At 66.5% G+C, this 54,387-nt stretch carries 55 protein-coding genes and 1 riboswitch (2 of these 56 running past the window's edge); of the genes, 35 read left to right on the top strand and 20 right to left on the bottom strand.

What is annotated here, in order from left to right; genetic code table 11:
• The 3 genes in view from murJ to RSW2DRAFT_RS00530 are tightly spaced (at most 34 nt apart) and all read right to left on the bottom strand, a layout consistent with a single transcriptional unit that may run on beyond the window.
• Nucleotides 1–1,073 carry the 5' portion of a murein biosynthesis integral membrane protein MurJ gene (gene murJ, locus RSW2DRAFT_RS00540; protein ID WP_008026969.1) on the bottom strand. Its footprint begins 472 nt before the window's first position, so the window shows 1,073 of its 1,545 coding nt (coding positions 1–1,073); it begins with the start codon at nucleotides 1,071–1,073; its stop codon lies off the left edge, out of view.
• Nucleotides 1,070–3,814 (bottom strand): [protein-PII] uridylyltransferase, encoded by a 2,745-nt coding sequence (locus RSW2DRAFT_RS00535; protein ID WP_008026967.1) that lies wholly within the window; start codon nucleotides 3,812–3,814, stop codon nucleotides 1,070–1,072. Before RSW2DRAFT_RS00535 ends, murJ begins: the two co-directional genes overlap by 4 nt.
• 34 nt (nucleotides 3,815–3,848) lie before the next feature.
• Entirely contained in the window at nucleotides 3,849–5,018 is a 1,170-nt protein-coding gene (locus RSW2DRAFT_RS00530) for a penicillin-binding protein activator (RefSeq protein WP_008026964.1), read from the bottom strand.
• An 89-nt stretch (nucleotides 5,019–5,107) separates the two neighbouring features.
• Here RSW2DRAFT_RS00530 and rsmI point away from each other — a divergent pair, with 89 nt between their 5' ends.
• From rsmI to gshB, 3 genes are all read left to right on the top strand, one after another.
• Nucleotides 5,108–5,983, top strand: coding sequence for a 16S rRNA (cytidine(1402)-2'-O)-methyltransferase (gene rsmI / locus RSW2DRAFT_RS00525; RefSeq protein ID WP_008026962.1), 876 nt, complete (start codon nucleotides 5,108–5,110; stop codon nucleotides 5,981–5,983).
• Nucleotides 5,980–6,333 (top strand): YraN family protein, encoded by a 354-nt coding sequence (locus tag RSW2DRAFT_RS00520; RefSeq protein ID WP_008026960.1) that lies wholly within the window; start codon nucleotides 5,980–5,982, stop codon nucleotides 6,331–6,333. The genes rsmI and RSW2DRAFT_RS00520 overlap by 4 nt, the downstream gene beginning before the upstream one ends.
• Nucleotides 6,334–6,396: 63 nt before the next feature.
• Complete coding sequence (gene gshB / locus RSW2DRAFT_RS00515) at nucleotides 6,397–7,338, top strand: glutathione synthase (protein WP_008026957.1); 942 nt, start codon at nucleotides 6,397–6,399, stop codon at nucleotides 7,336–7,338.
• Between the two features lie 69 nt (nucleotides 7,339–7,407).
• Here gshB and RSW2DRAFT_RS00510 read toward each other — a convergent pair whose 3' ends face one another.
• The 4 genes from RSW2DRAFT_RS00510 to cobU form a co-directional block, all read right to left on the bottom strand.
• Nucleotides 7,408–8,922 carry a YifB family Mg chelatase-like AAA ATPase gene (locus RSW2DRAFT_RS00510; protein WP_008026955.1) on the bottom strand — a complete coding sequence of 505 codons (1,515 nt, stop codon included), beginning with the start codon at nucleotides 8,920–8,922 and terminating at the stop codon, nucleotides 7,408–7,410.
• A gap of 45 nt (nucleotides 8,923–8,967) precedes the next feature.
• A complete protein-coding gene (locus RSW2DRAFT_RS00505; RefSeq protein ID WP_008026953.1) occupies nucleotides 8,968–9,840 on the bottom strand; it encodes a glutathione S-transferase in 873 nt (290 codons plus the stop codon).
• Between the two features lie 72 nt (nucleotides 9,841–9,912).
• Complete coding sequence (locus tag RSW2DRAFT_RS00500; protein ID WP_008026951.1) at nucleotides 9,913–10,491, bottom strand: histidine phosphatase family protein; 579 nt, start codon at nucleotides 10,489–10,491, stop codon at nucleotides 9,913–9,915.
• Nucleotides 10,488–11,048: a bifunctional adenosylcobinamide kinase/adenosylcobinamide-phosphate guanylyltransferase gene (gene cobU, locus RSW2DRAFT_RS00495; RefSeq protein WP_040671365.1), complete on the bottom strand. Its 561-nt coding sequence runs from the start codon at nucleotides 11,046–11,048 to the stop codon at nucleotides 10,488–10,490. The genes RSW2DRAFT_RS00500 and cobU overlap by 4 nt, the downstream gene beginning before the upstream one ends.
• A 55-nt stretch (nucleotides 11,049–11,103) precedes the next feature.
• Here cobU and RSW2DRAFT_RS00490 point away from each other — a divergent pair, with 55 nt between their 5' ends.
• The 4 genes from RSW2DRAFT_RS00490 (at nucleotide 11,104) to RSW2DRAFT_RS00475 (ending at nucleotide 14,875) form a co-directional block, all read left to right on the top strand.
• Nucleotides 11,104–11,982: an RNA polymerase factor sigma-32 gene (locus RSW2DRAFT_RS00490; RefSeq protein ID WP_008026946.1), complete on the top strand. Its 879-nt coding sequence runs from the start codon at nucleotides 11,104–11,106 to the stop codon at nucleotides 11,980–11,982.
• 156 nt (nucleotides 11,983–12,138) lie between these two features.
• Nucleotides 12,139–13,335, top strand: a complete 1,197-nt coding sequence (gene coaBC, locus RSW2DRAFT_RS00485) for a bifunctional phosphopantothenoylcysteine decarboxylase/phosphopantothenate--cysteine ligase CoaBC (protein WP_008026943.1) — start codon at nucleotides 12,139–12,141, stop codon at nucleotides 13,333–13,335.
• A 47-nt stretch (nucleotides 13,336–13,382) separates the two neighbouring features.
• Nucleotides 13,383–13,850, top strand: a complete 468-nt coding sequence (gene dut, locus RSW2DRAFT_RS00480; protein WP_040671364.1) for a dUTP diphosphatase — start codon at nucleotides 13,383–13,385, stop codon at nucleotides 13,848–13,850.
• Nucleotides 13,850–14,875, top strand: coding sequence for a HesA/MoeB/ThiF family protein (locus tag RSW2DRAFT_RS00475; protein ID WP_008026937.1), 1,026 nt, complete (start codon nucleotides 13,850–13,852; stop codon nucleotides 14,873–14,875). The genes dut and RSW2DRAFT_RS00475 overlap by 1 nt, the downstream gene beginning before the upstream one ends.
• On the opposite strand, the gene RSW2DRAFT_RS00470 is transcribed toward RSW2DRAFT_RS00475, so the two are convergent.
• Complete coding sequence (locus tag RSW2DRAFT_RS00470) at nucleotides 14,842–15,642, bottom strand: alpha/beta fold hydrolase (RefSeq protein WP_008026935.1); 801 nt, start codon at nucleotides 15,640–15,642, stop codon at nucleotides 14,842–14,844. The genes RSW2DRAFT_RS00475 and RSW2DRAFT_RS00470 overlap by 34 nt on opposite strands.
• A 347-nt stretch (nucleotides 15,643–15,989) precedes the next feature.
• On the opposite strand from RSW2DRAFT_RS00470, the gene RSW2DRAFT_RS00465 reads away from it, so the two are divergent.
• The 4 genes from RSW2DRAFT_RS00465 (at nucleotide 15,990) to RSW2DRAFT_RS00450 (ending at nucleotide 18,943) form a co-directional block, all read left to right on the top strand.
• Nucleotides 15,990–16,439, top strand: a complete 450-nt coding sequence (locus RSW2DRAFT_RS00465; RefSeq protein WP_008026934.1) for a hypothetical protein — start codon at nucleotides 15,990–15,992, stop codon at nucleotides 16,437–16,439.
• Nucleotides 16,440–16,451: 12 nt separating this feature from the next.
• Entirely contained in the window at nucleotides 16,452–17,243 is a 792-nt protein-coding gene (locus tag RSW2DRAFT_RS00460; RefSeq protein WP_008026932.1) for a hypothetical protein, read from the top strand.
• A 72-nt stretch (nucleotides 17,244–17,315) separates the two neighbouring features.
• A complete protein-coding gene (locus RSW2DRAFT_RS00455; RefSeq protein ID WP_008026931.1) occupies nucleotides 17,316–18,104 on the top strand; it encodes a transporter substrate-binding domain-containing protein in 789 nt (262 codons plus the stop codon).
• Nucleotides 18,105–18,142: 38 nt separating this feature from the next.
• A complete protein-coding gene (locus RSW2DRAFT_RS00450) occupies nucleotides 18,143–18,943 on the top strand; it encodes an amino acid ABC transporter permease (RefSeq protein ID WP_008026929.1) in 801 nt (266 codons plus the stop codon).
• 93 nt (nucleotides 18,944–19,036) lie between these two features.
• Here the strand turns inward: RSW2DRAFT_RS00450 and RSW2DRAFT_RS00445 are convergent, their stop codons facing one another.
• Nucleotides 19,037–20,095, bottom strand: a complete 1,059-nt coding sequence (locus RSW2DRAFT_RS00445) for a Gfo/Idh/MocA family protein (RefSeq protein WP_008026927.1) — start codon at nucleotides 20,093–20,095, stop codon at nucleotides 19,037–19,039.
• A gap of 3 nt (nucleotides 20,096–20,098) precedes the next feature.
• On the bottom strand, nucleotides 20,099–20,881 hold the full coding sequence (locus RSW2DRAFT_RS00440; protein ID WP_008026925.1) for a ThuA domain-containing protein: 783 nt from the start codon (nucleotides 20,879–20,881) through the stop codon (nucleotides 20,099–20,101).
• A gap of 142 nt (nucleotides 20,882–21,023) precedes the next feature.
• On the opposite strand from RSW2DRAFT_RS00440, the gene RSW2DRAFT_RS00435 reads away from it, so the two are divergent.
• The 15 genes from RSW2DRAFT_RS00435 (at nucleotide 21,024) to trpB (ending at nucleotide 36,052) form a co-directional block, all read left to right on the top strand.
• Nucleotides 21,024–22,274: a lytic murein transglycosylase gene (locus tag RSW2DRAFT_RS00435; RefSeq protein WP_008026923.1), complete on the top strand. Its 1,251-nt coding sequence runs from the start codon at nucleotides 21,024–21,026 to the stop codon at nucleotides 22,272–22,274.
• A gap of 172 nt (nucleotides 22,275–22,446) precedes the next feature.
• Nucleotides 22,447–23,469, top strand: a complete 1,023-nt coding sequence (locus RSW2DRAFT_RS00430) for a PhoH family protein (protein WP_050786751.1) — start codon at nucleotides 22,447–22,449, stop codon at nucleotides 23,467–23,469.
• Nucleotides 23,453–23,959, top strand: a complete 507-nt coding sequence (gene ybeY / locus RSW2DRAFT_RS00425) for an rRNA maturation RNase YbeY (RefSeq protein ID WP_008026917.1) — start codon at nucleotides 23,453–23,455, stop codon at nucleotides 23,957–23,959. The genes RSW2DRAFT_RS00430 and ybeY overlap by 17 nt, the downstream gene beginning before the upstream one ends.
• A gap of 38 nt (nucleotides 23,960–23,997) precedes the next feature.
• The gene (locus tag RSW2DRAFT_RS00420) at nucleotides 23,998–24,927 is read left to right on the top strand and encodes a transporter associated domain-containing protein (protein WP_008026916.1); all 930 of its coding nucleotides are present in this window, start codon (nucleotides 23,998–24,000) and stop codon (nucleotides 24,925–24,927) included.
• Between the two features lie 62 nt (nucleotides 24,928–24,989).
• On the top strand, nucleotides 24,990–26,414 hold the full coding sequence (gene lnt / locus RSW2DRAFT_RS00415; protein WP_083800626.1) for an apolipoprotein N-acyltransferase: 1,425 nt from the start codon (nucleotides 24,990–24,992) through the stop codon (nucleotides 26,412–26,414).
• A 34-nt stretch (nucleotides 26,415–26,448) separates the two neighbouring features.
• A riboswitch (SAM-SAH riboswitch) is annotated at nucleotides 26,449–26,496 on the top strand.
• 7 nt (nucleotides 26,497–26,503) lie between these two features.
• Nucleotides 26,504–27,670, top strand: a complete 1,167-nt coding sequence (gene metK / locus RSW2DRAFT_RS00410) for a methionine adenosyltransferase (protein ID WP_008026912.1) — start codon at nucleotides 26,504–26,506, stop codon at nucleotides 27,668–27,670.
• Between the two features lie 183 nt (nucleotides 27,671–27,853).
• Nucleotides 27,854–28,561, top strand: coding sequence for a tRNA (guanine(46)-N(7))-methyltransferase TrmB (gene trmB, locus RSW2DRAFT_RS00405; protein ID WP_008026910.1), 708 nt, complete (start codon nucleotides 27,854–27,856; stop codon nucleotides 28,559–28,561).
• A 63-nt stretch (nucleotides 28,562–28,624) separates the two neighbouring features.
• A complete protein-coding gene (aroA, locus tag RSW2DRAFT_RS00400) occupies nucleotides 28,625–29,974 on the top strand; it encodes a 3-phosphoshikimate 1-carboxyvinyltransferase (protein WP_008026908.1) in 1,350 nt (449 codons plus the stop codon).
• Between the two features lie 58 nt (nucleotides 29,975–30,032).
• Nucleotides 30,033–30,641: a (d)CMP kinase gene (locus RSW2DRAFT_RS00395; protein ID WP_008026907.1), complete on the top strand. Its 609-nt coding sequence runs from the start codon at nucleotides 30,033–30,035 to the stop codon at nucleotides 30,639–30,641.
• On the top strand, nucleotides 30,638–31,219 hold the full coding sequence (locus RSW2DRAFT_RS00390; protein ID WP_008026905.1) for a hypothetical protein: 582 nt from the start codon (nucleotides 30,638–30,640) through the stop codon (nucleotides 31,217–31,219). The genes RSW2DRAFT_RS00395 and RSW2DRAFT_RS00390 overlap by 4 nt, the downstream gene beginning before the upstream one ends.
• Nucleotides 31,220–31,341: 122 nt before the next feature.
• Nucleotides 31,342–33,105: a 30S ribosomal protein S1 gene (gene rpsA / locus RSW2DRAFT_RS00385; RefSeq protein ID WP_269629010.1), complete on the top strand. Its 1,764-nt coding sequence runs from the start codon at nucleotides 31,342–31,344 to the stop codon at nucleotides 33,103–33,105.
• A 201-nt stretch (nucleotides 33,106–33,306) separates the two neighbouring features.
• Nucleotides 33,307–33,588: an integration host factor subunit beta gene (gene ihfB, locus RSW2DRAFT_RS00380; protein ID WP_008026902.1), complete on the top strand. Its 282-nt coding sequence runs from the start codon at nucleotides 33,307–33,309 to the stop codon at nucleotides 33,586–33,588.
• 40 nt (nucleotides 33,589–33,628) lie between these two features.
• Complete coding sequence (locus RSW2DRAFT_RS00375; RefSeq protein WP_008026900.1) at nucleotides 33,629–33,994, top strand: LapA family protein; 366 nt, start codon at nucleotides 33,629–33,631, stop codon at nucleotides 33,992–33,994.
• A 1-nt stretch (nucleotide 33,995) separates the two neighbouring features.
• Nucleotides 33,996–34,637 (top strand): phosphoribosylanthranilate isomerase, encoded by a 642-nt coding sequence (locus RSW2DRAFT_RS00370; protein ID WP_008026899.1) that lies wholly within the window; start codon nucleotides 33,996–33,998, stop codon nucleotides 34,635–34,637.
• 182 nt (nucleotides 34,638–34,819) lie between these two features.
• Nucleotides 34,820–36,052 carry a tryptophan synthase subunit beta gene (trpB, locus tag RSW2DRAFT_RS00365; protein WP_008026897.1) on the top strand — a complete coding sequence of 411 codons (1,233 nt, stop codon included), beginning with the start codon at nucleotides 34,820–34,822 and terminating at the stop codon, nucleotides 36,050–36,052.
• Between the two features lie 79 nt (nucleotides 36,053–36,131).
• Here trpB and RSW2DRAFT_RS00360 read toward each other — a convergent pair whose 3' ends face one another.
• From RSW2DRAFT_RS00360 to pth, 5 genes are read right to left on the bottom strand one after another with little or no spacing between them, the layout of a single operon-like run.
• Complete coding sequence (locus RSW2DRAFT_RS00360) at nucleotides 36,132–36,500, bottom strand: DUF2237 family protein (protein ID WP_008026895.1); 369 nt, start codon at nucleotides 36,498–36,500, stop codon at nucleotides 36,132–36,134.
• Nucleotides 36,501–36,509: 9 nt separating this feature from the next.
• The gene (locus RSW2DRAFT_RS00355) at nucleotides 36,510–37,673 is read right to left on the bottom strand and encodes a serine hydrolase domain-containing protein (protein WP_008026893.1); all 1,164 of its coding nucleotides are present in this window, start codon (nucleotides 37,671–37,673) and stop codon (nucleotides 36,510–36,512) included.
• A 32-nt stretch (nucleotides 37,674–37,705) separates the two neighbouring features.
• Nucleotides 37,706–38,467 carry a DUF2332 domain-containing protein gene (locus tag RSW2DRAFT_RS00350; protein ID WP_008026891.1) on the bottom strand — a complete coding sequence of 254 codons (762 nt, stop codon included), beginning with the start codon at nucleotides 38,465–38,467 and terminating at the stop codon, nucleotides 37,706–37,708.
• A complete protein-coding gene (locus RSW2DRAFT_RS18655) occupies nucleotides 38,434–38,763 on the bottom strand; it encodes a DUF2332 family protein (RefSeq protein ID WP_008026889.1) in 330 nt (109 codons plus the stop codon). Before RSW2DRAFT_RS18655 ends, RSW2DRAFT_RS00350 begins: the two co-directional genes overlap by 34 nt.
• A complete protein-coding gene (pth, locus tag RSW2DRAFT_RS00345; RefSeq protein ID WP_008026887.1) occupies nucleotides 38,760–39,467 on the bottom strand; it encodes an aminoacyl-tRNA hydrolase in 708 nt (235 codons plus the stop codon). Before pth ends, RSW2DRAFT_RS18655 begins: the two co-directional genes overlap by 4 nt.
• A 132-nt stretch (nucleotides 39,468–39,599) precedes the next feature.
• Here pth and RSW2DRAFT_RS00340 point away from each other — a divergent pair, with 132 nt between their 5' ends.
• Nucleotides 39,600–40,598 carry a glycosyltransferase family 2 protein gene (locus tag RSW2DRAFT_RS00340; protein ID WP_040671360.1) on the top strand — a complete coding sequence of 333 codons (999 nt, stop codon included), beginning with the start codon at nucleotides 39,600–39,602 and terminating at the stop codon, nucleotides 40,596–40,598.
• Between the two features lie 58 nt (nucleotides 40,599–40,656).
• Here RSW2DRAFT_RS00340 and RSW2DRAFT_RS00335 read toward each other — a convergent pair whose 3' ends face one another.
• Complete coding sequence (locus tag RSW2DRAFT_RS00335) at nucleotides 40,657–41,268, bottom strand: 50S ribosomal protein L25/general stress protein Ctc (RefSeq protein ID WP_008026883.1); 612 nt, start codon at nucleotides 41,266–41,268, stop codon at nucleotides 40,657–40,659.
• 188 nt (nucleotides 41,269–41,456) lie between these two features.
• Between RSW2DRAFT_RS00335 and RSW2DRAFT_RS00330 the strand changes: the two genes are divergently transcribed.
• Nucleotides 41,457–42,599, top strand: coding sequence for an MFS transporter (locus tag RSW2DRAFT_RS00330; protein ID WP_008026881.1), 1,143 nt, complete (start codon nucleotides 41,457–41,459; stop codon nucleotides 42,597–42,599).
• Here RSW2DRAFT_RS00330 and RSW2DRAFT_RS00325 read toward each other — a convergent pair.
• Entirely contained in the window at nucleotides 42,596–44,047 is a 1,452-nt protein-coding gene (locus RSW2DRAFT_RS00325) for a xylulokinase (protein WP_008026880.1), read from the bottom strand. The genes RSW2DRAFT_RS00330 and RSW2DRAFT_RS00325 overlap by 4 nt on opposite strands.
• Before the next feature lie 91 nt (nucleotides 44,048–44,138).
• On the opposite strand from RSW2DRAFT_RS00325, the gene RSW2DRAFT_RS00320 reads away from it, so the two are divergent.
• The 5 genes from RSW2DRAFT_RS00320 (at nucleotide 44,139) to RSW2DRAFT_RS00300 (ending at nucleotide 48,864) form a co-directional block, all read left to right on the top strand.
• On the top strand, nucleotides 44,139–45,077 hold the full coding sequence (locus tag RSW2DRAFT_RS00320; RefSeq protein WP_008026878.1) for a substrate-binding domain-containing protein: 939 nt from the start codon (nucleotides 44,139–44,141) through the stop codon (nucleotides 45,075–45,077).
• A 119-nt stretch (nucleotides 45,078–45,196) separates the two neighbouring features.
• Nucleotides 45,197–46,696, top strand: a complete 1,500-nt coding sequence (locus tag RSW2DRAFT_RS00315; RefSeq protein ID WP_008026875.1) for a sugar ABC transporter ATP-binding protein — start codon at nucleotides 45,197–45,199, stop codon at nucleotides 46,694–46,696.
• A gap of 10 nt (nucleotides 46,697–46,706) precedes the next feature.
• Nucleotides 46,707–47,672: an ABC transporter permease gene (locus RSW2DRAFT_RS00310; protein ID WP_008026873.1), complete on the top strand. Its 966-nt coding sequence runs from the start codon at nucleotides 46,707–46,709 to the stop codon at nucleotides 47,670–47,672.
• 88 nt (nucleotides 47,673–47,760) lie between these two features.
• A complete protein-coding gene (locus RSW2DRAFT_RS00305; RefSeq protein ID WP_008026872.1) occupies nucleotides 47,761–48,399 on the top strand; it encodes an SGNH/GDSL hydrolase family protein in 639 nt (212 codons plus the stop codon).
• Nucleotides 48,400–48,411: 12 nt separating this feature from the next.
• Entirely contained in the window at nucleotides 48,412–48,864 is a 453-nt protein-coding gene (locus tag RSW2DRAFT_RS00300; protein ID WP_008026870.1) for an RbsD/FucU family protein, read from the top strand.
• An 84-nt stretch (nucleotides 48,865–48,948) separates the two neighbouring features.
• On the opposite strand, the gene RSW2DRAFT_RS00295 is transcribed toward RSW2DRAFT_RS00300, so the two are convergent.
• The 3 genes from RSW2DRAFT_RS00295 to RSW2DRAFT_RS00285 all read right to left on the bottom strand — a co-directional run bounded on the left by RSW2DRAFT_RS00295 (nucleotide 48,949) and on the right by RSW2DRAFT_RS00285 (nucleotide 52,456).
• Nucleotides 48,949–49,428, bottom strand: a complete 480-nt coding sequence (locus RSW2DRAFT_RS00295; protein ID WP_008026868.1) for a hypothetical protein — start codon at nucleotides 49,426–49,428, stop codon at nucleotides 48,949–48,951.
• 439 nt (nucleotides 49,429–49,867) lie between these two features.
• Nucleotides 49,868–51,475 (bottom strand): GMC family oxidoreductase, encoded by a 1,608-nt coding sequence (locus RSW2DRAFT_RS00290; protein ID WP_008026866.1) that lies wholly within the window; start codon nucleotides 51,473–51,475, stop codon nucleotides 49,868–49,870.
• A 63-nt stretch (nucleotides 51,476–51,538) separates the two neighbouring features.
• On the bottom strand, nucleotides 51,539–52,456 hold the full coding sequence (locus tag RSW2DRAFT_RS00285; RefSeq protein WP_008026865.1) for a LysR family transcriptional regulator: 918 nt from the start codon (nucleotides 52,454–52,456) through the stop codon (nucleotides 51,539–51,541).
• Between the two features lie 97 nt (nucleotides 52,457–52,553).
• Between RSW2DRAFT_RS00285 and RSW2DRAFT_RS00280 the strand changes: the two genes are divergently transcribed.
• Complete coding sequence (locus RSW2DRAFT_RS00280; RefSeq protein ID WP_008026862.1) at nucleotides 52,554–53,762, top strand: acyl-CoA dehydrogenase; 1,209 nt, start codon at nucleotides 52,554–52,556, stop codon at nucleotides 53,760–53,762.
• Nucleotides 53,763–53,863: 101 nt separating this feature from the next.
• On the top strand, nucleotides 53,864–54,387 hold the 5' portion of the coding sequence (locus tag RSW2DRAFT_RS00275; protein ID WP_008026860.1) for a dehydrogenase E1 component subunit alpha/beta. Its footprint extends 1,666 nt past the window's final position; 524 of the gene's 2,190 nt are visible here — the first part of the coding sequence; it begins with the start codon at nucleotides 53,864–53,866; the stop codon falls past the right edge of the window.

The following is a 54,387-nucleotide window of genomic DNA, read 5'->3' as shown; positions in this document are numbered from 1 at the left end:
GCGCCATAGGCGGCCAGCGCCAACGCGGTGTTGGCGGTATCGTCGGGGCCAAAAGCCCCCCGCTGGAACAGCACCTCGATCAGCGGCAGGGCAATCACCACCAGCGCCACCGCGGCAGGCAGCGTCAGCATCAGCGCAAACTCCGCACCACGGTTGAAGGAGGAGCGCCCGCCCTCCAGATCGCCCGCCCGCAGACGGCGCGAGAGGTCCGGCAGCAGCACGGTGCCGATGGCGATGCCAACCACCCCCAGCGGCAACTGATACAGCCGGTCGGCGTAGGACAGCCAGGCCACCGCGCCCTCGGTGAACGACGCCACCTGCCGCCCCACCACCAGATTGATCTGCACCACCCCGCCCGCCAACACCGCGGGGGCGGCGATCCGCGCCAGCCGCTTCAGATCGGGCGTCATGTGCGGCAGCGCCAGCCCCATGTGAAACCCGGCCCGATGCGCCGAAATCCAGGTGAAGGCCAGTTGCGCCACCCCGGTCACCGGCACTGTCCAGGCCAGGGTCAGCCCCATGTCCCAGCCCCAGTGATCGGCCATCAGCATCGCGGCGATGAACATCAGGTTCATCAGAACCGGCACAAAAGAGGCCTCGGTAAAGCGGCCGAAGGCGTTCAGCACCCCCGACAGCAGCGCCACCAGACTGATGAACAGGATGTAGGAGAAGGAAATCCGCCCGAAGGTCACGGCCATGTCAAAGCGGGCATCGTTGGCAAAGCCCGAAGCCATGATCCACACCAACCAGGGCATCGCCAGCGTGCCCAGCAGCGTGAACAGCACCAGCACCCCGGCCAACCCGCTGAACGCGTCGCGGGCGAACTTGGCGGCATCCTCGCCACCCTCCAGCTTCTTGGCGAACATCGGCACGAAGGCCATGTTGAAGGCGCCCTCGGCAAAGAAGCGGCGGAACATGTTGGGCAGGGAAAACGCGATCAGGAACGCCTCGGCCACCGGCCCGGCCCCCAGATAGGCCGCCATCATCACGTCGCGGGCAAAGCCCACGCCACGGGAAAGCAGGGTCCAGCCGCCGACGGTGACGATGCTGCGGATCAGCCGGATCGGTTTCATGTCGCCGCCCGCTCGGCACCCTCGGCAATCGCCTGCCGCAGCTTTGTTTCAAGCGCCTCCTGCTTGGCCTTGGTGTGCAGCTTCAGGCCGAACATGTCCTTGACATAGAAGGTATCGACCACCTGCGCCCCGAAGGTGGCGATCACCGCCGAGGCGATATAGATGTTGGAGGCCGCCAGCGTCCGGGTCAGGTCATACAGCAGGCCGGGCCGGTCGCGGGTATCGACCTCGATGATGGTGTAGATCTCGGACCCCTCGTTGTCGAAGGTGATATGGGTGGGAAAGCGGAACTCGCGTTCGCGTTTTTTCACCTTGTCGCGGTCGGCAAGCGCCTCGCGCGGCAGCACTTCGCCTTTCAGGGTCTTGTCGATCATGCCGCGCAGCCGGGGCAGGCGGGCGACCTCGTACGGGCGACCTTCGCTGTCCTGCACCCAGAACACCGCCGTGGCATAGCCGTCCTTCGAGGTATAGGTGCGGGCATCGACGATATTGGCCCCCACCAGCGCCAGCGCACCCGCCAGCCGCGAGAAGATGCCGGGATGGTCGTGCAGCGCGAAACAGGCGCGCGTCGCGTCGCGGTCGGCGTCGGGGTGCAGGTCGATGCGGATTTCGGCGTCGCCGAGGCCCTGCAACAGCCGGGCAAACACCGCATGGGTGTCGGTGGACAGGGCTTGCCAGTAGGGCGTGTAGTGCCGCGCGGTTTCCTCGCGCAGGTCTCGGGCTTCCCAGCCCGACAGCCGGTCGCGCAACGCCTTCTTGGCCGCGTTTTCGCGGTTTTCGCGGTTCAGCATCTCCAGCCCGCCTTCCAGCGCCGCCGCGGTGTCGCGGTGCAACTGCCGCAGCAGCATGGCCTTCCAGTTGTTCCAGGTGTTCGGGCCGACACCGCGGATATCGCAGACCGTCAGCACCGTCAGCAGATCCAGCCGCTTGCGGGTCTTCACCAGCTTGGCAAAGTCGCGCACCGTGCGCGGGTCACTGATGTCGCGCTTTTGCGCCATGTCCGACATCAGCAGGTGATAGCGCACCAGCCATTCGACGGTTTCGGTTTCCTCAGGGTTAAGCCCCAGCCGCGGGGCCACCTTGCGGGCGATCTGCGCCCCCAGGATCGAGTGATCCTCGGGCCGGCCCTTGCCGATGTCGTGCATCAGGATGGCGAGATAGATCACCTTGCGGTTCACCCCCTGCGCCATGATGCCACTGACCAGCGGCAGTTCCTCGACCAACTCGCCGCGCTCGATCTGGTCCAGCGCGGTGATGCACTGGATGATGTGCTCGTCCACCGTGAAGTGGTGATAGACGTTGAACTGCATCATCGCCACGATCGGCTCGAATTCCGGCATGTAGGCGGCCAGCGCGCCAAGCTCGTTCATCCGGCGCAGCGCCCGGTCGGGGTTGCCATATTTCAGCAGCATGTCCAGGAAGATTTGCGCCGCTTCCGGGCTGGCGCGCATTTCGTCGTCGATCAGATGCAGGTTCGAGGCGATCAGCCGCATGATGTTGGGATGCAGCAGATAGCCGGTGCGCAACCCCTCTTCAAAGGCGCGCAGCAGGTTCAGCTTGTCCTTGGCAAAGATGTCCGGGCTTGCGGCGTCGATCCGGCCCTGCATCAGCTTGAACCCCGCCCGCAGCTTCTTGCGGCGCTGGAACATGCCCAGCAAGGATACCGCCTCGGCCTTGGCGTGGCGCGCTTCCAGCTGGGTCAGGAACACCCGGGTCAGTTCGCCCACCTTGGTGGCATGGCGGAAGTAATCCTGCATGAAATGTTCGACCGCCCGGCGCCCGGCGCTGTCGCGGTATCCCATGCGGGCGGCCACCTCGACCTGCATATCAAAAGTCAACTGATCGACCGGACGCCCGCCGATATAATGCAGATGGCAGCGCACCGCCCACAGGAAATCCTCGGCGCGGGTGAAGGTGTCGTATTCCTCGCGCGTCAAAAGGCCCGCCGCCACCAAGCCTTCGGACGAGGGCACCCGGTGCAGGTATTTGCCGATCCAGTACAACGTCTGCAGGTCGCGCAGACCGCCCTTGCCTTCTTTGACATTGGGTTCCAGCACATAGCGCTGGCCACCCTGCCGCTTGTGCCGCTCGGCCCGCTCGACCAGCTTGGCCTCGATGAATTCGGGGCCGGTGTTGCGGAACAGCTCGGCCCACAGCTTGTCGTCCAGATCCTTGGCCAAGCCTGGATCGCCCGCCAGAAAGCGATGCTCCAGCAGGGCAGTGCGGATGGTGATGTCGTCGCGGCCCAGCCGCAGGCAATCCTTCACCGTGCGGCTGGCGTGGCCGACCTTCAGCTTCAGGTCCCACAGCATGTAAAGCATGCTTTCGATCACCGATTCCGCCCAAGGCGTGATCTTCCACGGCGTCAGGAACAAAAGGTCCACATCGGAATGTGGCGCCATTTCGGCCCGGCCGTAACCGCCCACCGCCAGAACGGCAATGCGCTCGGCCTCGGTCGGGTTGGCCAGCGGGTGCAGAAGCTTTGCCACCTCCAGCGCGGTGATCACCAGCGCGTCGGTCAGATGTGCCTGCGCCCGGGTCAGTGGGCGCGACTCGTGCGGGCGGGCGGCAAAGGCTGCGGCCAGTTGAGCGTTGCCGCTGGCCTTGGCCTGCGCCAGATGCCGCACGGCAATGGCGCGGGCGGCACGGCCTTCGGGGACACCGGGGATATCGGCGCGGATCGCGGCAAACAGCGCGCGCGGGTCGATGAACTCGGCCCCCGGCAGGATCATCGTGGTCATGGCATCAGATCCGGGTGCTGCAATTCATCCCGGCCTAGAAGCCGGCACCGGCAAAGCTGCGCGGCGCGGCGTCGATCACCACCAACTGGTTATTGGAAATCTGCGCCACCGCGAGACCCCGCTCGTTGGTGCCATCGGCGCGCAGCCGGAAGATGCCGCTGACGCCGACAAAGCCCGACCCTTGGGTCAGCGCGGCGCCGGTCAGGGCGTTGGAATTGCCCTGCTTGATCAGCGCGCCAATGGCGGCGATGCCGTCATAGGCAAGCCCCGAAATCGGATGCGGCGCCTCGCCGAACGCTGTTTGGTAGCGCGACTGGTATTGGGTATAAAGTGACGGGTCGGGCAGTGCGAACCACCCGCCCTGCACCCCCGGCAGCGCCAGCGTGGCGGCCGGAATATCCCAGCGGGTCAGGCCGATGAAGGCGGCGGTCACCCCGTTGTCACGCAAAAGCTGCGTCACCAGCGGCAAGGCCCCCGCGGTATCGGCGGTCAGAAACACCGCCTGCGCCCCGGTGGTCTTGGCCGCCGTGGCAATGCCCGGCATCGCCGCAACGATGCCGTTCTGCGAGAATTCATAGCCCGACACCGACACCACGCTGCCCCCGGCGCGGGTGACCCCCGCCTGAATGGCCGCCCGCCCGGCCTCGCCTGCCGTGTTGCGGTCGTGCACCACCATGATCTTCGACTTGCCCTGCCGCACGGCATAGGTGGCCAGCCGGTTGGCGGTGTTCTGGAAGGTCGGCCCCAGCACATAGACGTTGCCCCCGGCAATGTCGGTGTTGTTGGAGAAGCTGAGCACATTGATGCCGCGCGCCGCCACCGCCGCCCCTGCGGCATTGGCCTCTTGCGCGAACACCGGGCCAAGAATGATGAGGGCACCCTCATCGACCGCCTTCGCCGCCATCGCCTGCGCTTGCCCCGGCTGCCCGGCGGTGTTGTAAACCCGCAGGTCGATCTTGACGTTGCCCAGATCGGAGATGGCCAACCGGGCGGCGTTCTGCAGGCTGCGCGCCAGCAACTCGTCACTCGCCTGCCCCGAGCCGCCCGGCACCAGCAAGGCCACCGGCACCGCAGCCGACGTATCGACCCGCGGCCCGCCACTGGGCGTTGCCCCCGGCGTGCAGGCGGTCAGCGCGGCCGCAGCGGCAATCACGGCGGCAAGGCGACCCAACGACTTGCGGGCAAGACTCAAAACAGACAACATGCGGAATTCCTCATCCCCCGGGAGCGCAACAGACCGATGCAGGTTAAGCGTTCCGGGATGCGATGTAAACTTGTCAGGGGGACCACCGCGTGACCATCGGCGAGACCAGGCCGCAGCAGCGCCCGCTGGCAGCGGGGCTATACTTCGTGTCCACCCCGATCGGGGCCGCGCGCGACATCACCCTGCGGGCGCTGGATATCCTGGGTGCCGCCGACGTGCTGGCGGCCGAAGACACCCGCACCCTGCGGCACCTGATGGAGATCCACGGCGTGGCGCTGGGCGGGCGGCAGGTGCTGGCCTATCACGACCACAACGGCGAGGCTGTGCGGCCAAAGCTGTTACGCGCACTGGAGGAAGGCAAATCGGTGGCCTATGCCTCGGAAGCCGGCACGCCCTTGGTGGCCGACCCGGGCTTTCAGCTTGGTCGAGCCGCGATTGCCGCAGGGTTCGCGGTGCTGGCAGCACCGGGACCGTCGGCGGTGTTGGCGGCGCTGACAGTTTCAGGCCTGCCCAGCGACCGGTTCCTGTTCGCAGGCTTTCCGCCGCCCACCGCAGGGGCACGGCTGAAATTCCTGCAGGAACTAGGGCAGGTGCAGGCGACGCTTATATTTTACGAATCGCCCAAACGCGTTGGCAAAATATTAGGGGAAATGGTGCGATGCTTCGGAGAAGAAAGACAGGCGGCGGTCTGCCGTGAACTGACCAAACGATTCGAGGAAGTGTCACGCGGCACTTTGGGCGAACTGGCCCACAGCTTTGCGGATCGGGCGGTGAAGGGCGAGATTGTCGTGCTGGTCGATCGCGCGCAGGGCGCGAAGGCTGACGCGGAAACATTGGAGGCGGCATTGGTGCAGGCGTTGCAGGGGCAATCGGTGAAGGATGCTGCGGCCGCGGTCGCCGTGGCGCTTGGGTTGCCGCGGCGCGAGGTCTATCAGGTGGCGCTGAAACTGGCGGAGGACGAATGAGCGGGTTGGTATCCTATCACGCAGGCCTGGCTGCCGAGACGGCAGTGGCGCAGCTTTATGCCCGCTCCGGGCGGTCGATTGCCGCTACCCGCTGGCGTGGTTCGGCGGGCGAGATCGACCTGATTGCACGCGACGGTGCCGAAGTGATCTTTATCGAGGTCAAGAAAAGTTCCACCCATGCGCTGGCCGCCGAACATCTGACCCGGCGGCAGATGGATCGGATTTATGCCTCGGCGTCGGAGTTTCTGGCCGGGGAACCGGCGGGGCAAGGCACCGAAGCGCGGTTCGACGTGGCGCTGGTGGATTCGGTGGGCCGGATCGAGATTCTGGAAAACGCCTTTGCCGCATGACGGCGGGCGATTGCATCCTGCACGGGCATGCGGCATCTAGGGCGGGAAGCCGGGGAGATGCCGATGAGCCTGAAGGTTGCACTGCAAATGGACCCGATCGGGGCTGTCAACATTGATGGTGACAGCACGTTCCGCATTGGTCTGGAGGCGTTGGCGCGCGGGCACAGTCTGTTTTTCTACACGCCGGACCGGTTGGCTTTTGTCGAGGGCCGGGTGTTGGCGCGCGGCTGGCCGATCGAGTTGCGGCGTGAGATGGGCAATCATGTCAGCTACGGCGCCGAGACTGAGGTCGATCTGGGCGAGTTCGACGTGGTCTGGCTGCGACAGGACCCGCCGTTCGACATGGGCTATATCACCACCACCCATCTCTTGGAGATGATCCATCCGCGCACGCTGGTGGTGAATGACCCATTCTGGGTGCGCAACAGTCCGGAAAAGCTGCTGGTGCTGCGGTTTCCGGGACTTATCCCGCCGACGGCGATTGCTCGCGATCTGGCGACGATTCGCGAGTTCAAGGCGCGGCACGGCGACATCATTCTGAAGCCGCTTTACGGCAATGGCGGCGCGGGCGTCTTCCGGCTGGACCCGAACGACCGCAATCTGGCCTCGCTGCACGAGTTGTTCATCAGCATGAGCCGCGAGCCGCTGATCGTGCAGAAGTTCCTGCCGGATGTGGCCAAGGGCGACAAGCGGGTGATTCTGGTCGACGGCGAGCCGGTAGGCGCGATCAACCGGGTGCCGCAGGCCGGCGAGACCCGCTCCAACATGCATGCGGGCGGGCGGCCGGAAAAGATCGGGCTGACGCCGCGCGATCTGGAGATTTGTGCCACCATCGGCCCGGTGCTGCGCGAAAAGGGCCAGGTTTTCGTCGGCATCGACGTGATCGGCGACTATCTGACCGAGATCAACGTGACATCGCCCACCGGCTTGCAGGAGTTGGAGCGGTTCGACGGCACCAATGCCGCGGCGCGGATATGGGAAGTGATCGAGGCCAAGCGTCGGTGACGCTCATCCGGCCTGACAGCCGTCTTCGCAGCAGCGATGACCGACCGCAAGGAAGGGAAGAGCGGCGGGTCAGTGTTTGGTGCCGATCGCCAGCCGGTAGCTGACCGCTTCGGCCACATGATTCTTGCGCACACCCGCTACACCTTCCAGATCAGCGATGGTGCGCGCCACCCGCAGCACCCGGTGATAACCGCGCGCCGACAGCCCGAAGCGTTCAGCGACCCGCGCCAGCAGGTCACGGCCTTCGGCATCGGGGGCGGCGATTTCCTCCAACACCGCGCCCTCGGCATCGGCGTTCACCCGCATCCCCGCATGCCCAGCGAATCGCGCGGTCTGGATCGCCCGGGCAGTAGCGACCCTTGCTGCGACCATCGCCGAGGTGTCGCCGGAGGGCGGCAGATCGAGGTCGGTATAGGCCACCGGCGGCACCTCGATTCGCAGATCGAAGCGGTCCATCAGCGGGCCGGAGATGCGGCCAAGGTAATCCTCGCCGCAAACAGGCACTCGCGCGCAAGCCCGCGCGGGGTCGGTCAGATAGCCGCATTTGCAGGGGTTGGCCGCCGCCACCAGCAAAAATCGGCAGGGATAGCGCACATGCGCATTGGCCCGCGCCACCACGATCTCGCCGGTCTCGATCGGTTGGCGCAGGGTTTCCAGCACCGGGCGGGGAAATTCGGGGAATTCGTCCATGAACAGCACGCCGTTATGCGCCAGGCTGATCTCGCCCGGCTTGGCACCGCGCCCGCCGCCGACGATGGCGGCCATCGACGCCGTGTGATGCGGCTCGCGGAACGGCCTTGCGCGCGAGATGCCGCCTTCCGACAGCAGCCCCGCCAGCGAATGGATCATCGAGGTTTCCAACGCCTCGACCGCTGAAAGTGGCGGCAGGATGCCGGGCAACCGCGCCGCCAGCATGGATTTGCCGGAACCGGGGCTGCCGACCATCAGCGCGTGGTGTCGCCCGGCGGCGGCAATCTCCAGCGCCCGTTTGGCGCGTTCCTGGCCCTTCACGTCACGGAAATCGCGGCCCAGCGGTCCGGGCTGCACTTCGCCGGCCTCGGCGGGGGTCAGCGGCGCCTGGCCGGTGAAATGCCGCACCACCTCGCCCAGCGTGGCGGCGGCCAGCACCTGCGTGGCACCCACCCAGGCGGCTTCGGCGCCGCAGGCCTTGGGGCACAGCAGGCTGCGGTCGCCCTCTGCCGCCGCCATCGCCGCGGGCAGCGCGCCGATCACCGCGATCAGCCGCCCGTCCAGCGACAATTCGCCCAGCGCCACCGTCTGTTCCACCTCGTCCTTCGGAATGATCTCCAGCGCCGCCAGCAGCGCCAGCGCCACCGGCAGGTCGAAATGCGAGCCTTCCTTGGGCAGATCGGCGGGGGAAAGGTTGACGGTGATCCGCTTTGACGGCAGCGCGATCGACATCGACGCCAGCGCCGCCCGCACCCGTTCGCGCGCCTCGGAAACCGCCTTGTCGGGCAGGCCGACGATGGAGAAAGATGGCAGCCCGGCGGCGATGGCGCATTGCACCTCGACGATGCGGGCCTCGACGCCTTCGAAGGCCACTGTATAGGCCCGTGCCACCATGCCGCTGCTCCCGTTCACCTTGGTTAACGGCTAGGCGGGAATGGTTTAAGATTGGTAAATTTCAACGAATTTCGGCCAGGCTTCTGGGTCGGCGGCGGTCTTGTCGCGGCAGAACGGGTTGCAAAAACCCCAGGTCTTGCCGCCGAGTTCCATGAAATCGGTGACGGGCTTGCCGGAATAGGGGCAGGTGGGGTTGACCGAGGGGCCGGAGGCCACCGCCTTGGCCGCCAATGGCTGTGGGCCGGGCCAGGGCCGCTGCGGATAGTCGCGCCGATAAAAGTCCTGATCGGCACCATCAACCATGCCCATCGCCCGCCAGCGCCGGAACGACGGGTGCGCCAGATGCGCGGCTACATAAGCCGCAGCTTCGGTGCTGACCGGCAGGTTGTAGGTGGCGATGCGGCTGGCCACCGGGCTGTAGAACGCATCCGCCGCCGAATAGGCACCGCAGAGCCAGGGGCCGGTGCTGCCAGACTGCGCGCGCGCCCAGGCCCAGACGGTTTCCAGCCGGGCGAGGTCTGCCAGCACCGCCTCGGGCGGTTCGCAGGTCTGATAGCTGACCCGCAGGTTCATCGGGCAATGGTTGCGCAGGGCGACAAAACCGGCGTGCATCTCGCAGGCCAGCACCCGGGCGGTGGCGCGGGCCTTCGGATCGGCGGGCCACAGACCGGCCTCGGGGTGACGGCTTGCCAGTTCCTCGGCAATCGCCAGGCTTTCCGGCACGACGCAGCCGTCGGGGGTGCGCATCACCGGCACGGTGCGGGCAGGCGGGAAATCGGCCAGCAGGCGGGGAAGCTCGTCGGTGTAAAGCCGGGCGGTGCGGGTCTGCACCGGGATGCCGAAAGCATCGAACAACAGCCAGCCGCGCAAGGACCAACTGGAATAGCCGCGGTCGCCGATCGCAAGGGTGTAGGTCATGTTACCTCCGGTTTCCGGCAGGTTAGGCGGCACGGCCTGCCTAAGCCAAGCGCGGATTTGTGCGCAGGCCGATCACGGAAGGTGATTGATCACCTCGGCCCGCCGCGCGTTCGGCAGATGCGCGATGCGGGTGACCGAAAGGTTGTCGATCTTGTGCCCAAGCGCCTGATAGGGGCTGACCCCCAGCGCCGCCTGCACCTGGGTCAGGATCACGCCGACATGCGCCACCACGATGATGTCGCGGCCCTGATGGTCGGCCAGCAGCTGCGCCACCGCCGCCGCCACCCGCGCCGAAGCCGCGTTCCAGCTTTCGCCATTCGGTGGGGTGGTATCGCCCGGCGTCTCCCAATAGGCGCGGCTGAGGTCGGGGTGGGTTTCGGCAACTTCGGTGAACAGGCGGCCATCCCAGTCGCCCAGGTTGAACTCGCGCAGGCCGGGCATGTGCGGCAGGCGCTGGCGGCCCTTGGCCACGGCATCGGCGGTGGCCGAGGCGCGGATCAGATCGGAGGACACCAGCAGCGCACGTGGCGGCAGATAGGCGTGCAGCCGGGCAATGCGGGCGGCGTCGGAAAGATCGGCGGGCACATCGCGCCAGCCGACAAAGGCGCGTTCATGCGTCGGGCCGTGCCGCACCCACCACAGCCTTGTCATGCCACACCCTTTGGCAGCGTGCCCTTCAGCACCATCGGCAAGCCCGCCATCACCGCCACCACCAGCCCGGCCTGCCCGGCAAGGCGCTGGTTCAGCCGCCCCTGCGCATCGCGGAACCGCCGGGCGAGCGCGTTTTCCGGCACGATCGACCAGCCGACCTCGTTGCTGACCACCACCACCGGGGCTGCACAACCGGCAATCGCGGCCAGCAGCGCGTCGGTTTCGGCCTCAAGATCAGCCTCGGCCAGCATCTGGTTGGACAGCCACAGCGTCGCGCAATCGACCAGCACCACAGCCCCCGCGGGCACCTCGGCCAGCGCAGGCCCAAGGTAAAGCGGCGCCTCGACGGTGTGCCAGCCGCCGCCACGGTCGCTGCGATGCGCGGCAATCCGCGCCTGCATCTCGTCATCCCAGGCCTGTGCCGTGGCGATATAGACCCGCGGGCGGCCGGAAGAAATCACCAGCCGCTCCGCCAGTCGTGACTTGCCAGAACGTGCGCCACCAAGCACCATGCAAAGATGTGGCAGGGATTCGGCTTTAAGGATTGATCCAGTCACGTCTTTGCCTCGTAGAATGTGTATCGGACGCACTACAGCCGGTGGGGAGGTTGTCATGGCGCTAGACGGATATACCGACGCAAGGCTGTCGCGCCAAGCGATGAAGGCCGAATTGCTGGACGCCGAAACCGAATTGCGGCTGGCCTATGCCTGGCGCGACCAGCGGGATGAAGCGGCGCTGCACCGGCTGATCACCGCCTACATGCGGCTGGCAATCTCGATGGCCGCGAAGTTCCGCCGCTATGGCGCGCCGATGAACGACCTGATCCAGGAAGCCAGCCTTGGCTTGATGAAAGCCGCCGACAAGTTCGACCCCGACCGTGGCGTGCGGTTTTCGACCTATGCGGTGTGGTGGATCAAGGCCAGCATCCAGGATTATGTGATGCGCAACTGGTCGATGGTGCGCACAGGCTCGACCTCCAGCCAGAAGTCGTTGTTTTTCAATCTGAAGCGGGTGCAGGCCAAGCTGGAGCGCGAGGCGGCGCAGCGTGGCGAGTCGCTGGACGGCCACCAGTTGCGCGAGATGGTGGCGCGCGAGGTCGGCGTGCCGCTGGCCGATGTCGAGATGATGGAGGGGCGGCTGGCGGGCTCGGACTTCTCGCTGAACGCCACGCAATCGTCGGAAGACGAGGGCCGCGAATGGATCGACGCGCTGGAAGATGACGGCGTGCAGGCCGCCGAAGCGGTGGAGGGCGCGCATGATGCCGCCCGGCTGCGCGGCTGGCTGGTGGTGGCGATGGCGGCGCTGAACCCGCGCGAGAGGTTCATCGTGACCGAGCGCAAGCTGCGCGGTGACGGGCGCACGCTGGAAAGCCTTGGGGCGGAACTGGGGCTTTCCAAGGAGCGGGTGCGGCAGCTTGAGGCCGCGGCCTTTGCCAAGCTGCGGCGCTCGCTGGAAGGTCAGACCCGCGAGTTGCATCATTTTCTGGGCTGAGACGTCGGGCCAAAGCCAAAAATCTTCGAAGATTTTTGCTAAAACTTTTGGAAAAGTTTTCTGCCGCTCTGCGGCATCTGCGGTGGGGCAAGAACCGGTTGAGTTCGCCTGTCTTGCCGCCTACACCTGTGACAGACCCCTGTACAGGAGCCGCAGATGCTGGCGGGCAAGCGTATTCTTCTGATCATCGGCGGCGGTATCGCGGCCTACAAGGCGCTGGATCTGATCCGTCGTTTGCGCGAACGCGGGGCTGCGGTGGTGCCGGTGTTGACGCAGGCCGGGGGGGAGTTTGTCACGCCCTTGTCGGTTTCGGCTTTGGCTGGGGCGAAGGTGTACCGCGATCTGTTCGATCTGACCGACGAGGCCGAGATGGGGCATATCCAGTTAAGCCGCAGCGCCGATCTGCTGGTGGTGGCACCGGCCACCGCCGATCTGATGGCGAAGATGGCGCATGGGTTGGCGGGCGATCTGGCCTCGACCCTGCTGTTGGCCACCGACAAGCGGGTGCTGCTGGCCCCGGCGATGAATTTGCGGATGTGGCAGCACGCCGCCACGCAACGCAATCTGGCGCAGTTGCGGGCGGATGGGGTTCTGACCGTGGGGCCGAATGACGGCGAGATGGCCTGCGGCGAATACGGGCCGGGGCGGATGGCGGAGCCGCTGGAGATCGTGGTGGCGATCGAGGCCGCACTTGGGGCAGGGCCGTTGCGTGGCAAGCATGTGCTGGTGACCTCGGGTCCGACGCATGAGCCGATTGATCCGGTGCGCTATATTGCCAACCGGTCCTCGGGGGCGCAGGGGGCGGCGATTGCCGGGGCCCTCGTTGCACTCGGGGCGCAGGTGACTTTCGTCACCGGACCTGCGGCGGTTGCACCGCCTGCGGGGGTGCGGTTGGTGGCGGTGGAAACCGCGGCGCAGATGCTGGCGGCGGTGCAGGCGGCGCTGCCTGCCGATGCGGCGGTGTTTGCCGCGGCGGTGGCGGATTGGCGGGTGGTGCGGGCGGCTGCGGGGAAGATCAAGAAAGACGCCTCGGGCAAGCCGCCAGTGCTGGAATTTACCGAGAATCCGGACATTCTTGCGACTGTGGCGCAGATGGCTTCGGGGCGGCCGCGGCTGGTGGTGGGGTTTGCAGCGGAAACCGACGACGTGCTGGCGCATGCGTCCGCCAAGCGGTTGCGCAAGGGCTGCGACTGGATCGTGGCCAATGATGTCAGCCCCGCGACCGGGATCATGGGCGGGGCTGAGAATGCAGTGACCTTGATCAGCGCCGATGGCCAGGAGGTCTGGCCACGAATGGCGAAGGCCGAGGTGGCGCGCAGGCTGGCGGAGCGGATTGCGGCGGCATTGGCGTAGCTGCGCTCCGCGCGGGGATATTTGAGCAGAGAAGAATGGGGTCAGGCATGGGGCCGGAATTGCGGGTGATCTGGGAAGATTGGGCCGACCGGTCCTTGCCCTTGCCAAGCTACGAGACGCCGGGGGCGGCGGGGGCGGACATTCGCGCCAATCTGCGGCCCGAGGATCGGGCGACGGGATTTACCCTTGATCCGATGCGGCGGGCGGTGATCGCGACCGGGCTGCGGGTGGAAATCCCGCAGGGGTTCGAGATGCAGATCCGGCCACGCTCGGGGCTGGCGCTGCAGTTCGGCATCACTTTGCCCAACACGCCGGGCACCATCGACAGCGATTATCGCGGGCCTTTGGGGGTGGCTTTGGTCAACCTGGGGTCGGAGCCTTACACCATCCACCATGGCGACCGGATTGCGCAACTGATCGTGGCGCCGGTGGTGCAGGCGCGGTTCGCGCTGGTGGAAAGCCTGAGCGATACGGCGCGGGGCGAGGGCGGGTTCGGCTCGACGGGGCGGGGCTGATGGGGCTGGTTCTGGGGCTGGCGCTGGCGATCTGGGCGCTTGGCGCGTGGATGCGGGTGCCAGGTTCGGTGCGGCTGGCGGCGATTGCGGCGCTGTGGGCGGCGGTGATGCTGGCGCATCTGGTGCTGCCTGAGGGCAATGGCTTGCGGGTGGCGGTGGGGGGATCGGCACGGGTCTGGGCAGTGCTGGGCGGGGCGGTGGCGCTGGGGCTGGGCTATGGCGCGGTGGTCAGGCGGCTGCGGCGGCGGCTGGCGCCTGTGGTGGCCACAGTGGCGCCGCCAAGCGAGGCGGAACGCTATGCCCGCCACATCATGCTGCGCGAGATCGGCGGGCCGGGGCAGAAAAAGCTGCGCGCGGCGAAGGTGCTGGTGATCGGCGCGGGGGGGCTTGGCTCTTCGGCGCTGTTGTATCTGGCGGCCAGCGGGGTGGGTTGCATCGGGGTGATTGACGATGACGTGGTCGAGGTCAGCAACCTGCAACGCCAGATCATCCACTCCGACGCGCGGCTTGGCATGGCCAAGGTGCAATCGGCCACCATCGTCATGCGGGCGCTTAATCCATTGGTGGAGGTGCGCCCCTACAATCGGCGGCTGACCGAAGATATCGCGGCGGAACTGGTGGCGGAATATGATCTGGTGCTGGACGGGTCGGACAATTTCGACACCCGCTATCTGGTGAACCGGGTCTGCGTGACCCTGGGCAAGCCGTTGATTTCGGCGGCAATCACCCAGTGGGAGGGGCAGATCGGGCTTTACGATCCGGCGCGCGGCGGGCCGTGCTACGAATGTGTGTTCCCGCTGCGCCCTGCCCCCGGTGTGGTGCCGACCTGCGCCGAGGCGGGGGTGGCGGCGCCCTTGCCGGGAGTGATTGGTGCGATGATGGCACTGGAGGCGGTAAAAGAGATCACCGGCGCAGGCCAGGGTTTGCGCGGGCGGCTGGTGATCTTTGATGGGCTATATGGCGAAAGCCGGGTGATCGGCGTGCAAAAGCGTCAGGGCTGTGCGGTCTGCGGCGGGTCGGCCTGAAGCTTGCGCGCGCCCAGCACCTCGATCAGCGTCGCGTAATGCGACAGGCCCGGCAGTTCGATCAGCGTCGCATTGGGCAGGCGGGCCTGCATCACCTGCGCCATGGCCACTGGCGTCCAGGTGTCGTCGCTGCCATGCCACAGCGTGACCGGGGTGGTGATGCCGTCCAGCACCGTGGCCCAGGGGTGGGCATAGGCCAACAGCTCGGCCTTGTAGGCGGGCAGGTGGTCAACCACGCAACCGCGGATGCAGGCCGCAATGCCGGTCTTGAAGCGCGGCTGGGTGGCAAGTGCGGCATCGGCACCGTTGGCCCCGGCAAACAGCGTGTTGAACAGGTGCAGCGGCATCTTGTGGGCAAAGGCGCGCTCGGCGGCCATCAGGGCGGTGAACTTCAAGCCGCCATCGCGGGCGGCCTTGAACACCGCGCGCCCCGCCATCTGCGGCAGGAAATCGCCCAGCTCCAGCGGGGCTGCGGCAGAGATCAGCTCGATCTTTTCCACCCGCGCGCCCAAGCGTGCCGCGACCATCAGCGCCGTCATCGCCCCCAGTGAAAAGCCCACCAGATGCAGCGGGCCTTGCGGGTGGTTTTTGGCGATTGCGGCGGCAAGGGCGTCGATGCCTGCGGCATGGTCGGCGGCCTTGTCCAGCAGCGACAGCCGAGCGACCGGGTGCAGGGCCGGGGCATCATCGGGCAGGCCAAGGGCGGCAAGCTCGGACGGGCTGCCGGGCAGGCCGTGGAAATATAGCCGGATCGGGTCGGTTGTCATCGGTGCCGGTTCCTGTTGCAGGGGCCGCGCGCAAGGTGGACCTGCGGGCGGGTCTTGTCAAACCACCGCCCGTACTGCGGGCTGCGACTGTTTCGCCTGCCGTGGCGCTGCGGGGCGGGCCGACTGCCACGTTGATTTTCGCCTTGAAACATGTATTGTGAATGAATGATTCTTGCGGCCTTTGCCGGTGTCTTGCTGCCCTGATTTTCGGGCGGATTCCTGTTGATTTCAATTGTTTCAGCGACCGACACAGCAACCGCTGTGCGCGCGCTTCTGGCTTGAAACCCATCCATTCGCCCAACCGGTTGGCCCAGCGCCAGCCGAGGGTGCCAACATGAGGATCGGAAATGTCGAGCGATGTGAAACTCAATGACGGCAGTGACGCAAGCTGGGTCACCGTCGAGGCCAATGTGCTGAACGTCAAGGGAACCGACGTGATCCTCGACTCGGCCGCGCGCCGCGGCGGGCATGGCGGGCCGTTCCGCCGCGCACTGGTGCATGATCAAAGCGACGGGCTGACGATCAATTTCAACAACGACTATCCCGGTGGCGTCACCATCAACGGGTTGCGCGCCAGCCTGCGGGTGCTGACGCAATCGACCACGCCTGCCACCGCCAGGTTGCCGAAAGACGGCGCCATTGGCGATCTGCTGGTGGTCGAGCATGTCGGTGACAACGAGGTGGTGCTGATGGAGCCGACCACCTCGCTGTGGCTCTGCGAAGGCAGGGGGCGGTCGCTGACCCTCACCTCCTGGCGGCAGATCGCGCTGGGTGCCCGCGTCACCGGCACCGAATAGGGGGGCGTGGCCATGGCACTTTACGCTTTCCGGCTGGATCTTTTGCATGTGCTGGTGAAGCGCGGCAAGCTGACCGATTCCGATGTGGTGACCTTTGCGGTGCTGGTCAACAAGGTCGAGCGCGGCGCGGGTGCGGGGCTGTTTCCGGCGCTGGCCGACAATACGCAAGTGCCGACGGCGGCGGTGGCGATGACCAGCCGGCGCGGCGCGGCACTGAACTGGATCATCGGGCCTTTCGAACTGGAGCCCGACGACGCGGTGGACGTGATCTTTACTGCAACCAATACCAGCGACAGCCAGATCTCGGATCAGGACGCCGAACGGCTGCAACTGAAGATCATGGACGAGATCCTGACCACCGCCATCGGTGCCATTGGCGGGCCGATCGGCGCGGCGCTGGGTTTTGCCTTGGGCTCGGTCACCGATCCGGTGGCAAAATTTCTGGGATGGGAGCCGCGCGGCCCCTGCAACGGCCTGGTGCTGGCGGATTCGGTGGCCTTCAGCGGTGCTGCGCTGGGACGGCTGGGCTTTGGCCCGGTGACGGTGCACAACTCGTTCAACTCGCTGCCCAATGCCACCGAATTCTCGATGACCAAGGATTATACCGACGCGGCCAACCACGACACCGAGATTTGCGGCGAGGTGGCGCGCACCGAGATGACGTTTTCGGTGCTGGCGCTGGCACCGCCGATCTCGACCGCCTTCTATGCCAAGCGCCGCAAATCGCCGGTCGGCAGTCTGGCCGGTTTGCGGCCCGGCGGTGATCCGGTGGGGGTGAAATCGCTGCTGGGAATCCTGCCCTGACGCTGGCACCCGCTTGCATACCGGCAGGGGCGCGGCCATAGTCACGCATCGCTCGTGACATGGAGTCCCCTGATGAAACTGACTGCTGCCTTTGCCGGGCTGGTTCTGGCCCTGGGTGCCAATTTTGCCGCCGCCGAAGCCTTGCCCGATCTGGCCGGGCGCGAGGTGGTGGTGGTGACCGAAAACGCCTATCCGCCGTTGCAGTTTCTGGATGCGCAGGGGGCGGCGATCGGCTGGGAATATGATGCGGTGGCCGAGATGGCCAAGCGGCTGAACCTGAAGGTCAGCTATGCCAACAGCAGTTGGGATGCGATGATCCCGGCGGTGTCGGGCGGCGAATACGACATGGGGATGACCGGCATCACCATCCGCGACGACCGCAAGGAACAGGTTGATTTCTCTGATCCCTACATGCGCTCGGAAATGGTGATGCTGGTGCGTGGCGACGAGGCGCGTTTTACCGATGCCAAATCTTTCGGCGCCAACCCTGAATTGCTGATGGCCGCCCAGCCCGGCACCACGCCGTTCTATGTGGGCGTCTACGAGGTGCTGGACGGCAACGAGGCCAACCCGCGCATCAAGATGTTCGAGACCTTCGGCGCCGGCGTCGAAGCCTTGCGCGCGGGCGATGTCGATCTGGTGCTGACCGATGGCACGGCGGGCAACGGCTATGTGGCCTCCTCGGAGGGCAAGCTGAAGATCGTCGGTGACAAGCTGGGGGCCGAGGATTTCGGCTTCATCTTCCCCAAGGGCTCGGATCTGGTGGCGCCGGTCAACGCGGCGATTGCCGAGATGAAGGCTGATGGCACCTTGGACAAGCTGAACACCAAGTGGTTCCTCGACTACAAGATGGGCCAATGACCCGTCTGGCCCCCGGGTCCGCCTAGGGGCCGGTTGACATGGCTTCACGTCACGATTCCGACCGGGATTTTCCGTGGTGGCTGGTGCTGCTGGCGGGCTTGGTCTGCTGGATGTTCTACGAGGTCTGGGCCAGCCCGGTCTATGCGCAGGTGCTGGCGACTCTGTCCAAGGGCATCCGCATCACCGTGTTCGTGACACTGGTGGGCTTTGCGCTGGCCTGCCTGATCGGGCTGGGGCTGGCGCTGGCGGCGCAATCGCGGTTCCTGGCGTTGCGGCAGGCGGCGCGGTTCTATGTCGAAGTGGTGCGCGGTGTGCCGATCATCGTGCTGCTGCTGTATGTGGCCTTCGCGGCCACGCCGGCGCTGGTGCTGGCGTGGAACTGGGCCACCGGGCCCTTGGGGTTCGACCCGCTGAAATCGCGGGATTTCAGCCTGCTGTGGCGGGCGGTGATCGCGCTGACCCTGGCCTATGCGGCGTTTCTGGCCGAGGTGTTCCGGGCGGGTCTTCTGTCGGTGGACAAGGGCCAGATCGAGGCGGCGCAGGCGCTGGGCCTGAACGGCTGGCAGCGGTTTCGCCATATCGTGTTCCCGCAGGCCTTCCGCACCATCCTGCCGCCGCTGGGCAATGATTTCGTGGCGATGGTGAAGGATTCCAGCCTGGTGTCGGTGCTTGGGGTGGCGGATGTCACGCAACTGGGCAAGGTCACCTCGGCCGGAAATTTCCGCTATTTCGAGACCTATAATGTGGTGGCACTGATCTATCTGACCATGACGGTGACGCTGTCGCTGGGCCTGCGCAAGCTGGAGGCGCGACTGCGGCAGCGCAGCGAACAGCGCTGAGGCGAGGGCAAGTCACCAACGCGACCATGGGACTGCTGATCGACGGTGGCAGCGGCGTTGCGGCTGCTTTGCAAGCCGCGCATCCAAGCCGGATCACAACGGCAGCGCCAGCCCTTGCTGCCCTGCCGAATATTCGGCGGTATCCAGCATCCGTTGCAGCGCCGCGCCCCGGGCAAAATCCGGGGTAGGCGGTCCGTCGCCGCGGATGGCGTCGATGAAGCGCTGATAGACCGTCGGCACGGCGGGGCAGGGCACCTCGGTCCAGACGGCGCTTTGCAGATCGGGGGCAAGGCAGGCGTTCAACCGGCTGATGCCGTGTTCGAACAGCACCTCCAGCCCGCCTTTGTCGCCATAAATCCGCAGCCGCAGGTCATTCAGATGGCCGGTGGCAAAGCGGCTGGCCGACAGCGTGCCCAAGGCGCCATTGGCCAGCCGAAGCTGCATGGTCACACTGTCGTTGGCGTCCAGCACATAATCGCCAATCCGCCCGCCCGGCGCCTTGTCGAATGTGGCCAGCCGGGCCGAAACCTCTACCGGGTCAAGGCCGGCTATGAAGCTGGCGTAGTCCAGAATATGGATGCCGACATCGCCCAGCACGCCCTTTGACCCATGCGCCGTGGCAAGCCGCCACAGCCACTGGCTTTCGGTTTTCCAGTCGCCCCAGGCGGGCTGGGTCAGCCAGCTTTGCAGATAAGAGGCCTCGAAATGCCGGATGGTGCCGATGGCGCCGGCAGCGACCATGGCGGCCGCCTGCTGCACCGCGGGCACGTTGCGGTAGGTCAGGTTGACCATGGCCACCACGCCCGCACGGGCCGCCGCATCGGCCATTTCGGCGGCGTCGGTGGCATTGGTGGCCAAGGGCTTTTCGCACAGCACAGGCTTGCCCGCCGCCAGCAAGGGCAGGGTGGTGGCATGGTGGGCGGCGTCGGGGGTGACGTTGGTGGCGGCGTCAAACTGGCCCCAGTCCAGCGCTTCGGTCAGGGTCGCAAAGCGGTTGGCGATGCCATGCGTCGCGCAGAACGCCGCCAGCGGTTCGGCACGCGGATCGACCCCGGCCACCAGCGACACGCCGGGAATTGCGGCGAAATGCTCGGCGTGCTGGCGAGCCATGCCGCCGGTGCCAAGGATCAGCAGGCGGATCGGGCGGGGCATGGCCTAACGCAGCCCCTTGTCGCCATCGTGGTGCAGCCGGGGGCCGTGTTCCACGATCGGCTCCAGCGCCTGCTGCACGGGCGTGTTGGGCGCGTCATTGGGGTCGGCAATCCGCGCTGCGGGGTTGTGCGCCCATCTCACTGCGTTGCAAATCACCCGCTGCACGTTGGCGTCGTGATAGGTGGGATAGGTCTCGTGCCCCGGGCGGAAGTAGAACACATTCCCCGCGCCCCGCTTGTAGGTCAGGCCGGATCGGAACACCTCGCCGCCCTGAAACCAGCTGATGAACACCGTCTCCAGCGGTTCGGGCACGCCGAAGGGTTCGCCATACATTTCCTCGTGTTCCAGCTCGAAATGCTCCGGCAGATCGGAGGCGATGGGGTGGTTGCGGCTGGTGACCCACAGCCGCTCGCGCTCGCCCGCCTCGCGCCAGGTCAGGTTGCAGGGGCTGCCCATCAACCGCTTGAAAGGTTTGGAGAAATGCGCCGAGTGCAGGAAGATCATCCCCATGCCGCCCCAGACCGCGTCGCAGACCCGGTCCACCACCGCATCCTGCACCGCGCCATGCGCGGCATGGCCCCACCAGATCAGCACATCGGTTGCGGCCAGTTTTTCGGCGGTCAGCCCGTGGTCGGGCTGTTGCAGCGTCACGGTGCTGGCATCCATGCCGTTGGCGTTCAAGGTCGCCGCGATGCAGCCGTGCATGCCCTGGGGGTAGATCTCGGCCACCACCCGGTTGGTCTGTTCATGGACGTTTTCGCCGAAAACGGTGACGCGGATGGTCATGGCAGTCTCCGAAAGCAGGGGTGCCCGCGGCGGGGCGGTGATCATGGCTGGCATGACAGGGCGGCCAATGCCCGCGCGAAAGCTTTGCTGTGCCAGCGCTTTGCGATAGGATAGCGGCAAAACAACCAAAGGCGAGGGCAGAATGAGGGCAACACGGCGGGCGGTGGGTTTCGGGCTTCTGGCAACGGTCTTGTCGGCCTGTGTGGGCGGCACACGGATGGCGCCGCGTGCGGGGCGCAGCCCTGAGGCGGCGATGCCGATGGTGCCCAACTCCGGATTCGACGCCTGGGTGGCGGCGTTCCGGCCCCGTGCCGCCGCCAAGGGCATCCCGGCGGGCACGCTGGACGCCGCCTTTCGCAGCGCCGGTTTCCTGCCCGGCGTGATCGAGCGTGACCGCAACCAGACCGAATTCACCCGCACCACCGAGGATTATCTGGCCATCGCCGCCTCGGACGAGCGGCTGTCCACCGGGCGGGCGGCGCTGGGGCAATACGGCGGCGTGCTGGCCGAGATCGAGCAGCGGTTCGGCGTTGAATCCAACGTGGTGGCGGCGATTTGGGGGCTGGAAAGCTTTTTCGGCACCAGGCGCGGCAGCGTGCCGGTTGTCTCGGCGCTGGCGACGCTGGCCTACGAGGGGCGGCGGGCGGCGTTTTTCGAAAGCCAGCTGATCGCGGCGCTGAAAATTCTGGCCAATGGCGACGTGACGCCTGCGGGCATGACCGGCAGTTGGGCCGGTGCCATGGGGCATACCCAGTTCATCCCGACCTCGTATCTGGCCTATGCCGTCGATTTCCGCGGCGACGGGCGGCGCGACATCTGGTCGGACGATCCGACCGACGCGCTGGCCTCGGCGGCGGCGTATCTGTCGCGCTCGGGCTGGACCCGTGGCCAGCCCTGGGGGGTGGAGGTGCGGCTGCCCGCAGGCTTCAATACCGGGCTTGCCGGGCGGGGCAAGGGCCGCAGTCCGGCCGACTGGGCCGCCATGGGGGTGCGCAGCGTGCAAGGCGGGCAGGTGCCGAACCACGGCGCAGGCTCGATCCTGCTGCCGGCGGGGGCCAGTGGTCCGGCCTTCATGGTGTTCCAGAACTTCAACGTCATCCTGCGCTACAACAACGCCGAGAATTACGCGCTGGGGGTGGGGCATCTGTCGGACCGGCTGCGTGGCGGCCCGGCGATTCAGGGCGCCTTTCCGCCCGATGCCCAAGGCATGACCATCGACGACCGCCAGGAGATGCAGCGCCTGCTGACCGCCGCCGGGTTCGACACCGAAGGTTCGGACGGGGTGATCGGCACCAAGACCCGCGCTGCAATCTCGGCCTATCAGGCGCGTGTCGGCATGGCCGTGACCGGCGAGCCGTCGCTTGCCTTGCTGGCGCGGTTGCGGCAGGGCTGACGGCGGCCAGCGCCTGCAACGGCGTTTTGGTCGGCGTTGTGGGCCATATCTTGTGCGTTTGTCATCAAACTTCCACATTCCGCTGCGATGCAGGGGGTATCGACCGAATGTGACTTGTCAGGATGCATCCCGGGCCGCACACTCGGGGCGTGCAACCTGCCTGCAAAAGGAGATGTTCTTGGGCATCAGCGCGCTGACCCCCCCGACCCGGCCGGAAGAGCTTGTGGAAACGCTTCTGGAATTTCCTGACAATCGGCTGCTGATCGGCCTGTGTGGCGAGTTTGACCGCAACCTGAGTCAGGTCGAGCATCAGATGGGGGTGCATGTGCTGCGCCGTGGCAACCGGCTGGCGGTGATCGGTGACAAGCCGTCGCGCGATGCGGCGGCGGCGGTGCTGCGCGGGCTTTATGCGCGGCTGGAGGCCGGGCGCGGCGTGCTGGCGGCGGATATCGACAGTGCCATCCGCCTTGGCCGCCCGATGCCCGACCGCATGACCGGGCTGGACCAGATCGAGATGTTCAGCCCCGGCTCGGTCGAATTGCGCACCCGCAAGAAGGCGGTCGAACCCCGCACCGAGGCGCAGAAGGCCTATGTCGCCAATCTGTTCGCCAACGAGCTGGGCTTCGGCATCGGCCCGGCGGGCACCGGCAAGACCTACCTTGCGGTGGCGGTGGGGGTGACGATGTTCATCGGCGGCATGGTGGACAAGATCATCCTCTCGCGCCCCGCCGTGGAAGCAGGCGAGCGGCTGGGCTTCCTGCCCGGCGACATGAAGGAAAAGATCGACCCCTACATGCAGCCGCTTTACGACGCGCTGAACGATTTCATCCCGCAAAAGCAGCTTGCCAAGCTGTTCGAGGAAAAGCGGATCGAGATTGCGCCCCTCGCGTTCATGCGCGGCCGCACGCTGTCCAACGCCTTCGTGGTGCTGGACGAGGCGCAGAACGCCACCACCATGCAGATGAAGATGTTCCTGACCCGTCTGGGCGAGGGCAGCCGCATGGTGATCACCGGCGACCGCACGCAAGTGGACCTGCCGCGCGGCACCGCCAGCGGGCTACAGGATGCCGAGCGGATATTGGCCGGGGTCAAGGGCGTCAGCTTCAACTACTTCACCTCGAAGGACGTGGTGCGCCACCCGCTTGTCGCCCGCATCATCGAAGCGTATGAAGCCGACGATGGAGCCTCTGGTTGATACAGTTTACGAAGACCCGCGCTGGCAGGACCTGAACCTGGCCACGCTGGCCGATGCGGCGGCGCAGGCCACGCTGACGGCGGTGGGTCTTGACCCGCAGGGCTTTACCCTGTGCCTGATGGGTTGCGATGATGCGCGCATTGCCGAGCTGAACGCGGCATTCCGCGCCAAGGGGCAGGCGACCAATGTGCTCAGTTGGCCCTCGGAAGACCGGGCCGCCGAGGTGCCCGGCGGCGTGCCGGAATTGCCCGAACCCGGCACGGCGGACGACCCCGAGGAGTTGGGCGATATCGCGATTGCCTGGGAGACCTGCGCCCGCGAGGCCGCCGAGCAGGGCAAACCGCAGGTGGCGCATGTGACGCATCTGATCGTGCATGGCGTGTTACATCTGCTGGGCTATGATCATGTCGATGACGCCGATGCGGAATTGATGGAAACCACCGAGGCGGGCATATTGGCGGGGCTGGGGATCGCTGATCCCTATGCCTAGGGTGCCCGGTGTGGGGCGCAGTTTTGGACAAAGGACAGATGGGCAGTAGCAACGACGACGTCTCGGACGCATTTGGCGCAGAGGCGAAAGACGCCGAAGGCGCAGACCCGGCACAGCGCGGGTTCTTCGGGCGGATCTTCCGCGGCAAGAACGCCGACGAGGGCGACGACGCCCCCAGCCGGGCGAAACCGCAGGCGGCAGGCGGGCTGACGCTGCCTGGCATGGCCAACCTGCGGAAGTTGCGGGTGGATGACGTGGCAATCCCCAAGGTCGAGATCGTGGCGGTGCCGCTGGACATCGGCAAGGATGATCTGGTCGAGGCGTTCCGCAAGTCGGGCTATTCGCGGCTGCCGGTTTACAAGGGCACGCTGGACCATCCGCAGGGGCTGGTGCTGCTGAAGGATCTGGCGCTGCTGCATGGCTTTGGTGCGGCGGGGCGATTCAATCTGCGCAAGATGCTGCGGCCGATTCTTTATGCGCCGCCGTCGATGCCCCTGGGGGTGTTGCTGCAGAAGATGCAGAAAGACCGGGTGCATATGGCGCTGGTGATCGACGAATATGGTGGCGTCGATGGGCTGGTGACCATTGAAGACCTGATCGAGACGGTGATCGGTGAAATCGAGGACGAGCACGACGAGGCCGAAGGCGCGTTGTGGAAAGAGGAAAAGCCCGGCGTCTATGTGGTGCAACCCACAGCACCATTGCAGGAATTCGAGGCGGCGATCGGCGTGCGGCTGCGCACCGACGAAGACGACGAAGAGATCGACACGCTGGGTGGGCTGGTGTTCCTGCGCGCAGGCCGGGTTCCGGCGCGGGGCGAGATCGTGGCGCATGAATCCGGCGTCGAGTTCGAGGTGGTCGATGCCGATCCGCGGCGGCTGAAGCGGCTGAAGGTGCGGCTGCCGGGCGCGGCGCGTGCGGCGGCCGCGGCTGCGGTGCCGGCACCTGCGCCGAAATCCGAAGGCTGACGGTGGTCTGGGGCTGGCCGGGGTTGCGGCTTGCGGCTTTGGCCTTTGGCCTGGGTGCTGCAATGGCGGCGGGGCAGGCGCCCTTGGGCGCGTGGTATGTCACCGTTCCGGCGTTGGCCGGGGTGATCTGGCTGGTGGGGCGGGCGGATGGGGCCAAGGCGGCGGCGTGGCTTGGGCTGTTCGCAGGGGCCGGGCATTTCGGGCTGGCGCTGAACTGGATCATTGAGCCGTTTCTGGTGGACCCCGAGCAATACGGCTGGATGGCACCCTTTGCCGTGGTGCTGATGGCCTTTGGGCTGGGGCTGTTCTGGGCGGCTGCGGCGGCGCTGGCGCGCGCCTTCGCAGCGGGTCGGGCTGCCGCCCTGCCCTTGGCGCTGACCCTGACGGCGGTCGAGGGCTTGCGCGGCGTGGTGTTGACCGGCTTTCCCTGGGCGCTGATCGGGCACATCTGGATCGACACACCGCTGGCGCAACTGGCGGCATATGGTGGGCCGAACGGGCTGACGCTGCTGACCACACTGGCGGCGGCGCTGCCGGTGGCCTTGGGCTTTGGCGGGGCGGCGGTGTCGGTGGCGCTGCTGGCGGCCACCTTCGGGCTTGGCCAATGGCGGCTGTCGCAGCCCGATCCGGCGCCGCGCGGGGTGACCTTGCGGCTGGTGCAACCAAATGCCGCACAGGCGCTGAAATGGGAACCGGGGCCGGCGCGGATCACCTTCGACCGGCTGCTGGCCTATACCGCAGCGCGGCCTGCAGTCGATCTGGTGATCTGGCCGGAAACCTCGGTGCCCTACCTTCTGCACCCCGGCGAAGGGGCGGCGCTGGCGATTGCCGCGGCGGCGCAGGGGGTGCCGGTGGCGGCAGGGGTGCAGCGGGTTGACGGCACCCGCGGCTACAACACTCTGGCGGTGATCGGCCCCGGCGGGGCGGTGACGGCGCAATATGACAAGCACCATCTGGTGCCGTTCGGCGAATACATTCCCTACGGCGATGCCATGGCCGACTGGTTCGGGCTGCGGGCCTTTGCGGCGCAAGAGGGCAACGGCTATTCGGCGGGGCCGGGGGCCAAGCTGCTGGACCTGGGCGATAAGTTGGGCAAGGCGCTGCCGCTGATCTGCTACGAGGCGGTGTTTCCGCAAGACCTGGCAGCGGCGGAGGGCCGGGCCGACTGGATCCTGCAGATCACCAATGACGCCTGGTTCGGCACGCTGACCGGCCCCTTTCAGCATCTGGCGCAGGCGCGGTTGCGGGCGATTGAACAGGGGCTGCCGCTGGTGCGGGTGGCCAATACCGGGGTCTCGGCGGTGATCGACGCGCATGGCCGAACGGTGGCGGAAATTTCGCTGGGGCAGGCGGCGTTCCATGATGCGGCGCTGCCCGGCGCGCTGCCGCCCACGCCCTACGCCCGCTGGGGCGAGGTGCCGGTCTGGCTGTTGCTCGCGGGGCTCGCCGCCGGGTTGATCGGGGTCCGCCGCCGCATGGTCGCTTGACGCCCCGGCAAAGCAGGCGTAGCGGAGGCGGCATCGACCGTCACAACGGCTTCCTGGCGTGGCGGAATTTCCCAACGGAGCACTTCCCCATGACACGCAAGAACTACGTCTTCACCTCGGAGTCGGTTTCCGAGGGCCATCCCGACAAGCTGTGCGACCGGGTTTCCGACGCCGTGCTGGATGCCTTTCTGACCGAGGAACCCAACGCCCGCGTTGCCTGCGAAACCTTTGCCACCACCAACCGCGTCGTGGTTGGCGGCGAGGTCGGGCTGTCGGACAAGAAACACCTGAAAGAGATGATGGACCGGGTCGAGGACATCGTTCGCGGCTGTGTGATGGACATCGGCTACGAGCAGGACGAGTTCCACTGGAACACGCTGAAAGTGCAGAACTATCTGCACAAGCAGTCGGCGCATATCGCGCAGGGCGTGGACAAGGACGGGGCCGGCGATCAGGGCATCATGTTCGGTTACGCCTGCCGCGAGACGCCCGAGCTGATGCCGGCGCCGATTCAATATGCCCATGCGATCCTGCGGCGTCTGGCCGAGGTTCGCAAATCCGGGCAGGAGCCGACGCTGCGCCCGGATGCCAAATCGCAGCTTTCGTTGCGTTATGAGGATGGCAAGCCGGTCGAAGTGACCTCGATCGTGCTTTCGACCCAGCATGCGCTGGAAAGCCAGGGGTCGGACGATATCCGCGCGATTGTGGAGCCGTATATCCGCGAAGTGCTGCCCTCGGGCTGGATCACCGAGAAGACCGAATGGTGGGTGAACCCGACCGGGACGTTTGTGATCGGCGGGCCGGATGGCGACGCCGGGCTGACCGGGCGCAAGATCATCGTCGATACCTATGGCGGTGCGGCACCGCATGGCGGCGGGGCGTTCTCGGGCAAAGACCCGACCAAGGTGGACCGCTCGGCCGCCTATGCCGCGCGCTATCTGGCGAAGAACGTGGTGGCGTCGGGGCTGGCGGATCGCTGCACGCTGCAGGTGTCCTATGCGATTGGGGTGGCCAAGCCGCTGTCGATCTACGTTGACACCCACGGCACCGGCAAGGTTGACGAAGCGCAGATCGAGCGTGCCGTGGCCGAGTGCATGGATCTCACGCCACGCGGCATCCGCGAGCATCTGCAACTGACGCGGCCGATCTATGCCCGGACCTCGGCCTATGGCCACTTTGGCCGGGCACCGGAATCCGATGGCGGCTTTTCCTGGGAGCGCACCGATCTGATCGAGGCGTTGAAGAAAGCGGTCTGACGCAGGGCAGCACCGCAAGGATAGGCTCCGGCGGGGAACTGCCGGGGCCTTTTGTTTGGCGGGGGGGCCGTTCCGGCGGGCATCGAGCCCGCCAGAACGGCTTTGGCACCCGGATTTCGGCGGGTGGCTTGACGGGTGTGTTGGCGGGGCATAGGTGCAGCCGGTGCCGGTTTGGGGGATGCGATGAGCGATGAGGGTCCGGGCGAAGCAGGGGTGCCGCGCCGCAATTTTTACGGGCGGCGGTTTGGCCATACGCTGCGCTCCAGCCAGAAGGGCTATCTGAGCCACGATCTGGAATCGGTTCGGCCCTGGGGGATTTCGGTGGCGGAAAACCCCGGGCGGCAGGTGCTGGACCCGGTGGCGATGTTCGGGCGGGATTGTCCGGTCTGGCTGGAGATCGGCTTTGGCGGCGGCGAGCATCTGGTGCATATGGCGCAGAGTTACCCGGACATCGGCATCATCGGTTGCGAGCCTTACATCAACGGCGTGGCGATGCTGCTGGGCAAGATCCGGGCGGCGGGGGTGGGGAACTTGCTGGTGCATCCGGGCGATGTGCGGGATTTGTTCGATGTGCTGCCCGAGGCTTCAGTGGCGCGGGCGTTTCTGAATTACCCCGACCCCTGGCCGAAGAAGCGGCATCACCGGCGGCGGTTCGTGACGCAGGATCATCTGCTGCCGCTGGCGCGGGTGCTCGTGCCGGGGGCGGAGTTCCGGGTGGCGACGGATATCGCTGACTACATGCGGCAGGCGCTGGAGGAGGTGCCTTTGGCGGGATTCGATCTGGTCGATCTGGGCGGCGTGCCTTGGGGTGACTGGATTTCCACCCGTTACGAGCAGAAGGCGCTGCGCGAGGGCCGGGTGCCGCAATACGCGACGTTCCGGCGGCAGTGAACGGGCTGGACCGGGGCGGGGGCTTTGGATAGACCGGACCCGAGTTTGACGCGAGGGAATTGCATGTCTGCTGCTGGTGATGCGCAACCGATGACCGCCCGGAAATCCGGCCCGCTGCGTGGCGTGGCCGAGGTGCCGGGCGACAAGTCGATCAGCCACCGGGCGCTGATCTTTGGCGCGATGGCGGTGGGGGAAACCCGAATTTCCGGTCTGCTGGAAGGGCAGGACGTGCTGGATACCGCCCGGGCGATGCGGGCGTTTGGGGCGCAGGTGGTGCAGCATGGGGCTGGCAGTTGGTCGGTGCACGGGGTCGGCGTTGGCGGGTTTGCCGAACCGGCGGATGTGATCGACTGTGGCAACTCGGGCACCGGGGTGCGGCTGATCATGGGCTGCATGGCGACCCATGCCATGACCGCGACCTTTACCGGCGATGCCAGTCTGCGCAAGCGGCCGATGGGGCGGGTGACGGAACCTTTGGCGCTGTTCGGCGCGCGCAGCTATGGCCGCAAGGGCGGGCGGTTGCCGATGACCGTGGTGGGTGCAGCGCAGCCTGTGCCGGTGCGCTATACGACGCCGGTGCCCTCGGCGCAGGTGAAATCGGCGGTGCTGCTGGCGGGGCTGAACGCGCCGGGGCAGACCGTGGTGATCGAGCGCGAGCCGACGCGGGACCATAGCGAGCGGATGCTGCTGGGCTTTGGCGCCGAGCTTTTCGTTGAAGACAGTGCCGAGGGCCGGGTGATCACTCTGACCGGCCAGCCGGAGTTGCGCCCGCAGGTGGTGGCGGTTCCGCGCGATCCTTCTTCGGCTGCGTTTCCGGTTTGCGCGGCGCTGGTGGTGGAGGGATCGGACATTTTCGTGCCGGGAGTCAGTCAGAACCTGACCCGGAATGGGCTTTTTCTGACATTGGTGGAAATGGGCGCCGATATCGCGTTCCAGAACCCGCGCAGCGAGGGGGGCGAGCCGGTGGCGGATTTGCGGGTGCGGTTCGGCCCGTTGCGGGGCATTGAGGTGCCGCCCGAACGGGCGCCGAGCATGATCGACGAATACCCGATCCTGGCGGTGGTGGCGGCATTCGCCGAGGGGCGCACGGTGATGCGCGGGGTCAAGGAGTTGCGGGTGAAGGAAAGCGACCGGATCGACGCGATGGCGCGAGGGCTGGAGGCTTGCGGGGTGCGGGTCGAGGAGGACGAGGATACGCTGATCGTGCACGGCATGGGGGCGGGTGGCGTGCCGGGCGGGGCCACTTGTGCCGTGCATCTGGACCACCGGATTGCCATGAGTTTTCTGGTGCTGGGGATGGCGGCAAAAGCCCCGGTGACGGTGGATGATGCCTCGCCGATTGCGACGTCGTTTCCGGTGTTCGAGGGGTTGATGACCGGGCTTGGGGCGGTTCTGGACCGGGTGCGCGCGTGACGCGGGCAGGTGCCTCCGGCGGGGATATTTTTGAACAGATGAATGGGCGGGCGGATTGATGCAGTTCACGGTGGCGATTGACGGGCCGGCGGCGGCGGGCAAGGGCACCATCGCCAAGGCGGTGGCGGCGCATTTCGGCTTTGCCTATCTGGATACGGGGCTCTTGTATCGCGCCACCGCCCGCAAGGTGCTGGACGGCATGGACCCGGTGGCGGCGGCCAAAGCGCTGTTGCCGCAGGATTTCGAGCGGGCGGGGTTGCGCACCGCCAAGGTGGGGCAGGCGGCCTCGAAGATCGCGGCCTTGCCGAAGGTTCGGGCGGCGCTGGTGGGGTTTCAGCAGCAGTTTGCCCGGCGCGATGGCGGCGCGGTGCTGGACGGGCGCGATATCGGCACGGTGATCTGCCCGGGCGCCGAGGTGAAGCTTTTCGTCACCGCCAGCGATGAGGTTCGGGCGCACCGGCGTTGGCTGGAACTGAGTGCGGGCAACGAGGCGGTCAGCGAGGCGGATGTGCTGGCGCAGTTGCGGGAACGCGACGCGCGCGACCGCGAGCGGGCGACTGCACCGTTGAAGCCAGCGGATGATGCGCTGTTGCTGGACACCTCGGGCATGAGCATTGACGAGGCGGTGGCGCAGGCGGTGGCGTTGATTGCGGCGCGGATGGGATGAGCGATTGGGAAGACCTGGTCAATCTCATTAACTCGCGCGGTCATGCGGGCGTCTTCGCGCAACAGCGCGGGATACTCGAGCGCCGTGACCTGGAACTTTCGGTGGCCTTAGAATGGGCTCGTTCCGCGGCGGCAGTTTTCGGATTGGATGTTACTGAAATCAGGTCGAATCCTGCGGACCCACCAGACTGCGTTGCTTCGGTCAATGGGCGACAAGTTGGCATTGAACTGACTGAACTCGTCGATGGTGAACTCTTGGCCGAACTCAAATTTCGGTCTGAGCAGGACGGACGGCGCATCACATCGCATCATAGCACTGTGTTCATGCGCGCCCAATGGGATGAAATGCGGTTTCGCGCGTATATCGACCGGTTGCTAGACAAGAAGGCAGCAAAGGCAAAGGTTCCGTTCGATTTCCTAGTCGTTTATTCGGCAGAGACTTATCTCTCCTGCGAATTGGTCCGGCAGTGGATGACAAATGCGCCTTTCGCGCCGCGTGCAGGCATCGGAGCGGCTCATTTCCTGATGGACTACGTCCCTGGAGTATCCGAGCATTGGCCGGTTTTTCGGCTATACTGAAGAATCGGCGGCGCGGATGGCGGCGGGCTGACCCAAACGCGGGCTTTCCCTTGCCAGCAAGGCCGCAAGCGGCTATAGGCCCCCAATCCTGTGGCAGAGTCGTTACGGCCGGTTTTCCGGCGATGATTTCCTGCATCGGGCAGACAAGACCGGCGGAGCCAACCGCATGGCCAGTGAAAACGTATGAAAAGGATCAAAACTGCATGTGCGCTAAAGCTTCCATGGAAGAATTCGAAGCCCTGTTGAAGGAAAGCTTCGAGATTGACACCCCCGAGGAGGGGTCTGTTGTCAAAGGCCGGGTCATCGCGATTGAAGCGGGTCAGGCCATCATCGACGTCGGCTACAAGATGGAAGGCCGCGTCGATCTGAAAGAATTTGCCGATCTGTCGGGCAACGTCGAGATCGCCGTTGGCGACGAGGTCGAAGTGTATCTTGACCGCGTGGAAAACTCGCGCGGCGAAGCGCAGATCAGCCGCGACAAGGCCAAGCGCGAAGAAGCCTGGGACCGGCTGGAAAAAGCCTATGCCGACGAAACCCGCGTCGATGGCGCGATCTTCGGGCGGGTCAAGGGCGGCTTTACCGTCGATCTGGGCGGCGCCGTGGCGTTCCTTCCCGGTTCGCAGGTCGATGTGCGTCCGGTGCGTGATGCGGGCCCGCTGATGGGCATGAAGCAGCCGTTCCAGATTTTGAAGATGGACCGTCGCCGTGGCAACATCGTGGTGTCGCGCCGCGCCATTCTGGAAGAAAGCCGTGCCGAGCAGCGCGCCGAAGTCATCGGCAACCTGACCGAAGGCCAGTCGATCGACGGCGTGGTCAAGAACATCACCGAATACGGTGCGTTCGTTGACTTGGGCGGCGTGGACGGCTTGCTGCACGTCACCGACATGGCCTGGCGCCGCGTCAACCATCCGTCGGAGATCCTGGCGATTGGCGAGACCGTCAAGGTTCAGGTCATCAAGATCAACAAGGACACCCACCGCATCAGCCTCGGGATGAAGCAACTGCAATCCGATCCGTGGGATGCCGTTGAAACCGCCTATCCGCTTCATTCGGTGCACAAGGGCCGTGTCACCAACATCACCGACTACGGCGCGTTCGTGGAACTGGAGCCGGGCGTCGAAGGCCTGGTGCACGTTTCCGAAATGTCATGGACCAAGAAAAACGTCCACCCCGGCAAGATCGTCTCGACCAGCCAGGAAGTCGACGTCATGGTTCTGGAAATCGACAGCGCCAAGCGTCGGGTTTCCCTCGGCCTCAAGCAGACCCAGCGCAACCCGTGGGAAGTGTTTGCCGAGAACCATCCGGTCGGCTCGTCGATCGAAGGCGAAGTCAAGAACATCACCGAATTCGGTCTGTTCATTGGCCTCGACAACGACATCGACGGCATGGTCCATTTGTCGGACCTGTCGTGGGATCAGCGCGGCGAAGACGCCATCCAGAACTACCGCAAGGGCGATACGGTCAAGGCCGCCGTCACGGAAGTGGATGTGGAAAAAGAGCGGATCTCGCTGTCGGTCAAGGCACTTGGCGACGATACCTTCTCGGATGCCGTTGACGGCGTGAAGCGTGGCTCGGTGATCACCTGCAACGTGACTGCCATCGAAGAAGGCGGCATCGAGGTCGATTACAACGGCATGAAGGCTTTCATCCGTCGCAGCGACCTCAGCCGCGACCGTGCCGACCAGCGCCCCGAGCGTTTCCAGGTCGGTGACAAGGTCGATGCCCGCGTCACCAACGTCGACAGCAAGACCCGCCGTCTGGGCCTTTCGATCAAGGCGAAAGAGATCGCCGAAGAGAAAGAGGCCGTCGAACAGTATGGTTCGTCCGATTCGGGCGCCTCGCTGGGCGACATCCTTGGTGCGGCGCTGAAAGGCGACAAGAACTGATCCATCGCCCCGGCAATGGCCCCGGCAATGGAACGCAGGCCCTGCTGAAAGGCGGGGCCTGTTGCATTTCACCGCCCCTACGCGCTAACTGGCCGCTGGGGCATGACTTTTCCTGTTTGTGTGCTGAAATTTTATGCCTATAGTCGAGTGAACAGGAAAACGTGGCCCGGGCTGCAAGGCGCCACAGGGGGGATACTTCGGATGATCCGTTCGGAACTGATCCAGAAAATCGCGGACGAGAACCCGCATCTGACGCAACGCCATGTCGAGCGCATCGTGAATACGGTGTTCGAAGAGATCATCGAGGCGTTGGCCAAGGGTGACCGGGTCGAACTGCGCGGTTTCGGCGCATTCTCGGTCAAGGCCCGCGATGCCAGAGTGGGGCGCAACCCGCGGACCGGCGAGGCGGTCGAGGTTGAGGACAAGAAAGTGCCGTTCTTCAAGACCGGCAAACTGCTGCGGGACCGTCTGAACAGCAAGTGACGGGTGCCAGCGGCCCAACGGGGGCGATGCGGAACCGATGATGAGATTGTTGCGCTATGCGTTTCTCGCCGTGGTGGCGATCGTTCTGGTGACGGTGGCCATGGCCAATCGCGGGCCGGTGCCGGTAACGGCGCTGCCGCCCGATATCGCTGATGTGCTGGGCCGCAACTGGTCGCTGGAACTTCCGCTGTATCTGGTGATCTTTGCCGGTATGGTGGTGGGCCTCTTGATCGGTTTTGTGCTGGAATGGTTCCGCGAGCACAAGTTCCGCTCGCGCGCCAATGCCAAGACCCGCGAGGCCGCCCGGCTGGAGCGTGAATTGTCGCAGGTGCGGGGCGGCACCGCCAAGCCCGCCGTGCAGGACGAGGTGTTGACGCTGCTGTCGGGCCAGCGCAAGGCCAGCTGACTTGGCCGAAATCCGCGTGAAAATCTGCGGTCTGCGGACCGAAGCCGATGTGGCGGCTGCCGCTTCGGCAGGGGTGGCCTATATCGGCCTCGTGTTCTTCGCCAAGTCACCGCGCAACCTTGAACTGCCGCAGGCGCGTCTGCTGGCACTGGCGGCCCCGGTCGGGCTGGCCAAGGTGGCGCTGACCGTCGATGCCGATGACGCGACGCTGGACGCCATCACCGAGGCGATGCCGCTGGACATGCTGCAACTGCACGGGCACGAATCGCCCGACCGCGTGGCCGAAGTGCGCGCCCGCTATGGCCTGCCGGTGATGAAGGCGGTGGGCGTGGCCGATGAGGGCGACCTTGCGGCGACCTTCGACTATTCGCTGGTGGCCGACCAGTTGCTGATCGACGCCAAACCGCCCAAAGACGCCGCCCTGCCCGGCGGCAATGGTCTGGCCTTCGACTGGCGGCTGGTCGCCCAACGCCGCTGGCTGCGGCCCTGGATGCTGGCGGGTGGCCTGACTCCGGAAAACGTCGCCGAGGCGATAAGGCTGACCAATGCGCGGCAGGTCGATGTGTCCTCGGGCGTGGAAAGTGCGCCAGGCATCAAGGACCATGCCCGCATGGCAGCCTTCGTGCGCACCGCCCGGGTCTGACGCCTTTTCAATTCTTCTCTGGAAAAATATCCCCGCCGGAGGCACCCGGCCCATCCGCAGGAGCCTCCGGCGGGGATATTTGAGAACAGATGATGCACGAGGTCGGCCGGTTGCGCGATGTGGTTTTCTTCGCCCCGGCCTTGCGATAGACACGGGCGCAACGCATTCAGGGGATGACCAGCATGGCCGACGCTTCGATCAACAGCTACATGACCGGCCCGGACGAGCAGGGGCGGTTCGGCCTGTTCGGCGGGCGGTTCGTTTCGGAAACCCTGATGCCGCTGATCCTCGATCTGGAGGCGCGCTATGAATTTGCCAAGACCGACCCGACCTTCTGGGCCGAGATGGACTGGCTGTGGAAGCACTACGTCGGTCGCCCCAGCCCGCTGTATTATGCCGAGCGGCTGACCAAGCATCTCGGCGGCGCGAAAATCTACCTCAAGCGCGACGAGTTGAACCACACCGGCGCGCACAAGATCAACAACGTGCTGGGGCAGATCATTCTGGCCCGCCGCATGGGCAAGACCCGGATCATCGCCGAAACCGGCGCGGGGCAGCATGGGGTGGCGACGGCCACGGTCTGCGCCAAGTTCGGGCTGCAATGCGTGGTTTACATGGGCGCGCATGATGTCGAACGCCAGGCGCCCAACGTCTTCCGCATGCGGCTTTTGGGCGCCGAGGTGATCCCCGTAACCTCGGGCCGCGGCACGCTGAAGGATGCGATGAACGACGCGCTGCGCGACTGGGTGACCAATGTGCGCGACACCTTCTATTGCATCGGCACGGTGGCGGGGCCACATCCCTATCCGGCGATGGTGCGCGATTTCCAATCCATCATCGGCAAGGAAGTGCGCTGGCAACTGGCCGAACAGGAAGGCGCGGGTCGCCTGCCCGACACGCTGATTGCGGCCATCGGCGGCGGGTCGAACGCCATGGGGCTGTTCTATCCGTTCCTCGATGACCCGTCGGTGAACATCATCGGCGTCGAGGCGGGGGGCAAGGGCGTCGATGACCGGATGCAGCATTGCGCGTCCCTGACCGGCGGTCGCCCTGGCGTGCTGCATGGCAACCGCACCTATCTGTTGCAGGACGATGACGGGCAGATTCTGGAAGGGTTCTCGATTTCCGCGGGCCTCGATTACCCCGGCATCGGGCCGGAACATTCCTGGCTGCACGACACCGGGCGGGCGAAATACGTCAGCATCACCGATGCCGAGGCGCTGGAGGCGTTTCAGTTGTCGTGCAAGCTGGAGGGCATCATCCCGGCGCTGGAGCCGAGCCATGCCCTTGCGCATGTGATGAAGATCGCCCCCACCCTGCCGCACGACCATATCATCGTGATGAACATGTGTGGCCGGGGCGACAAGGACATCTTCACGGTGGCCAAGCACCTTGGCTTTGACATGAAGATCTGAGCGGGCGCTCTTCAAGCCCTGACGGCCTTTCATCGCTTTCTGCCAGCGAAGAAGCCTGTCAGGGCTGATGAGCGGGCGGTCAGTCGGTCGCGTAAAGCCGCAGCACCTCCAGCGGCACCACGTCCAGCGTGCGGGCATGGGTGGCGGTAAGGTTGACCTGCGGCGCCGCCCCCTCGTCATGCGCTTGCAGAAACCGCCCCGCGCACAGGCACCAGCGGTCGCCGGGTTTCAGCCCGGCAAAGCCGTATTCGGGGTGCGGCGTGGACAGGTCGTTGCCAAGGTATTTCGACAGCGCCAGAAATTCCGCCGTCATCACCGCGCAGACCGTGTGCTGCCCACGGTCCGACGGGCCGGTATCGCAGCAGCCGTTGCGGAAAAATCCGGTCAGCGGTGTGGTCGAGCAGGGCTGCAACACGCCGCCAAGCACGTTCACCGAGGGGTCTTGCATGGGGTTCTCCTACAGGCTGTTGGCGATTGCACGAAACATCGCGACGTTGGCTTCGGCAACACCGGGGGCGGTAAAGCCGCGGTCGGCGGCATTGACCGCAATCACCACGCCCAGGCCACGGTTGACGTATATATACTGGCCATAGACGCCGCGCGCCATGAACTCGCCCGGGGCGGCCCCTTCGGGCACCCACCACTGGAAGCCATAGCCGATGGCACCGGAGGCTGTCGGGGCCGTGGCCTTGGTCGAAGCCTCCACCCAGTCGGCGGGCACGATCTGCTGGCCGTTTGCTGCGCCTCCATTGGCGAACAGCAGGCCGAAACGGGCGTAATCGCGGGTGATCAGGTTCAGCCCGCCCAGCACGAAAGCCTGCCTTAGCCCGTCGGTGACGTAATAGGGTGCCACCTCCAGCCCCAGCGGCACCAGCAGCTTTTCCGACATGAGGTCGGGGATCTCGCGCCCGGTTGCACCGCGGATCACCATGCCCAGCACATGCGTGTCGATCGAGACATATTGCCAGGCCGTGCCGGGTGGTGCGCTGCGTTCGCTTAGACCGGCGGCAAAGTCGTCCAGCGAGCCGCCCAAGCCGATGACCCTGCCCATCTTGTTGATATCGCTGAAGAACGCCAGGTAATCCTCGTCAAACTTCACCCCCGAGGCCATGTTCAGCACGTTGCGGATGCTGGCGCCTTCGTAGGCCGAGCCGACCAGTTGCGGCGCGTATTTCGTCACCGGATCGTCGAGGCTGGCAATCTTGCCCTCGGCCAGTTCGATCCCCAGCAGCGCCGACAGAAAGCTTTTCGCCACCGACCACGAGATGCGCCGGTCCAGCGGCCCGGTGCCGAGGTAATAGCTTTCATGCACTAACTGGCCGCCTTTCAGCACCACCAGCGCGGTGATCGCCCGGTCTGCCACCCAGGCGTCGGTTTCGGCGGGCAGCGTCGCGGCCGGGCCGGGGGGCAGCGGCAAAGGCGCTGTGGTGCCAATGTACAGCGGCACCGACAGGAAGGCCGCGTCCATGTGGCTGAAGTTCTGCACGATGCGGTCGGGTTCGAACAGCGTCATTACCGCGTAAAGCCGGGTGACCTCTTCGCGTTTCCAGAAGGCAACGCCGGCCGTCACCACGGCCAGCAGCAGAACCAGTCGCAGCAGGCGACCGAGCAGTTTCGGCATCGGACAAACCTCGTTTGGGTCAGCCCAAGGGATCACGGCACCGCGTTTGGCGCAAGCCCCGCGTCATGTGGCGGCGCTTGCCAGTCGAGCCAGCGGCCATGGAAATCGGCCCGGCCAAGGGCGATCTGGCGGTCTTCCGGCCAGAGGTGCAGCGTCAGCGCGGCACTTCCCGGGGTGGCATCGGCCTCCATCGCCAGATGCGCCAGCGGTGCGGCGGCTGTGGCGCGGGCACCGGCTGCGGCCAGCATCGCCGTGCCGCGCGCCTGCGCTGCCGCGGGGAAATACTGCCAGGCGACAGTGTGAAAGATCAGGTGCAGCGCGCCCGGGCGCGGCGTGGCCAGCCGGGTTTGCAGCCAGTCCACCGCATCGGCGCGCTCGATCTGCGGCCGCAGTCGGGCCACGGCGTGCAGCGCCCGGTCCATCCGGGTCAGCCGGTCGGCCCAGACATAGGCCAGCAGCCGCAGCCGGTCGCGCTCGGGGTCCAGCGGGTTCAGGTCCACCCCGGCGCGGGCAATCACCTTTGGCGGGGTGGCCCGCGGCAGCGGCCCGTGCCAGTCGGGCGACAGGGTCAGCGCCGGATCGGCCGGGCCAAGCGTCCGCCCCGGCAGCGCCAGCGCGTAGGCATCCCAGATCAGGTTGACCCCGGCGCTGGCCCCCAGTTCCGAAAGCACCAGCGGCAGGTGGTAACGCGCCGTCAGCCAATGGGCGGCAGCGATTAGAACGGCGGACCGGCGCGGCTCGTTGGTTTGCGGCGGGCGGGTCAGCCAGTCCAGCAGGAAGGCCTGTTGGTGCAAAAGTGCGGCCTGCACGGCGGGCCAGAGGTCGGTTTCTGGCGTGGCCTAGGCGGGGACCAATCGGCGTCGCGCTGCAACAGCACCAGCGCGTGCAACCCTGCCGCCAGCCGCAGCGCCAGCGCATCGCCGCGGGTGGTCGGGTCGCCGGGCGAGCCCAGGATGTGGTCGGACAGTGGCGTGCCGGGGGCAAGATGATTGGTCAGCAGCCGCAGCAGCCGGGCGGCAAAGGGCGATCCGTGATTTTCGCAAGCCATGGCCTGCGCCCGAAAACTGTCCAGCACCGCGGCGGCGCTCATCGGAAGCGGTCGGTCAGGCGTTGCAGCGGGGTGCGGGTGTCGGCGGGCTCGATTGTCGGGGCGGGGGCGGGCGCGGCCTCACCAAGTGAGGCCGCGCCCGCCCGTTGCCGATCCGCAGCACCGCTGGAAACCCGCGGCGGGGCGGTGCGCAGCGCCAAGGCATTCAGGAAGCGCGCGCCGTCGCCTGCGGCCAGCAGGGCAGCACCGTCCGAGATGCCGTGCAGCAAATCCTCCAGCCAGTCCGCATCAGCCTTGGCGAAATCGTTCAGCACATAGGCCGCCACCGCATCCTTGTGCCCCGGATGGCCGATGCCCAGCCGCACCCGGCCGTAAGCCTCGCCGATATGGGCGTGGATCGAGCGCAGGCCGTTGTGGCCGGCATGGCCGCCGCCCTGTTTCACCCGCGCCTTGCCGGGGGCGAGGTCAAGCTCGTCGTGGAACACCACCAGATCGGCGGGCGTCAGCTTGTAGAACCGCAGCGCCTCGGCCACCGACTGGCCCGACAGGTTCATGAAGGTGGCGGGTTTCAGCAGCACCAGCTTTTCACCGCCCAAGCTGCCCTCGGCGGCCAGCCCCTGAAACCGCGACCGCCAGGGGCCAAAGCCGTGGTCGGCGGCGATCCGGTCCACCGCCATGAAGCCGATGTTGTGCCGGTTGCCCGCGTATTTCGCGCCGGGGTTGCCGAGGCCTGCGAAGAGTTTCATGCCGGTCTTTCCGCCGTTGCGTGTAAGGCCAGTTTCGCCGATGCAGCCCCCCCAGCGCAAGGGCTTGCGGCGCTTGACGTAAGCTGCGGCCCGGCGCAGGCTGGCGGCTGGTTTGGTAACGGTGGCAGGGCCTTGCGGTACACGGTTGTCTGTTCGATGCGCAACGAGGGGCCGTTCCTGCTGGAATGGGTGTGCTGGTATCGGCAGATCGGTTTCACCGACATCGTGGTGGTGACCAACGATTGCACCGACCATTCGCCCGACCTGCTGGACGCATTGCAATCGGCGGGCTGGGTCACGCATCTGCGTTGCGACGTGCCGGCGGGGCAAAGGATCACCCCGCGCAAGCTAAAGGCAGCCAAGCTGCATCCGGCAGTGGCGGGGGCTGACTGGCTGCTGGTCTGCGATGTTGACGAGTTTCTGGTGATCCACAGCGGCGAAGGCCGGATCAGCGATCTGTTGCCCACGGCCGATCCGGGGTTTCTGGCGATGGCGATCAACTGGAAGGTGTTCGGCACCGGCGGGCGGCAGAACTGGGCCGAGGGGCTGGTGCACCGGCAGTTTCAACGGGCGGGGCTGCTGGCCGACCCGATCTCGCGCTGGGTCAAGGTGCTGCACCGCCAGCCGGGCTGGTTTGGCGCGCTGGGCGAACACGGGCCGAAGAGGCTTGCCCCTGCGAAGGTCGGCGCCCCCGGTTGTGGCATGGTGAATTGCGATGGTGTGGCGGTGCCCGACTGGCCTCCCGCTGGCACCGGCTATCTGCGCAAGCTGCCAAGGGCGCTGGCCAGCCATACGGCGGCGCAGATGAACCACTACATGCTGCGCAGCGAGGAAAGCTTTGCGCTGAAGCGCGGCACGCTGTCGCCGGTGTCGCTGAGCGACCGTTACAACGACAGCTACTACAATTCCACCAACCGCAACGAACAGCGCGACGCCGCGGCGCTGCGGCAGGCCGCGGTCTTTGATGCGGTGCACGCGCAGGCGATGGCGCTGCCGGGAGTGGCGCTTCTGCACCAGCATTGCTGTCTGGATTATCTGGCGCAGCTTTGTGCCAAGGCCGGGCGGCCGGTGGCCGACGACCCGCGCCACGCCTATCACCTGCGGGCGATGCTGGAGGGGCCAGCGGCATAGCAAAAGGCGCGGGAGGTTGCCCTGCCCGCGCCTTTCGCTTGATGTCGTTGAAACCCGATCAGGCTTCGGCTTCTTCGCCTTCGTTGTCCGACGAGCGCAGACCCGAGGGCGCCGAGATGTTGGCGATCACGAAGTTGCGGTCGATGGTCGGGGCGGCGCCTTCCGGCAGCACCACGTCCTGGATGTGGATCACGTCACCGATGTTGCGGCCCGCGAGGTCAACCGTGATGTGATCGGGAATATCGCCCGCGGTCACTTCCAGTTCGACTTCCGGCCGCACCACCACCAGCGCGCCACCGCGTTTCAGGCCCGGCGAGGCTTCGTGGTTGATGAAGGTCACATGGATGAACAGGTTCACCCGGCTGGCCTGATGCAGGCGCATGAAATCGACATGCGTCGGCAGGTCTTTCACCACGTCGCGCTGCACGCCACGGCAGATCACGCGCACGTCGTCCTGACCCTCGATCTTGAGGTTGAACAGGGTTTGCAGGAAGCGGCCGGCCTTCAGGCGCTTCAGCAGGGTGTAGTATTTCACGTTGATGGCCTGCGGCTCTTTGCCGTCGCCATAAACGATGCCGGGTACGTAGCCCTCACGACGAGCTTGACGGGCGGCCCCCTTGCCTGTCCCCATCCGTACCTCGACGCTAAGATCCGGGATCTTACCAGTCATAGAGGTTCTCCATTGTTAATAAGTCCGCCATCCTCCAAGGGTGCATGGCGCGACCGGGGGGCATTAGCCCAGTTCGCCGCGAAAGGAAAGCGGGAATCGGTGTCGCCGCCGTTCCGGCGCGTGTCGGGGGCAGGCTTGCCGGTCTGATGGGCGCGGGGTAGGTGTCTGCCTTCACGCCGGAGCCCTTCATGCGCCTTTCGTCCACCCTTGTTGTCGCCCGTCCGGCGCTGGCGGCTTTTGCCGCCATGGGCGTGCTATGGGGCAGCTTTGCGGCGGTGTTGCCCGACACCAAGGCGATGCTGGGGATCAACGAGGCGACGCTGGGTCTGCTGATGCTGGCAGCCCCGGTGGCAGCGGTTTCTGCAATGCTGGCAGCGCCTTTTACCGCCGGGGTGCTGGGGCGGCTGGCGCTGCCTTTGGGGATGCTGGCGATGGCTGGCGCGTTCTTTCTGCCGGGGCAGGCGGCGGTTTTGTGGGTGTTCGCGCTGAGCATGGCGGCTTGTGGTGCCAGCACCGGCACGCTGGACGTGCTGATGAACGCGCGCGTCGCGGCACTGGAAAACGATCGCGGCATCCATCTGATGAACCTGTGCCACGCCGCCTATTCGCTGGGCTATGCCGCGGGGGCGCTGGCCACCGGTCTTGCCCGTGGTGCGGGGTGGACGCCGGGCATGGTGCTGGGGGCGGCGGCGGCGGTTTCGGTGGGGTTGGCGTTGCTGGCCTATGAGCGCGATGGCCGGATTGTCGGGTTGAAGAAACCCAAGGGCGAAAAGGTGGCCGGTCTGGGCGTGGTGCCGCTGATCGGCGGGGCGATTGTGCTGATCGCCTTCCTGTCGGAAAACGCCGCCGAGAACTGGTCGGCTTTGCATATCGAAAAGACCCTTGGCGGCAGCCCGACGCAGGGCAGTCTGGGGCCTGCGGTGATGGCGCTGACCATGGGGCTGGCGCGGCTGGCGGGGCAGGGGCTGCTGTCGCGCATCTCGGCGCGGATGCTGCTGACCGGCGGGGCGCTGCTGGCGGCGTTCGGGGCGCTGGTGGCGGCGGCGGCGACAGGGCCAGCGATGGCCTATGCCGGGTTCATCGTGCTGGGGCTGGGGGCCTCGGTCGTCGCGCCGACGGCGTTTTCACTGGTGGGGCAGATGGCGGCGCCCGAGGCGCGGGCGCGGGCGGTGGCGCGGGCCACGGTGCTGGGGTATTTCGGCTATTTCTTCGGGCCGCCGACACTGGGCTTCATTGCGGGCGCCTTTGGCCTGCGCGCGGCCTTCGGCTTTGCCGCTCTGGCCTTGCTCGTGGTGGTGGCACTGGCGCCGATGATGACGCGGGCCCGTTAGGCCAAGCCTGCGTTGATCGGGCGCATCTGCTGGTAAAGCTGCTGCCAGAGCGCAAAGCGTGCTTCGGCCAGCTTTGCCGCCTGCGGGTCGGGCACAAAACGCCGATCCTCCAGCACCAGCCGCTGCGCTGCCTGCGCCAGATCGGGCATCAGGCCGCTGCCCACCCCGGCCATCACCGCCGCGCCAACTGCTCCGGGGTCGCTGCCCTGCATGCGGATCAACACGCGGCCCAAGGCATCGGCGCGGATCTGGCACCAGCGGTCTGACGCCGCCCCGCCGCCACCGCAGCGCAGTCTTTCCGGCACCACGCCACCCGAGCGTTGCAACGCCTCCAACGCCAGCCTTGCCGAAAACGCCACCCCCTCCAGCACCGCCGCCGCCATCTCGGCAGGCCCCGTTCCCGAGGTCAGCCCGGCAAAGGCGCCGCGCGCCTGCGCATCCCAGATGGGCGCGCGTTCGCCTGAAAGATGCGGCAGAAACAGCGGGCTTTGCGCGGTGATCGGCGCGGCCATCGCCGCCAGTTCCGCCTCGGGCCTGCCCAACAGCCGCGACAGCCAGCCCAGCGAGGCGCCACCGCCTTGGGTCGGCCCGGCATGCAGGGTGATGCCGGACCACGGCGCAAAGGTGATCACCCCCGGCTCGGCGGTCACCATGTCCGAGATCAGCCCCAGCACCTCGCTGGTGCCGCTCAGATACATCGCCTGGCCTTCAGCGACGACACCCAGCCCGAACATGCTGGCCCAGGCGTCCATGGTGCCCAAGACCAGCGGCACCCCGGCGCAGGGAAAGCCCTTGCCGATCTGCCCCACCACCGCCAACGGATCGGCCAATGGCGGCAACCGCCCCGCCGCCCCCGGCACAAGCGCAATCAGCGCCGCGGCATAGGTCAGATCGGTGCCCACCAGCCCCACCGCCGAGATCGGATCGCTGACCACCCGCCCGCACAGCCGCGCCAGCACGAAATCGCGCGGCAGCAAGACATGCGCGGTCTGCGCCCAAAGCTCGGGATGCGCGTCGGCCATCCACCCCATCCGCGCCAGCGCGTGACTGGCATCCACCGGGATCGGCGCGCCCAGCCAGCCGATCTTTTCCGCCGCCGAAATCCCGGCATCAATCGCCACCCCGGCACCTGCCGCCCGGCCATCCTGCCAGACCAGCGCCGGGTGCAATACCGCAAGGGCGGCATCGACAAAAACATGGGTATTGACCTGCGAAGTCAGACAGATCGCCCGCAGATCCCCGCGTGCGGGGTGACGGTCGAAATCGGTTAATGCCGCCAGCACCAGCCGCAACCAGTCGGCGGGGTCCTGCTCGGCCAGCCCGGCTGCGGGGTGCGACGTGGGGTAACGTGCGCAGCTCTCCGCCAGCCGCTGCCCGTCGGTGCCGATCATCACCGCCTTGACCGAGGTCGTGCCGATGTCGATGCCGATCAGGGTCTGCCGGGACATATCGCTGCTCTCACGCAAATTGCTGGACGCGGGCAGACTGGCCTGCCAAAGATTGCCCCGCAAGCAAATTGTCCCCAGGGGAGAACGGTCCATGGCACTTCAGTTCACACGGCGCGCGGCGATCATGGCGGCCGGTTTCGCCGCCCTTTCGGCCAGCATGGCTGTGGCGCAGGGCGAGAAGGTGGCGCTGATCACGCCCTACCTCGCGCAGCCCGGCACCCAGTTCTATGTCGAGGCGTTTCAGGCCCGTGCCGCCGAATTGGGCTGGGAAGTCAACGTGATCGACACCGCGGGCGACGTGGCGGCGGTGATCGCGCGGATGGAGGATGTGACGACGCAAGGCGTCAGTGCCATCGTGATCAACGTCGATCCGGCACAGGTGGGGGCGGGGTTGGCCGCGGCTGCGGCGGCCAACATTCCGGTGATCGGCATGGACGCCGGAACCGACCCGCTGGTGCGCGCCAATGTCACCTCGAACGGCTATGCGATGGCCGCCGAAACCGCGGTCTATGTCGCCAATCGCATCGCGGGCGCGGGCAATGTGGTGATGTTCACCTTCGACGCCTTCCCGCCGGTGCAGGTGCGCGGCGTGGTGGCCGATGCGGTGTTCGCCAACTTCCCCGACATCAAGGTGTTGGACCGCATCACTCCCAACGTCGATGACGGCGGCATCGCCGACAGCCGCGCCAAGATGGAGGCGATCCTGGCCGCCAACCCCGAGCCGGGCAGCATCAAGGCGGTCTGGGCGGCGTGGGACCAGCCTGCCCTGGGTGCCTTGCAGGCGATCGAGGCGGCGGGGCGTGGCGGTGAAGGCATCGTGATCACCGGTATCGACGCCAATCCGCAGGCGCGCGACGCCATCGCCGCGGGCGGCAATTTCGAAGCCTCGGTGGCGCAGGACTTTGCCGGTATTGGCCGCACCACCGCCGACACCGTTGCGCGCGTGCTGGCGGGCGAGGTGCTGCGGCAGAACGTGGTCTATGTGCCGACCGTGCTGATCACCGCGGCCAATGTGAAGGACGCGAAATAAGGCCTTTCGGCTTCATCTTTGCGAAAATATCCCCGCCGGAGGCTCCTGCCGATGGGCTGGGTGCCTCCGGCGGGGATATTTGAGCAAAGGTGAATGCGAAGCCGGTTTCTGGTTTGCCCATGCCCCAATTGAGCCTTTCCGGTCTGGTCAAGACCTATGGTGCGGCGCGTGCGCTGGACGGTGCGGGGCTGGTGCTGCGCGGCGGCGAAGTGCATGCGCTGATGGGGGAAAACGGTGCCGGGAAAAGCACGCTGATCCGGATTCTGGCGGGGCTGGAACGGGCGGATGCGGGCGAGATTTTGCTGGACGGCCGGGTGCTGACGCTGGGCAGTCCGGCGGCGGCCGAGGCGGCGGGGCTGCGGTTCCTGCATCAGGAATTGCAGGTGGTGCCGGGCTTGTCGGTGGCCGAGAACATGCATCTGGCGCGGGACTATCCGACACGGTTCGGGCTGGTGGACTGGCGGGCGCTGCATCTTGCGGCCGAGGCGGCGTTGCAGCGGCTGGGGGTCGGACATATCGGTGCCCGGGTGCCGATGGCGCGGCTGGGGCCGGGCGATCAGATGCTGGTGCGGATTGCCGCGACCTTGCTGCAAGGTTCGGGGCCTGCGCCCTGGCTTTATGTGCTGGACGAGCCGACCGCGGCGCTGACCGGGGCCGAGGCCGCGCGGTTGTTTACGGCGATTGCGCGGTTGAAGGCGGCGGGGGCGGGGGTCTTGTATGTCTCGCACCGGATGGACGAGGTGTTGGCACTGGCCGACCGGGTGACGGTGCTGCGCGACGGCGCGCATACCAGCACCGAGGCGCGGGCCGACACCGATCAGGCGCGGCTAATCCATGCGATGACCGGGCGTGAATTGAGCGACATGTATCCGGCGCGACAGACGGCGGCTTTGGGGCCGGTGCTGCTGTCGGTGCGGGGGTTGGCGGCGGCTGGGCTGGCGTCGCTGGACCTTGATCTGCGGGCGGGCGAGGTGGTGGGGCTGGCGGGCCTTGCCGGATCGGGGCGCAACGCGGCGTTGAAGGCGCTGATCGGGGCGGTGGCGCGGCGGGGGCGGGTGGAACTGGCGGGGGCGGCACTGGCGGTCACTCCGGCGGGCACCTGGGCGCAGGGGCTGGCTTACGTTCCGCGCGAGCGGCGGGCCGAGGGGGTGATGTTGCTGCGGGCGCTGGCGGAAACCGTCAGCTTGCCACACTTGGGCGCGTTGTCGCGGCTGGGGTTTCTGGACCGGCGGGCCGAACGCGGTGCGGTGGCGGCACGCGGGGCCGAGGTGCGGCTGAAGGCGCGGGGGCCGGGGCAGCCGGTGGGGCAGTTGAGCGGTGGCAATCAGCAGAAGGTGCTGTTCGCCCGTGCCTTGCTGGGGCGGCCGAAGGTGCTGCTGCTGGACGAGCCGACCCGTGGCGTCGATGTGGGCGCGAAGTTCGATATCTACAGCCTGATCCGGGGCCTCAGCGCGCAGGGGGTGGCGGTGCTGATCGCCTCGTCCGACCTGCCGGAACTGATTGGCCTTTGCGACCGGATTGCGGTTTTGCATGGCGGCGTGCATACGCAGACCCTGGCCGCCGAAGGGTTGACCGAGGCGGAACTGCTGGCCCGCTGCTATGAAAGCCCGACCCGATGAGGACCGACTGATGGCCCATTTCCTGCGCACTTACGGCACGCTTCTGGGCATGGTTCTGCTGGTGGGGTTCTTCTGGATCAGCCTGCCCGACACCTTCATGACCGCGCGCAACTGGCTGAACATCAGCCAGCAGGTGTCGATGCTGGCGGTGGTGGCGGCGGTGATGACGGTGGTGATGGTGATGGGCGATTTCGACCTGTCGGTGGGGTCGATGGCCTCGCTGGCGGGCGTGGTGGCGGCGGTGATGTTTGTCCAGGGGTTCGGCATCGCGGCGGGGGTGGCGGCGGCGCTGGCGGTGGGGCTGCTGGGCGGGCTGGTCAACGGACTGCTGGTCAGTTTGATCGGGATATTGCCGTTCGTGGCAACGCTGGCGACGCTGACGATGTATTCCGGCCTCGCCTTCGTGATCTCGGGCGGCAAGACCATCTTCGGGCGCGACATTCCGCAGGGCTTTGCCGATTTCGCCCGCGGCGGCATTGCACTGGGCGGCGACAAGCCGTTGGTGCTGCCTTACCTGACGCTGACCGCGCTGGCGGTGGTGGCGCTGGTCTGGCTGCTGCTGGAGCAGACCAGCTATGGCCGCCGTCTGTATGCCATTGGCGGCAATATGGAGGCGGCGCGGCTGGCCGGGGTGCGGGTGACCTGGCTGCGGCTGACCGCGTTCGGTTTCACCGGAGTGGGGGCGGCGGTGGCGGGGCTGATGTATGCGGCCCGTGTCGCCTCGGCCAACCCGACGCAGGGGGCTGGGCTGATGCTGAGTGCGATTGCGGCGGTGTTTCTGGGCATGACCATGGCCGAAAACGGCCAGCCGCGGGTGCTGGCCAGCCTGGCGGGCGTGGTGGTGCTGGGGGTGATGGACAATGGCCTGACCCAGATGCAGGTCGATAGCTATGTGCGCGAGGTGCTGGTGGGGCTGATCATCCTGCTGGCGGTGTCGATCTCGGCGCTGGGGCGGCGGGCGGTGACGGGGCGGTAGCCCAACGCTGAAGCGTGGACAGCGGAGCAAGGCGGCGCTAGCCTTGGGCTTGGGTCACAGGGCCGGGAACCGGGAAAGGTCGCAGATCATGCGCAGCCTGATGTGCTTTGGCGACAGCAACACCCATGGCACCATGCCGATGGCGGAATTGTCCGATATCGGGCGCTATGGCCGCGATCTGCGCTGGCCGGGGCTGCTGGCGCGGGCGCTGCCGGGCTGGCAGGTGATCGAGGAGGGGCATCCCGGCCGCACCACCCTGCATGACGACCCGGTGGAGGGGCCGCATCGCAACGGGTTGCGGCTGCTGCCTGCGCTGCTGGAATCGCACCGGCCCTTGGATCTGGTGATCCTGAAGCTGGGCACCAATGACCTGAAGGGGCGGTTCTCGGTCAATGCCACCGACATCGCGCTGTCGCTGGAAAAGCTGATCGCGGTGATCCGCGCCTCGGGTTGCGGGCCAGAGGGGGCGGCGCCTGCGGTGCTGCTGGTGGCGCCGCCGCCGATCCTGGAGGTCGGTTGTCTGGCCGAGATTTTCGAGGGCGGGGCGATCAAGTCGCAGGCACTGGGCGCGGCGCTGGCGCGGGTGGCGGTGCGGGCGGGCGTGCCGCTGGTCGATGCCGCCGATCATATCGCGGTGTCCGATCTGGACGGCATCCACTACGATGCGGGCGCCCATGCGGCGCTGGCCGAGGTGTTGGCGCAGGCGGTGCGGCAACAGTTTGCATGACAGGAGGACAGGATGCTGAAGGGACTCGACAACCGGCTGAACGCCGAGGTGCTGTTTGCGCTGCGGGCGATGGGGCATGGCGATACGCTGGTGATCGCCGACACCAACTTTCCCGCCGACAGCATCGCGCGGCAGACCGTGCTGGGCGAATTGCTGCGGATGGACAACCTGACCGCCGCGCAGGTGGCAGAGGCGGTGCTGTCGGTGCTGCCGCTGGACACCTTTGTCGATGATTTCGCCGGGCGGATGCAGGTGGTCGGCGCGCCATCGGAAATCCCCCAAGTGCAGGCCGAAGTGCAGGCCGCGGTGAACGCAGCCGAAGGCCGGCCGCGGCCGATGGTCGGCATCGAACGCTTCGATTTCTACGAACGCGCCAAGGGCGCCTATGCGGTGATCCAGTCGGGCGAGCGCCGGTTCTACGGCTGTTTCATCTTCCGCAAGGGCGTTATCCCACCCGAAGCCTGACCTGCCGCCCAAAAGCAAACGCCAGCCCCGCGAAGGGCTGGCGCTTTTCATTTACCAACGTGCAGGCCGAAGCCCGCCCCGCACTCAGGCGCGGGTTTTGTTGTAGTGGTGGAACACCATCGCGGCGGCCACACCGAACAGCACCTTGGAGGTCAGCGAGGCGGCGTAGGGCACGATCTCGACGAAGGCCGGGTTGACGATCGGCAGGATGACCAGGAAGTTCATCGCCCAGACCGCAACCAGCGCGCCGACAACGGCGACGAATTCGGTGACGGTGCCGGCCAGACGCGGGAAGGCGCGGCTGAACAGGGCGGCAACGGCGCCACCCAGAACCACGGCCAGCGCCATGTGGATCACCAGACCCAGAACCACGGCGAACGAGGCCGCTTCGGTGCCGGGGAACACGGTTTCGGCAATGCCGCGGGCCACGTCGCTGGAGGCGCCGCCTTGCAGTTGCAGGTAGATCGCGATCCAGGCGATTTCCGCAACGCCGCCCATGATACCGGCGATCAGGCCGACGCCCAGAATTTGCCGCGTGCTGCGGCCTTTGGTCATTGCTTGCATTCAACTGTCTCCTTGTTTCACGTCATGACGTGGGTTTGCTTGCGCAGATACAGGCTCGACCCTATGCCTCGGCACGGGCAGACCCTGTGCCGAACATGCGGTTCGATCAAGGTGCAGCGTGCTACCGTTGCCCGCCCGATGCAAGCCCTTCACGACAGCGGCACTGTCGCGGGAAGCCGATATGCGGGCCTTGACACCGATCAAGTGCCGCAGGATTGGGCGGCTTGCAGCGAAAGCTGGCTTGCGGCGGTTCGTCGCGCCCGGCGATTTGGCCCGAATCTCCGGGGGTTGACGGAATACAACGGTATGCGGTGGCGTGAAATTCCCCGGCAATTCGACATTTCGAATCAGCGGGTTGCCGAACCTTGCCGCCTGCGCGGGTCAATGTCGGCCCCAACTTCGGCCGGGGCGGCAAGGTCGGGCGGCGGATCAGGGCGGGTCAGGATGGCCGCCGCCGGATCATCTCGGCGGCGCGTTCTGCGATCATCACGCAGGCGGCATTGGTGTTGCCGCCGATCAGCCGCGGCATCACCGAGGCATCCACTACCCGCAGCCCCGCCAGGCCGCGCACCCTCAGCGCCGGATCGACCACCGCCAGCGCATCCTGCCCCATGCGGCAGGTGCCGACCGGGTGATAGATGGTGTCGGCGCGGGCGCGGATATCGGCCTCCAGGGCTGCATCCGAGCCGCCATGCGGATAAAGCCGTTTGCCGACCCAGGGGGCCAGCGCCGGGCTGGCCAGCAGGCTTTCGGTGATCCGGGCGCCGCGCATCAGCAGGGCCAGGTCGCGCGGGTCCGACAGAAACCCCGTGTCGATGCGCGGCGGGCTGGCGGGATTGGCATCAAGCAGCCCCACCGAGCCGCGGCTTTCGGGCCGCAACACGCAGACATGCGCCGAAAACCCGTCGGCCAGATGCAGCTTGCGCATGTGCTGATCGACGATGCCGATGACGAAATGCATCTGCAAATCCGGCACCGGCAGATCGGCGCGGGATTTCACGAAAGCCCCACCCTCGGCCATCGGCGAGGCGAACAGCCCGGCGCCGGTCTTGCGCCAGCGCCACCCGGCCTTGGCCAGCCGCCACAGCCCGCGCGGGTTCAGCCCGACCACATCGGGCCGTCGGGAGTGGTGGCTGATGGTGTAATCCAGATGGTCCTGCAGGTTCTGCCCCACGCCGGGCAACGCATGCGCAACAGCGATGCCATGCACGCGCAACTCCTGCTCCGGCCCGATGCCCGATCGCAGCAGCAGCGCGGGGGAGCCGAAGCTGCCCGCCGCCACGATCACCTCGCGTCGCGCCGTCAGGGATTTCTCCCCGTCGCGGGTCTGCACGATCAGGCCGGTGGCGCGACCCTCGGCAAGGGTGATGCGGTCCACCAGCGCCCCGGTCAGCACCGTCAGGTTGGGCCGCCGCATCACCTGATGCAGATAGGCCGCGGCGACCGAGCAGCGTTGGCCCTTGCGCGCACCCTGATGGAACTGCGTTACCTGATACAGCCCGGCGCCCTCCTGACTTGCACCGTTGAAATCGGGGTTGGTGGGAATTTGCACCTCGGCGCAGGCCCGCACGAAAGCTTCGGTGATCTTGCGCGGTGCCGACTGGTCGCAGACCTGCAATGGCCCGGTGGCACCGTGCAGGTCGTCTGCCCCGCGCGCATTGCCTTCGGAGCGGCGGAACCACGGCAGCACCGACTGCCAATCCCAGCCCTCGGCGCCCAGATCGGCCCATGCGTCAAAGTCGGACGGGTGGCCGCGCACATAGAGCATGGCGTTGATGGCAGAACTGCCCCCCAGCGCCTTGCCGCGTGGCTGAAACCCGCGCCGCCCGTTCAGACCGGCCTGCGGCACGGTGTGCAGCGCCCAGTTGTGGATTGGCGGCCGCCCCGGCACCATCGCCGCCACCATCGCCGGGGCGCGAATGAAAAAGCTGCGTCCCATGCCGCCCGCCTCGATCAGGCAGACTGTCACTCTGGGGTCTTCGCTCAACCTTGCGGCCAGCACGCAACCGGCCGAGCCGCCGCCGGCAATGATGTAATCGAATTGCATGCCGCCTCTCCCTGGCCGCAGGCTAGGCCATGACCCTGCACCGGGCAATTGTGACGTAACGCCCTAACGCGGCAGCATTTCCGCCCCGTCCGGTCCGGCCACCTCGGCCACCAGCCAGTCGCGGAATGCCACCAGCGGCGGATAACCCGCAGCGATGCCGGGCCACACCAGGTAATAGCTGCCCGTGCCCGGCACCGGGTCGCCCCAGGCATTGACCAGCCGCCCGTCCGCCAACTCGGCCTGCGCCAGAAATTCGGGCAGCAGCGCCACCCCCATGCCATAGATCGCCGCCTGGATCATCGGCGCGAATTGATCGAACAGCATCCCCTGCGGCACGGCGCCAGCAACCCCATGCCGGTGAAACCAGTTGCCCCAGGCATTGGGCCGGGTTTCCAGTTGCAGCAGCGGCAGCCCGATCAGATCGGACGCCTGCGCCACCGGATGCGTGGCAAGGTAGGCCGGCGCACAACAGGCCACCAGCGCCTCGTCGAACAGCTTGACCGACCCGGCATTGGGCCAGCTTTCGTCGCCAAAATGAATGGCGGCGTCAAAGCCTTCTTCGGCAAAATCGAACGGCTTCAGCCGCGTGCCCAGATTGATCGTCACCCCCGGATGCGCCGCCAGAAACCCCGGCAAACGCGGCGCCAGCCAGCGGGTGCCAAAGGTCGGCAGGATGGAAAGCGCCAGCGTGCCGCCCCCGGTGGCCGAGCGCACCCGCATGGCGCCGCGGCTGATCATGTCCATCGCCCGCGCCACCTCCCGCGCGTAAGCCAGCGCGCTTTCGGTCGGCACCAGCCGCCGCCCCTGCCGCAGAAACAGCGCCACACCAAGCTGCGCCTCAAGGTTCTGCACCAGCCGGCTGACCGCGCCCTGCGTCAGGTCCAGATCGCGCGCCGCCGCCAGGGTCGAGCCGGTGCGGCACACCGCTTCGAACGCCGCCAGCAGGCTGATCGAGGGCAGAAACCGTCGCGGCGTGGCCATCCTATGCGCTCCATGCATATATAAACGCCAGAATAGCGGTATTACCGGCCTGAACAATGGCCTATAAGGCATATCAACGCAGCCTGAAAGGTTCCCCATGGCCCTGAAACCCAAAGACGCCCCCGACCTTGGCCGATTCGACTGGGAAGACCCGTTCCGCCTGAACGACCAGCTCAGCGAAGACGAGCGGATGCTGCGCGACGCCGCCCGCAGCTATGCTCAAGACCGGCTGCAACCGCGCGTCACCAAGGCCTACCGCGAGGAAACCACCGACCCCGAGATTTTCCGCGAGATGGGCAACATGGGCCTTCTGGGCACCACCATCCCCGAGGAATACGGCGGGCTTGGCGCGTCCTATGTCGCCTATGGCCTGATCGCCCGCGAGGTCGAGCGGGTCGATAGCGGCTATCGCAGCATGATGTCGGTGCAGTCCTCGCTGGTGATGTATCCGATCTACGCCTACGGATCGGAAGCGCAGCGCCGCAAATACCTGCCGAAACTGGCGACCGGCGAATGGATCGGCTGTTTCGGCCTGACTGAACCGGATGCCGGGTCCGACCCCGCGGGGATGAAGACCGTGGCGCGCAAGACCGCCGGCGGCTACGTGCTGAACGGCGCCAAGATGTGGATTTCCAACGCGCCGATCGCCGACGTGTTCGTGGTCTGGGCCAAGTCCGAGGCGCATGGCGGCAAGATCCGTGGCTTTGTGCTCGACAAGGGCATGAAGGGGCTTTCGGCACCGAAGATCGGCGGCAAACTTTCCCTGCGCGCCTCGATCACCGGCGAGATCGTGATGAAGGATGTCGAGGTTGGCGAGGACGCTCTGCTGCCCGGCGTCGAAGGGCTGAAAGGTCCGTTCGGCTGCTTGAACCGCGCCCGCTATGGCATCGCCTGGGGCGTGCTGGGCGCCGCCGAATTCTGCCTGCACGCCGCCCGGCAATACGGGCTGGACCGCAAGCAGTTCAACCGTCCCCTGGCCCAGACCCAGCTTTACCAGTTGAAACTGGCCAACATGCTGACCGAAATTTCGCTGGGCCTGCAAGCCTGCCTGCGCGTCGGCCGGCTGATGGACGAGGCCAACGCCGCGCCCGAGATGATCAGCCTGATCAAGCGCAACAACTGCGGCAAGGCGCTCGACGCCGCCCGCGCCGCCCGCGACATGCACGGTGGCAACGGCATCCAGGAAGACTACCAGATCATGCGCCACATGGTGAACCTGGAAACCGTGAACACCTACGAAGGCACCCATGACGTGCACGCGCTGATCCTCGGCCGCGCCATCACCGGGCTGCAAGCTTTCTTCTGATTTCACCTTTGCCCAAATATCCCCGCCGGAGGCTCTGACGGACGGGCCGGGTGCCTCCGGCGGGGATATTTTCGCAAAGGTGAAGCTGCAAAGGGGTCCAGATGGATCGAGCCGCCATTGTTCATGAAAACTTCCTGCGGCGCGTGGCGGCGCGGGATTTTCCGGTTGGGAATCCTCCCGGCGGGCCGCTGACGCCTGTGCAGGCGGTGGCGATCTATCGTGCTGGTTGCCTCAGCCGCGCGCTGGATCGGCAAAGCCGGGCGATGCAGAAGGCGGGGCAGGGGTTCTATACCATCGGTTCCTCGGGGCACGAGGGGATGGCGGCGGTGGCGGCGGCGTTGCGGCCGACCGACATGGCGTTTCTGCATTACCGTGATGCCGCCTTCCAGATCGCGCGGGCGGATCAGGTGCCGGGGCAAAGCATCGCCTGGGACATGCTGCTGTCGTTTGCCGCCTCCTCTGAGGACCCGATTTCCGGCGGGCGGCACAAGGTGCTGGGGTCGCGCGCGCTGAACATCCCGCCGCAAACCTCGACCATCGCCAGCCATCTTCCGAAGGCAGTGGGGGCGGCCTATGCCATCGGTGCCGCAAAGCGGCGGCCACCCGAGCACAAGCAACTGCCCGA

The sequence above is a fragment of the Rhodobacter ferrooxidans genome (assembly GCF_000176015.1).
Lineage (GTDB): Bacteria > Pseudomonadota > Alphaproteobacteria > Rhodobacterales > Rhodobacteraceae > Pseudorhodobacter_B > Pseudorhodobacter_B ferrooxidans.
This window is presented reverse-complemented; position numbering and strand designations above follow the sequence as displayed.

Bases quoted from the DNA above. Each gene is read 5' to 3' on its own strand.
- gshB (WP_008026957.1), top strand. From the start codon at position 6,397: ATGAGCCTGAAGGTTGCACTGCAAATGGACCCGATCGGGGCTGTCAAC.
- lnt (WP_083800626.1), top strand. From the start codon at position 24,990: ATGGCGGCGGGGCAGGCGCCCTTGGGCGCGTGGTATGTCACCGTTCCG.
- RSW2DRAFT_RS00335 (WP_008026883.1), bottom strand. From the start codon at position 41,268: ATGACTGGTAAGATCCCGGATCTTAGCGTCGAGGTACGGATGGGGACA.
- RSW2DRAFT_RS00430 (WP_050786751.1), top strand. From the start codon at position 22,447: ATGTTCTTGGGCATCAGCGCGCTGACCCCCCCGACCCGGCCGGAAGAG.
- rpsA (WP_269629010.1), top strand. From the start codon at position 31,342: ATGATTTCCTGCATCGGGCAGACAAGACCGGCGGAGCCAACCGCATGG.
- RSW2DRAFT_RS00390 (WP_008026905.1), top strand. From the start codon at position 30,638: ATGAGCGATTGGGAAGACCTGGTCAATCTCATTAACTCGCGCGGTCAT.
- RSW2DRAFT_RS00440 (WP_008026925.1), bottom strand. From the start codon at position 20,881: ATGACCATCCGCGTCACCGTTTTCGGCGAAAACGTCCATGAACAGACC.
- RSW2DRAFT_RS00290 (WP_008026866.1), bottom strand. From the start codon at position 51,475: ATGCAATTCGATTACATCATTGCCGGCGGCGGCTCGGCCGGTTGCGTG.
- ihfB (WP_008026902.1), top strand. From the start codon at position 33,307: ATGATCCGTTCGGAACTGATCCAGAAAATCGCGGACGAGAACCCGCAT.
- RSW2DRAFT_RS00325 (WP_008026880.1), bottom strand. From the start codon at position 44,047: ATGTCCCGGCAGACCCTGATCGGCATCGACATCGGCACGACCTCGGTC.
- RSW2DRAFT_RS00475 (WP_008026937.1), top strand. From the start codon at position 13,850: ATGGGGCTGGTTCTGGGGCTGGCGCTGGCGATCTGGGCGCTTGGCGCG.
- ybeY (WP_008026917.1), top strand. From the start codon at position 23,453: ATGGAGCCTCTGGTTGATACAGTTTACGAAGACCCGCGCTGGCAGGAC.
- RSW2DRAFT_RS00355 (WP_008026893.1), bottom strand. From the start codon at position 37,673: ATGCCGAAACTGCTCGGTCGCCTGCTGCGACTGGTTCTGCTGCTGGCC.
- RSW2DRAFT_RS00375 (WP_008026900.1), top strand. From the start codon at position 33,629: ATGAGATTGTTGCGCTATGCGTTTCTCGCCGTGGTGGCGATCGTTCTG.
- RSW2DRAFT_RS00420 (WP_008026916.1), top strand. From the start codon at position 23,998: ATGGGCAGTAGCAACGACGACGTCTCGGACGCATTTGGCGCAGAGGCG.
- RSW2DRAFT_RS00470 (WP_008026935.1), bottom strand. From the start codon at position 15,642: ATGACAACCGACCCGATCCGGCTATATTTCCACGGCCTGCCCGGCAGC.
- RSW2DRAFT_RS00465 (WP_008026934.1), top strand. From the start codon at position 15,990: ATGTCGAGCGATGTGAAACTCAATGACGGCAGTGACGCAAGCTGGGTC.
- RSW2DRAFT_RS00305 (WP_008026872.1), top strand. From the start codon at position 47,761: ATGCGCAGCCTGATGTGCTTTGGCGACAGCAACACCCATGGCACCATG.
- RSW2DRAFT_RS00330 (WP_008026881.1), top strand. From the start codon at position 41,457: ATGCGCCTTTCGTCCACCCTTGTTGTCGCCCGTCCGGCGCTGGCGGCT.
- trmB (WP_008026910.1), top strand. From the start codon at position 27,854: ATGAGCGATGAGGGTCCGGGCGAAGCAGGGGTGCCGCGCCGCAATTTT.
- RSW2DRAFT_RS00490 (WP_008026946.1), top strand. From the start codon at position 11,104: ATGGCGCTAGACGGATATACCGACGCAAGGCTGTCGCGCCAAGCGATG.
- trpB (WP_008026897.1), top strand. From the start codon at position 34,820: ATGGCCGACGCTTCGATCAACAGCTACATGACCGGCCCGGACGAGCAG.
- metK (WP_008026912.1), top strand. From the start codon at position 26,504: ATGACACGCAAGAACTACGTCTTCACCTCGGAGTCGGTTTCCGAGGGC.
- RSW2DRAFT_RS00500 (WP_008026951.1), bottom strand. From the start codon at position 10,491: ATGACAAGGCTGTGGTGGGTGCGGCACGGCCCGACGCATGAACGCGCC.
- RSW2DRAFT_RS00535 (WP_008026967.1), bottom strand. From the start codon at position 3,814: ATGACCACGATGATCCTGCCGGGGGCCGAGTTCATCGACCCGCGCGCG.
- RSW2DRAFT_RS00280 (WP_008026862.1), top strand. From the start codon at position 52,554: ATGGCCCTGAAACCCAAAGACGCCCCCGACCTTGGCCGATTCGACTGG.
- aroA (WP_008026908.1), top strand. From the start codon at position 28,625: ATGTCTGCTGCTGGTGATGCGCAACCGATGACCGCCCGGAAATCCGGC.
- pth (WP_008026887.1), bottom strand. From the start codon at position 39,467: ATGAAACTCTTCGCAGGCCTCGGCAACCCCGGCGCGAAATACGCGGGC.
- RSW2DRAFT_RS00435 (WP_008026923.1), top strand. From the start codon at position 21,024: ATGAGGGCAACACGGCGGGCGGTGGGTTTCGGGCTTCTGGCAACGGTC.
- RSW2DRAFT_RS00455 (WP_008026931.1), top strand. From the start codon at position 17,316: ATGAAACTGACTGCTGCCTTTGCCGGGCTGGTTCTGGCCCTGGGTGCC.
- RSW2DRAFT_RS00285 (WP_008026865.1), bottom strand. From the start codon at position 52,456: ATGGCCACGCCGCGACGGTTTCTGCCCTCGATCAGCCTGCTGGCGGCG.
- RSW2DRAFT_RS00450 (WP_008026929.1), top strand. From the start codon at position 18,143: ATGGCTTCACGTCACGATTCCGACCGGGATTTTCCGTGGTGGCTGGTG.
- RSW2DRAFT_RS00295 (WP_008026868.1), bottom strand. From the start codon at position 49,428: ATGCAAGCAATGACCAAAGGCCGCAGCACGCGGCAAATTCTGGGCGTC.
- RSW2DRAFT_RS18655 (WP_008026889.1), bottom strand. From the start codon at position 38,763: ATGAGCGCCGCCGCGGTGCTGGACAGTTTTCGGGCGCAGGCCATGGCT.
- RSW2DRAFT_RS00320 (WP_008026878.1), top strand. From the start codon at position 44,139: ATGGCACTTCAGTTCACACGGCGCGCGGCGATCATGGCGGCCGGTTTC.
- RSW2DRAFT_RS00395 (WP_008026907.1), top strand. From the start codon at position 30,033: ATGCAGTTCACGGTGGCGATTGACGGGCCGGCGGCGGCGGGCAAGGGC.
- RSW2DRAFT_RS00315 (WP_008026875.1), top strand. From the start codon at position 45,197: ATGCCCCAATTGAGCCTTTCCGGTCTGGTCAAGACCTATGGTGCGGCG.
- RSW2DRAFT_RS00520 (WP_008026960.1), top strand. From the start codon at position 5,980: ATGAGCGGGTTGGTATCCTATCACGCAGGCCTGGCTGCCGAGACGGCA.
- RSW2DRAFT_RS00505 (WP_008026953.1), bottom strand. From the start codon at position 9,840: ATGACCTACACCCTTGCGATCGGCGACCGCGGCTATTCCAGTTGGTCC.
- coaBC (WP_008026943.1), top strand. From the start codon at position 12,139: ATGCTGGCGGGCAAGCGTATTCTTCTGATCATCGGCGGCGGTATCGCG.
- RSW2DRAFT_RS00360 (WP_008026895.1), bottom strand. From the start codon at position 36,500: ATGCAAGACCCCTCGGTGAACGTGCTTGGCGGCGTGTTGCAGCCCTGC.
- RSW2DRAFT_RS00300 (WP_008026870.1), top strand. From the start codon at position 48,412: ATGCTGAAGGGACTCGACAACCGGCTGAACGCCGAGGTGCTGTTTGCG.
- RSW2DRAFT_RS00460 (WP_008026932.1), top strand. From the start codon at position 16,452: ATGGCACTTTACGCTTTCCGGCTGGATCTTTTGCATGTGCTGGTGAAG.
- RSW2DRAFT_RS00530 (WP_008026964.1), bottom strand. From the start codon at position 5,018: ATGTTGTCTGTTTTGAGTCTTGCCCGCAAGTCGTTGGGTCGCCTTGCC.
- dut (WP_040671364.1), top strand. From the start codon at position 13,383: ATGGGGCCGGAATTGCGGGTGATCTGGGAAGATTGGGCCGACCGGTCC.
- RSW2DRAFT_RS00445 (WP_008026927.1), bottom strand. From the start codon at position 20,095: ATGCCCCGCCCGATCCGCCTGCTGATCCTTGGCACCGGCGGCATGGCT.
- RSW2DRAFT_RS00510 (WP_008026955.1), bottom strand. From the start codon at position 8,922: ATGGTGGCACGGGCCTATACAGTGGCCTTCGAAGGCGTCGAGGCCCGC.
- RSW2DRAFT_RS00310 (WP_008026873.1), top strand. From the start codon at position 46,707: ATGGCCCATTTCCTGCGCACTTACGGCACGCTTCTGGGCATGGTTCTG.